Consider the following 42,986-nt stretch of genomic DNA (forward strand, 5'->3'; position numbering starts at 1 on the left):
GTGCCGACCGGTCCGCCGAGGCCGATGCGCAGGGCGCGACGGGTGCCGTCCGCGCGTACGGGGCCGGCGGCGCTGTAGGTGTGACGCTCGGGGAACGTCTCTCCATGGTCAAGGTGCATAAAGACTCCAGTCCTGCGTGATGTTTCGCGGTCGAGGGTCGAGGGTCGAGGGTCGAGGGTCGTGGTCTTGTTCTTGGTGGTGGTGTCAGGAGGCGAAGAGGCGTACCGGCCAGGCGGCGTGCTGCTGTGCGGTGATGTCCAGCAGCGGTGCGGAGGCGGCGGGCAGCGCGTCGAGCCCCTCTTCGGGGATGCGTTCTGCGGCTGCGGACGCTGCGGCGGCGGTCTGGTCGAGTTCGGCGGCGAGGCGGGCGAGGACCGCGGTGGCGTCGAACGGGTCCAGGCTCAGCAGCCGGACCACCGCCGTGGCCGGCCCGCTGACCGACTCGTACGCCGCCGCATGCGCGGCATCCAGCGGCGCCAGTCCGGCCGACCGCGCGGCCAGACCCAGCACCACCGGCTGGTGCGCGCCCCGCGGCCGGGCCGCAGCCAGCGCATCCAGCTCGGCCGACGGCCAGGTGGCGCGAGCAGCCCGCATCATTTGCCGCCCCAGCTTGCGGGCAGTGGCCCGCAGTGCCAGTGCCGGAGTGCGGGCGTCAGCGGCCTCGTCCAGCGCCAGCGGATCGTGTCCCGCGGCGGCCGCGGCGGCCAGCGCCGCCGCGACCAGACCCACGGTGTGCAGCCGCCCCCGGCAGAAGTCCTCCAACGAGTCCGCATCCTTGATACGACCGGCGGCCACGGCCGGTTCGGCGCCGCCGGAGTGTGCGTGTCCTCCGGCGGGGAACCGGCCATCGGCCAGAACGAACAGCGCGGCGCGGCTCATCTTTCGCAGGTCACCTTTCGTCACTCATTTTTCGAAGTTCACCTTTCGCGGCTCGCCTTCTGTCTCACTCAGCGGCCCTGTTTCGAGGCGGCGTAGGCGGCAGAGTCCCGGGAGTCCGGAGAGTCCTGGGAGCTCGGAGAGTCCTCGGCGCCCGCAGAGGTCTCGGAGCGCGCAGAGATCTCCGAGACCTTGCAGATCTCCGAGACCTCAGAAGAGGAAGTACCGCTGAGCCATGGGGAGTTCACGGGGATAGTTCCGCTCGACGAGCTTGCCTTCGACGCGCGCCGACACGTCCTCCACCTTCGCGCCCCCGGCGATCACCTCGAAGGTGTCGGGGTCGATCTCGACATCGGGGGTGGCGTTGTTCTCCTTCATGTCCGCCTTGCAGATGTGACGCGTGCTGGTGATGGCCTTGAACTGCTTGCCCAGCGCGAGCCGTTCGGGCAACTTCTTGTCGATGGCCCGCTGGGTGACGAAGTTGAACGAGATGGAGCGAGGCGCAAGGCCCGTGGCGCCCCACACGGCGCGGGGCAGGACCGGCTGCGGGGTGGGGATGGACGCATTGGCATCGCCCACCTGCGCGTACGCGATCTGCCCGCCCTTGATCACCTGGTGCGGCTTGACCCCGAAGAACTTCGGCTCCCACAGCACCAGGTCGGCGAGCTTGCCGACCTCCACGGAACCGACCACCGCGTCGATGCCCTGGGCGATCGCCGGGTTGACGGTGTACTTCGCGACGTACCGCCGGGCACGACGGTTGTCGGCGCCCTTGCCACCTGTCGGCCGCTCACCCTCCGGCAGCCTGTCACCCTCCGGCCGCTCAGGCTCCAGAAAGCCCCGCCGCAGCTTCATGACGTGCGCCGTCTGCCAGGTGCGCATGATCATCTCGCCGATGCGGCCCATGGCCTGGGCGTCGGAGGACATGATCGAGATGGCTCCGAGGTCGTGCAGGACGTCCTCGGCGGCCATCGTGGAGGGCCGGATGCGGGAGTCCGCGAAGGCCAGGTCCTCCTCGATCTTCGGGTTGAGGTGATGGCAGACCATCACCATGTCGAAGTGCTCCTTGACCGTGTTGACGGTCAGCGGCCGGGTGGGATTGGTGGAGGCGGGCAGTACGTTGTCCTCGCTCACCATCTTGATCATGTCGGGGGCGTGGCCGCCGCCCGCACCCTCCACGTGGAAGACGTGGACGGAGCGGCCGCCGATGGCCGCGATGGTGTCGTCGACGAAGCCCGCCTCGTTCAACGAGTCGGCGTGCAGGGCGACTTGGACATCGATCCCCTTCTCCTCGCAGACGTCCAGACACTGCTTGAGGACAGCCGGCGTGGCACCCCAGTCTTCGTGGATCTTGAAGCCGATGACACCGGCGTCCACCTGGTTGTACAGGGACTCCTTGGACATGGTGGCGCCCTTGCCGAGCAGCCCGATGTTGACCGGGAAGGCGTCCAGCGCCTCGAAGGTCCTGGCGATATGCCAGGAGCCGGGTGTGACGGTGGTGGCGGTACTGCCCTCCGCCGGCCCCGTACCGCCGCCGATGAGCGTGGTGACACCCGCGGACAGCGCCTCGACGACCTGCTCGGGGCAGATGAAGTGGACGTGTGTGTCGACCCCGCCGGCGGTGAGGATTTTGCCGTTGCCCGCGATGACCTCTGTCTCGGGACCGATGACGAAATCCGTGGGCTTCGGGCCGACGCCGTTGTGCTCGGGGGCCTCCGTGGTGTGGAGGGGGTTCATGGTCTCGTCGTTGTACGCCTTGCCGAGTGCGGTGATGTAGCCGTCGCGGATGGCGATATCGGCCTTGACGACGCCCCAGTGGTCCAGGATGACGGCGCCGGTGATCACGGTGTCGGGGGGCTCGACGACGTCGCCGTCGGAGTCGGCGGACTTGTCGGTGCCGCTCGGCTCGCGCGGCGCGATGGACTGCCCCATCGACTCACGGATCACCTTCCCGCCGCCGAAGACCATCTCGTTCCCGCTGCGCCCGGGACCACCGGCCCAGTCGTCCTCGATCTCGATCCGCAGCTCTGTGTCGGCGAGGCGGATGCGGTCACGGGTCGTCGGGCCGAACCGGTCCGCGTACTGGGCGCGGGTCAGGGGGTCGGACGGCTTGGGAGGCTCAGGGCAGCACTCAGCCGGGCGGCACTCAGTCATCGAGATCGCCCCCGACCCCGGGGTTGTCGAGTGAGCCGTCGATTTTCTCGGGCAACCCATCGATCCTGCCGCGCAGACCGTGGACCAAGCGCTTGCCCTCGATGGGCACGAGCTCGACGTCTTCGGGCATGTTGGGCTCGAAGCGTACGGAGCTGCCGGCGGGCACATGGAGGCGCTTGCCCCAGGCGGCCTTACGTCCGGACTCCGGATCGGAGTCGGCCTCGACGCCGGGGCATTCGAACTTCAGAGCGGAGTTGGCCTCGGCGAAGTGGTAGTGGGAACCGACCTGGATGGGACGGTCGGTCGGGTTGGTGACGCGCAGGCGGGTGACCTCGCTCTCGCTGAAGTGAGCATTGAAGGGCACGAACTCGTCGGCCGGCTTCGTCGAGTAGTCCACCTTCCCAGGGGAGACGAGAGGCTTTTCGTCCTCGCCCGCTTCCGGGAAGGGATCGTGGATGGTGACCAGCTTCGTGCCGTCGGGGAACGTGGCCTCCACCTGCACGTTCTTGATCATCTCGGGGACGCCCTCCATGGCCTCCTCCCGGGTCAGTAACTTCCGCCCGGAAGACATGAGGTCGGCGACGGTGCGGCCGTCCCGGGCCCCTTCGAGAACATGCACGGTCAACAGCGCCACCGCCTCGGGGTAGTTGAGCCGCACACCTCGGGCTCTGCGCTTCTCGGCGACGTCCGCCGCCAAATGAATCATCAGACGCTCTTGCTCATGTGGAGTCAGATGCATGGTCTCTACCCTGCGTTCGCCTTACCCCAGGGCTTGTGCGCTGGGGCTCTTGCCGCCGGGGCTCCGGCCATGCGCCATCAGCAGTCCGGGTGCAGAGACAGCCAGACTGCTGCGGACGAGACAGCGCCGAAGCGGACGCAGCCGGCCATCGGTCGTATGCCGGCAGTCCTACGATTCATTCCGGGCGGGAGCGACACCCGCCGTCCAGGTGACGGGCACGGTCTCGCCCGCACCACCACTACTTCGTTTCCCCCGCTTCAGTGCCCCCCCGTTGGTTGCGCCCCCGGCCCCAGCCGTGATCACGGTCGAGATCCGCTTCCAAAACTCCCCCTGAGTCACCCTGTGACAAACGAGCATCTTCGGCCATGTTCTGCGCCTCGCTCGCGTCGCGAAGGCGTCGCACTGTCGTGCCACAACCGGGAACTTCATCGGGCGAGGAGGAGGACAACGCCGAGCGCTGCAGAGTCCGCGCACGTGTTGAGCGCACCCCGCCCGCATGAGGTGTGTCGACGCTCTCACGAGACGACGTGAAGGGACGCTGCCGTCGTCAAGCCGTAGCCGTCCTAGCCGCCGCAGCCGTGCTCAGGCCGCCGTTTCACCGGCCTCCAGGACAGCCTCGACGTCGACCATGACATCGACCATGGCGCTGACGACCACGCCGCCGCGGTCGACCACGTCGTTCCAACTCACTCCGAAGTCATGGCGGTTGATGCGCGTCGTGGCGGAGAAGCCGGCACGTCGCCGGATGCCGAGGTCCCGGCCGTCCTCCCACCACGGGGTGTCCCACTGCCCCAGATATGTGACGTCGAAGGTGACGGAACGGGTTTCTCCACGCACTGTGAGATCTCCGGTGACCTCGAACTCGGTTCCGCTCACCTGCTGAATGCGCGACCCGACGAACGTCCACGTCGGGTGGTGCTCGACATCGAAGAAATCGGCACTGCGCAGGTGGGCGTCGCGCTCGGGCTGACCCGTGTACACCTGGGTCGCGTCGATCGTCGCCTCGACGCGGGCGCTCTCCGGCTCGTCGGGATCGACCTCCAGCAAGCCGTGCACGTTCTTCAACTGGCCGCGCACATAGGCGACCATCATGTGCCTGGCGCGGAACTCCGCGCCGGTATGGCCGGGCTCGAAGAACCATTTGGTCGTGACCATGGCAGCTCCCCTGGCGCCTAGCCCCCTTCAGTCAGGATAGGGCGCCAGCGGGCCATGGGCCTGTGGGCGAGAACGTGCGGCCGGCAGGCCAAGCCCGGGGCAGCGCCGACGGTACCCGTCTCGTCACCGACGGTAGGTGGGGCCGCTGCCAAGTCCTTCACTGCCCTGGCCGGCGAGCCAAAAACAGATATGACAAGATCCGCAGCTAATGACTGAGACTGCAGGCTGCGTCTTGTGTGGCGGAACGATTGCCCCCGATGGTTATTGCTGGGATTGCGGTGAGGCGCAGCCGGCTTTCCGCTCGTATATGGAGATCACGACGGACAGCGGTGCGGCAGGAGTCAGCGACCGCGGCAAGCGGCGCGGCATCAACGCGGACGCCATGGCCTTGACCGTGGTCGGTAGGTGGACGATCGGTGTTGTCTGCGACGGGGTATCCATGTCGCCCCGAGCGGAGCGAGCCGCTCAAGTCGCCGCCGAGGTCGGTGTGGCGGCCCTGGCAGCGCAACTCCAGGCGGGCGTCCTGCCGGAAGTCGCGCTCAGCGAAGCCGCCATCCGTGCGGGTCGCGCGGTTGCCGCCCTGGCCGCGTCGGTGGATGCGGCACCGGCCTGCACGTATGTCGCGGGCATCGCCGGTCCGGAAGGCATGTGGAGTGCCTGGATCGGCGACAGCCGCGCCTACTGGCTGCCCGACGAGGGGCCGGGGATGGCCCTGACCGAGGACGACACGGGTGAGCACGAGGTCCTTGCCGCATGGCTTGGAGCCGACGCCGACGAACCGACACCGCGTATTCGCAGCTACCGACCACCGCGATCGGGCCGTCTACTGCTGTGCACCGATGGGCTGTGGCGCTATCTGCCCGATGTCGATGGTCTGCGGGCCGTGATGTCCCGTCGCCGAAGCGCAGCATCGTTCACCGGCGACGTTCTGGAAGAAGCGCGGTCACTGGTCGGATGCGCCCTCGACGCCGGCGGGCACGACAACATCACTGCACTGCTCATCCCTGTCACAGCAGGTGTTCCGACATCAGACTGAGGGAATCTGCGGGCATGCAGCGCGTTGCGGGGCCTCATCTCATTTCCGATCGGACGGCTCGCTAAATGCGTGGTGGTGCAGGGAACTTCGGCGCTAAGGTCCGGCCCGGGCACGCGAGCTTTCGTCAGGCTTGGCCAAGCGATTCGGCTGATCATGAGAGGGGCGTTCCGTGGAGGGATTCGATCCCAAGACGAGCTTCGGATATGAGGTGTCCCAGCGGTACGACGACGATCCACGCGGTGATGAGGCCGAGACCGTCGGGTTCCTGGCCAGGCTTGCAGGGCGGCAGAACGCCCTGGAACTCGCAGTGGGCACCGGCCGGGTCGCGCTCCCCCTCATGCGGGCGGGGGTACGGGTGGACGGGATCGAGCTGTCGCAAGACATGGTCGATCGGATGCGTGAGAAACCAGGTGGCGATCAAGTCGACGTGACCATGGGCGACATGTCCCGCGTCGCCACCGGCCGTACCTACGGGCTGGCCTACCTGGTCTTCAACACGATCGGCAACCTGCTCACCCAAGAAGAGCAGGTCCGATGCTTCCAGAACGCCGCCAACCATCTCACCGACGACGGCGTGTTCGTCGTCGAATGCCGCATCCCCACTGCGCCCTCACGCCCCGGCCATCAGTACCTCGACACCGAGCAGGTCGGCCTCGAACACGTCGACCTCGATGCCGGCCAGTACGACCCACTGACCCAGGTCCTCGACCTGAACCACATCCGCATCAGCAGCGGGGGTATCAGGTTCTCGCCCATCAGGCTACGCCTGGCCCACCCGCCCGAGTTCGACCTCATGGCCCGCATCGCTGGACTCCAGCTACGCGAACGGTGGGGCGGGTGGAACGGCGAGCCGTACACCGCCGCAAGTTGGCGCCACATCAGCGTCTACGAACGCGCAGACAGCACTGATTCTTAGGCAGTTCTGCCCCGGCACATGGTGCTGCGACTGTCGCGGCTCATGACACTGTTGCCGCCGGCTGACGCGGTGGTGTCCGTCGCTATGCCCATTTCGGTGTCCAGGTCTCGGCGTCGCCATGGTCGGGCCGTTTGGAGCCGAGGTGGTCGCGGAGTGTGGTGAGCGCGGGGTGCGGGTTGTCGCTGCGCCAGATCAGTGAGTGCGGGTAGACCGGTGTCGGGTCGTGTACGGCGATGCGCCGCAGGTCGTGGTCGGTGGGCCAGACGAAGCGGGTCTGTTCGCCGACGAAGGTCGCCAGCACCGAGGAGTCGGCGATCGTGTCGAGGAGCGGATCGGTGCCGAAGTCGGGGCCGGTCACCTCGATGGTGAGCCGGAACGCGGCGGCGAGTTCGTCGTAGTAGGCGGCCCACTCGGTACCGGCGACGATGCCGGGCATCCAGATCCTGTGCCCTGCGAGCTGCGCGGGTGTGACCGTCCGGGCGGCGGCGAACTCATGGGCCGGTCCGGTGAGGAGCTGGACGGGCTCGTCGAGGACCCGGGCGGCCTCGATGCCGTCGGGGAGCTGTCGCGTGGGCACGGTGACAGCGCGGAAGGACGCGTCGATCGTGCCGGACCGGACGGCGGCGATGGCCGTGTCGGCGTCAAAGAGGGTCACGACGTCGAGTTCGGTCTCGGGATGCACGCGGTGGAAGTCGCGCAGCAGATCTGCCGGCGCGAGCCGCCGGCCGATCACGTCGACGCGCAGCGCGCGACTGCCGGGCTGCACGGAAGCGGCCGCCCGCTCTGCGGCCTGGAGGAGATCTCGGGCGTGCGGCCGGAACACTTGCCCGTCGATGGTGAGCTGGGCGCCGCGTGCGGTGCGGGTGAACAGTCGCACACCGAGTTCCTTCTCCAGCGCGGAGATGCGCTTGGAGACGGCCTGCTGGGTGATCGACAGGTTTGCCGCGGCTTCCTGAAACTGCCCCGCGTCCGCGACGGCGACGAAGGTGCGCACGGCATCGAGATTCACGCCAGCCATCCTAGTTGCACAACAGATGGTTGTGGCTTTCCTTGCCAAGCGGTTGTTTGTCCCGAGACGTTCTGCTCGCTTTGATGTTTCCGGTCAACACGAGGTTGTTCGAGGGCGGCAGTGAGGGGTGTGCGGGGCATGGGGGCTGGGCGGTCCTTGGGGCGGCGGTTCGGGTGGCTGTGGGCGTCGTATGCGGTCAGTACGTTCGGCACGCGGCTCGCGTTCGATGCGTTCCCCTTGATGGCGATCCTTGTGCTGCACGCCGGGCCGACGGAGGTGTCGCTGCTGGCCGCTGCGGGGCTGGCGGTGGGGGCGGCGGTGGCGGTGCCGCTCGGCCCGTGGGTGGAGTTCCGCCGCAAGCGGCCGGTGATGGTGGCGATGGACCTGACGCGGTTCGCGGCGTTGACGAGCGTCCCCGCCGCCTATGCACTCGGTTGGCTCAGCTTCGTCCAGCTCTTGATCGTGTCGGTCATCGTCGCCGCGGCCGACATCGCCTTCAACGCGGCCAGCGGAGCATGCCTGAAGGCACTCGTACGGCCACCGGACCTGCTCGTCGCGAACGGGCGGTTCGAGGGCACGAACTGGACCGCCACGATGCTCGGGCCGCCGCTCGGGACGACCGCGATCGGACTGTTCGGCCCGGTGACGACCGTCATGGCCGATGCGGTCAGCTACCTGCTCTCGGCTGTGGGGATCCGCGCGATCGGCGGCAGCGAGCCGCGTCCCGCGCGAACCGATGCACCACGCCTCCGGGCCGGCGACCTGCTCGAAGGGTGGCGGTACATCCTGACCCACCCAGCGCTGCGCCCGCTGTTCTTCAACACGATCCTGGTCAGCGGCCTGATCATGGCGACCGCGCCGGTCCTCGCCGTCCTCATGCTCGGCCGCCTCGGATTCGCCCCCTGGCAGTACGGCCTCGCCTTCGCGGTGCCCTGCGTCGGCGGACTGATCGGCTCACGGCTGGCCCGCCGACTCGTCGCGCGGTTCGGGCAGCACGAGGTCATGCTCACCGCCGGGGTGCTGCGCGCGTGCTGGCTGCTCGGATTGGCCTTCGTCCGCCCCGGCACCGGCGGGCTCATGCTCGTCATGGCCGTCGAGCTAGGGCTGATCACCTGCATGGGCGTCTTCAACCCGGTGTTCGCCACCTACCGTCTCGACCACACAGCGGCGGACCGAGTCGCCCGCACCTTGTCCGCGTGGTCGGTCACCAGCAAAGCCACCACCGCGGTCATGACCGCGCTGTGGGGCCTGCTGGCCGGCATCACCAGCCCCCGCACCGCGATCGCGATCGCCGGTCTCCTCATCCTGGCCACCCCGCTCCTGCTCCCACGACACGCCCACGCGCCGCACCATGAGCGGGAATCGGCCCGGAGCCACACATGACACACCGCAACTCGCCACTGGACAGTGCCCAGGAGCCGGGCCCGGTCAATCAGCCACTGGGTGTCGGCAGTGCCGGGCCGCTGCGCCGTGGCGACTTTCGTCGTTGGCCATCGAGACCAATGGCCGGTGCGGTGTCCGGCTGAGGGGCCATAACGTGGCCGCGTGACTCGTGTGGAATCTACGGACCCTTCGGCATCGGCTCGCCAGGCGCTGGCGGCGAAGCTGCGTTCGGTGCCCCGGCGGCTGGCCGCCCCGGGCAGGACTCTCTTCGCCCCCGGGATGTGGCCTCCCCGGCGCATCGTGGGCGAATCGCTACTGAGCGTGGTGCTCGGGCTGCTGGCGGCGGGATTCGAGGCCCTGGGCCACGGCGGCACCGTGCAGTGCGTCGCCGTCGGGCTGGCCGCCGGGCTGTTGTCAGCGATGCGCCGGGCGCTGCCTGCGACGGTGCTGCTGGTGACCGCCGTCGGGTGCGCCGTGCTCACAGGATTCGCCCCGCTGGTCCTCGTCGTTGCCTGGTCGGCCGGGCGGCGGATCGACGGGGTCGGCAAGGCGACCGGCACCTTCGCCCTCGCATACGCCCTCACCCTCGGCCTGGCCGTCGTGCAGGAACTGCCTCGCTTCTCACTGTCGCTCGTGGTCCTGGGCGCCTTGGGGCTGCTGGTCGCGATCATCGTCCCTGGCCTCGCCGGCCGCTACTGGTCGCAGCGCCGCACGCTGACCGACACCCTCCAGGAGTACAACACCCAGCTGCTGCGCGAACGCGCGATGATCGCCGGTCAGGCCCGGATGCGCGAGCGCCAGCGCATCGCACAGGACATGCACGACAGCCTCGGCCATCAGCTGGCGCTGATCTCGGTGCACACCGGCGCGCTGGAGGTGGACCGCGAGCTGACCGGACGGCAGCGGGAGGCCGTGGGTGTGTTGCGCGAGGCGTCGGTGGCCGCGATGCACGAGCTGCGCGAGGTGGTGGGGTTGCTGCGGGACGGTACGCAGGCACCCGGCCATGGGGGCGCCTCCCGAGCCCTGGAGGCGATGGGGGAGGGGGACGCCAAGGTGCCGTCGCGAGGGGCGGCCGGTATCGAGGGCCTGGTGGAGGCGTCCCGGAGCGCGGGTACGGCCGTGGAGCTGCGGTGCTCCGGCGAGCCGCGTCCGCTCTCCCCGACCGCCGATCACGCGGCGTACCGCGTGGCTCAGGAGGGCCTGACCAACGCCCACAAGCACGCCCCGGGCGCCTCGATCACCATCGAGCTGCGGTACGAGCCGGACTCGCTGGTCGTGGAGGTCGCCAACGGTCCCGTACCAGAGACCGCGGACACTGGCCGCAGCGTGGTGAGCGGCGGTCAGGGGCTGACCGGGCTCGGGGAGCGGACCCGGCTCATCGGCGGGATGGTGCACGCGGGCCCGACGGCGGACGGCGGATTCCGGCTGGCGGGCGTGCTGCCGTACACCTCGCCCGAGGGCGGTGCCCCGAGCCCCTCGCTCGGTGACGCGACGACGACGTTTGTTGATCCAACAGGCGACTTTCGGCAGCAGACTTCGGCGGGCTACCTCGGCGAGGGTGATCCGGTCATCGACTGGAACGGTCTGCCGAAGGAGCTGGCCAAGGCAATGAGCACGAACAAGAGGAGCAGCGGCGTAGCCGTTGGCTGTGGGGTGGCGGCACTGGTCGCCCTGCTGCTGGTGATCGCCGCGGCCGTCGGGGGGATCTTTCTCGTGGGCGAGTCGGAAAAGGCCATGATCGAGCCGAAGCAGTACAACGCGGTGAAGGTGGGCCAGTCCGAGGCGGAGGTCCGCGACAAGCTGCCCCACGGGGAATCGTTCCTGACCGAAGGCCTCGACAAGGGGGCCCCGCCCGAGCCCAAGGGAGCGAAGTGCCTCAGCCTGAATTCCACTGAGTCAGGCAGCAGCTGGGACAAGGATCCTGTCTTCCGGTTCTGCTTCAAGGACGGCAAGCTGATCGAGAAGAAGTCCTTCGAGGTCACGAGCTGAGCAGGACCGGCGCCGATGTCGGGGCGGGCGACTTGATCGGGGATGATGGCGAGTGGCCGCAGGTATGACCGTCCAAGACCGCGCAGGAGAGTCGTGATCAGGGTTCTCGTCACGGATGACGAGCCGCTCATTCGGGCGGGCATCAGGATGATTCTCTCCTCTGCCGATGACATCGACGTCGTCGCGGAGGCGGCCAACGGCCGTGAGGCGGTCGAACTGGCCCGTGCCCAGCGGGTGGATGTCGTGCTGCTGGACATCCAGATGCCGGTCATGGACGGGCTGACGGCCCTGGCCGAACTACGCCGGGCCGTGCCCGACTCGCGGGTGCTGATCCTGACGACGTTCGGGGAGCAGCAGAACGTGCTGCGAGCCCTGACCGGGGGCAGCGCCGGCTTTCTGCTCAAGGACTCGGCGCCCGCGGAGCTCATGCGCGCGGTACGGGCTGCCGCGGCCGGAGACGCGTACTTGTCGCCGGGCGCCACCCGCCATGTGGTGGACTCGCTGGCGTCCGGCCAGTCCGCGCACCGCGCCGAGCAGGCCCGCCGTCGGCTGGAGACGCTGACGGACCGCGAGCTGGAAGTCCTGGCCCTGTTGGGCGAGGGGCTGTCCAACGCGGATGCCGGTCAGCGGATCCATATGAGCGAGGCCACGGTCAAGACGTATGTGAGCCGGATCCTGGCCAAGCTGGGATGCGAGAACCGGGTGCAGGCCGCACTACTGGCACGGGACGCCGGCCTGGGGACCTGACCACAGCACCCGATGACGTTGACGGAGAGTCCGCCGCGGGCGGCTCCTCGTCTGTGACCTTCATGTCGGCTGCGTTTGGTTGCGGCGCCGACCTGGTTTGACGCTCATTCAGCCGACGGGCGGAAGTCGGTGCGGCCCGGCAGTACTTGGGCGTCCACCCTGCCCTGCTTCCACTTTGCTCCGGCTGTCGAAGGTTCACCTGAAAGCCACACAACTCTAGGAATGGCCATGTCTGGATTTCTTACTCTTCGCACCACCTCGCTGGTCTCCGCCTCCCTGGTGCTCGCCCTCGGCGCCACCGCTTGCACCGGCGACAAGGACGACACCGGCCGCGAAGCGCCCTCCCCGTCGGCGGCCACCGGCCTGCCCGCCTCGCTCGCCTCCCAGAAGCTCAACTGGCAGCCCTGCCCGGCACCGTCCACTGCCCAGGGCGGCGGAGGCAAGGCGCCCGGCAAGCTGCCGGACGGCACGATATGGGAGTGCGCGTCCCTGAAGGCGCCCCTGGATTACGCCAAGCCCGCCGGCGACACCATCGACCTCGCGATGATCCGCGCCAAGGCCAAGACCAAGGACGGCGGCAAGCGGAGCGGCTCGCTGGTCTTCAACTTCGGCGGCCCGGGGGCGTCGGGTGTCGCCACCTTGCCGGACTACGGCCCGGCCCAATCCCTGCGCTCGCGATACGACCTGGTCAGCTTCGACCCGCGGGGCGTCGGCAACAGCGCGGGCGTGAAGTGCCTCAGCGACAAGGAGTCGGACGAGCAGCGCGCTCAGAACCTCGACCTGGCCGGGGTGGCCGATCAGAGTAAGAAGACCGCGGCGGCCTGCGAGAAGAAATCCGGGAAGGTGCTGCCGCACGTAGGAACCGAAAGTGCCGCCCGCGACATGGATCTGATGCGCCAGGTCCTGGGCGATGCCAAGCTCAACTACTTCGGGATCTCCTACGGAACCGAACTGGGCGGTGTTTACGCCCACTTGTTCCCGAAGAACGTGGGCCGCACCGTCCTGGACGCCGTGGTCGACCCGACGAAGGACTCCATTGAGGGGTCCCTGGGTCAGGCGAAGGGCTTCCAGTTGGCGCTGGACAACTACCTGGCGGACTGCGTCAAGACGCCCGGAACCTGCCCGTACCAGAGCCCCGAGGACGGGCGCCGGCGGGTCGCCGACCTGCTGGCGAAGGCCGGCAAGCAGCCGCTGCCGACCAAGAGCGGGCGCAAGCTCACCCAGGAGCAGGCGGTCATCGGCATCGTCGCGATGCTCTACTCCAAGGAGACCTGGCCGATCCTGTCGCTCTCGCTCTCCGAAGCGGAGCAAGGCAGCGGTGACACGCTCCTGGCGCTGGCCGACAGCTACAGCGGACGGGACGACAAGGGCCGCTACAACAACATGCAGGTGGCCAACGTCGCGATCAACTGCGCCGACACCAAGCAGCGCAGCACTCCCGAAGAGGTGGCGGCCAGGCTGCCGGAGTTCCGCAAGGCGTCGCCGGTCTTCGGTGAGCTGACCGCGAAGGGATTGCTGGGCTGCACCGGCTGGCCGGTCACCGGCAAGAGCGACACCCCGGAAGTCTCGGCACAGGGCGCCGCCCCCATCCTCGTCATCGGAAACGCGGGCGACCCGGCGACTCCCGTCGAGGGCGCGCGGAAGATGGCCGACAAGCTCGGGAAGGGCGTGGGGGTGCTGCTCACCGTCAAGGGCGAGGGCCATGGCACCTATGGCGTCAACCAGTGCGCCACCAAGGCTGTGGACGACCATCTGCTGAACGGCAAGGTCCCGTCGAACGGCACCGTCTGCTCATGACCGCGGCGTAGCACGAAGGGCCCGTTCACCGATCCGGTGATGCTGTTGGTCAGTTCGGGGTCCTGCGTGACGTCTGCCTTCCGCTTCAAGACCTTGTGTGTGCAGCTGTGTGCAGCGCGTGAAGGGTGGGGCGTTTGATCCACCACATCCCACGCGAGCGTGCAATCTGGCGCATGGCGGGAGTCATTCAAGGGGTTCCCGCTGCAGTGCGCCACGCATTGCGACCACCACTAGAAGAAGGACGCTCATCAGCATGAGCAACACCTCCCGCATTGAGACCCGTGAGATAGCCGACGACGACCTCGACAACGTCGCGGGTGGTCTCTCCGTCGGTGGCTCCCTGGAGGGCCTGACCGCCACGTTCGCCCCGGGCCCCAACGGCGTGCCCGTCCTGACCGGCGGCTCCATCAAGTCCCTCAGCGTCACCGTCTCGGACATCCCCCTGGGCCCGATCGGCGGCTGAGACACAGCTTTGGCACGGTGCTCAGCCCACCGGGCCCCGGAACCACCCCGGGCCTTTGGGGGGTGATTCGGGGTTCTGTGTGACGTCGGCCTTCGAGACCTGGTTGTGGTCTTGAAGGCCGACGTTGTCGTTTGCGGTGGCCGACGATGTCTGTGCGGCCGAAGGGGAACCTGGCGGTTCGGGACGGGGCGTCCTCGGTCCAGTGCCACGGACTCGCCGGCAGCGGCGAGTTCCTCCTCGACCTCGCCGACTGCCGTTTCGTACACAGCGTCCGCGAACGCCGCATCAGCGACCACTCGGCCATGACGGCTCTGCTGAGGTGACGGTCTGCCTGCTCCCCGGGCGGGAGCGGGCCCCGCCCGCGCAGGCGTCCCCCGGATATGCGAATCTGGGCCTGTGGCGTTCCTCGACTACCGCGAACTCCGTACCACGATCTCCCAGTACCACGGTCTCACCGGCGCCGAACTGCCCAGGCTCGCGCGGGCCGCGCCCGAGGAGCAGGAGCGGGCGTTCGCGGTACTGGTCCTGCGCAACCCCCAGGTGCGGGCGGTTCTGGAGCGCCTGTCCGTCCTCGACCTGCCGCCGTGGTGCCTGACGGCGGGTGCCCTGTTCCAGACCGTCTGGAACATCGCCGCCGGACGGGCCGATCTCGGTTACGGCATCCGCGACTTCGATGTCTTCTTCCACGATGCCGACGACCTGTCGTACGAGGCCGAGGACCGGATCATCCAGCGGTGCCTGCGGGGCGTGGACGGCCTCGGCATCGAACTGGAGCCACGCAATCAGGCCCGCGTGCATCTGTGGTACGAGCAGAAGTACGGGCGCGGCATCGCTCCTTACCGCAGTCTGGCGGAGTCCCTCGCCTCGTTCGCCTTCACCTGCTGCCCCGTTGCCCTGAACCTGAGTCATGACGGAACGCTGACCACGTACGCCGCGCACGGCTACGCCGACCTGTACCGCGGGGTCCTGCGCCCCAGCCCGACGGGCATCGCCCCGGCCGCCGTGCACCGCGCCAAGGCGGCCGGCTACCGGGCCAAATGGCCCCATCTGATCGAACTGCCCCTGACCGGCACCTGAGAGGACCGGAGTCCGCTCCTCGGGCCGGCCATCCCACCGAAGGACCTGCCTGTGACAGCCGCCGCCGACGAGACCCCACTGGACCTGCTGGGGGTGGGCATCGGCCCGTTCAACCTCTCCCTCGCCGCGCTTGCGGACGGCTTGCCGCAGCTGCGCACCGCCTTCCTCGACCAGCGCCCCGGGTTCCACTGGCACCCGGGCCTCCTGATCGAGGGCTCCACGCTCCAGGTCCCCTTCCTGGCCGATCTGGTGAGCCTGGTCGATCCGACCAGCCAGTGGTCCTTCCTCAACCATCTGCGCACCCGGGGGCGGCTGTTCCCGTTCTATTTCGCCGAGCGCTTTCACGTGCTGCGCGCCGAGTACGATGCCTACTGCCGCTGGGTCAGCGAGGAGCTCGCCTCCTGCCGGTTCGGGCAGCGGGTGGATGAAGTGCGGTGGGACGCCGGGCGGGAGGCGTTCGAAGTGGCCGTCACCCCCCTGAACACCGACGGGGACCCGTCAGGAGCCGGCGGCCACCGCCGCTACGCCCGCAACGTCGTGCTCGGGGTCGGTACCGTGCCCCAGGTGCCCGACGCCCTGCGCCCGCTGGCCGATGACCCGCAGGTGCCTGCCTGGCACTCCGCCGACTACCTGAAACACCGTCACAACATAGTGAGCAAGCCCCATATCACCGTGGTCGGGTCCGGGCAGTCCGGCGCCGAGGTCTTCCTCGACCTGCTGCGCAACCGCCCGCCCGGACAGGAGGGGCTGACCTGGCTGGCCAGGACCCCGGCCTTCGCGCCCATGGAGTACAGCAAGCTGGGCCTTGAGCAGTTCACGCCCGATTACACGCGCTACTTCCGTGGTCTGGCCGAGCCCGTGCGCGACCGCCTCCTGCCGCAGCAGTGGCAGCTGTACAAGGCCGTCAGTGGCGACACCCTCGGTGTGATCCACGAGGAGCTCTACCGGCGCACGCTCGACGGCGGCTGGCCCGATGTCTGCCTGACCCCCGGTGTCACCGTGCGGGCGGCCCGGGTTCGCGACGGACGGATCGAACTCGGTGTCAGCCATGCCCAGCAGGAGACCGAGGCCCGCCTCACCACGGATGCCGTGGTGCTGGCCACCGGTTACGCCGAGCGCCCCCTCGACCCCGTGATCGGCCCGCTGGCGCGGCACGTGTCCCGCGATGCCGCCGGCCGTCCCGAGATCGACGGCTCCCACCGGCTCGTACTGGACGACGGCATCAGCGGTTCCGTGTACGTGCAGAATGCCGAGCGGCACACACACGGCGTCGGTGCCCCGGATCTCGGGCTCGCGGCCTGGCGCAGCGCCGTCATCCTCAACTCCTTGACGGAAAAGGCCTATCCCCTGCCCGAGCGCACGGCGTTCACCACCTTCGGGCTGCGCGGTCCGGCGTACGAGTCCAGTGGGGGCGACGCCTGACGCCCCGGCGGGCCGTGCCGACCGCCCACGCACGACGGCCCCGGTCGCACGCGTCGATCCTCCCAGGAATACCGGTCTGCACCCTCATGATGACTTAGGTTAGCCTCGCCTGAATAAAACGGGAGTCGGCCTGGTGTCATCTCCCTGTGTGTCGGCTGGTGTTGACCGCGCCCGCCCTGAAGGAAAGCGAGGAGCCATGACCGACCCCCGCCGTGCAGCGGACCGTAGGACTCTCCCGGGGGGAGAAGGAGGGCGCAGCATACGGATATCGCGCCGCGGCTTGTTGGCCGCGGGAGGACTGGCGGGAGCGGGCGCACTGTTAACCGCGTGCGGCGCCGATGGCGCGGGGCCGGGCAGAGGCGATGCCGGCGGTTGGAGCTTCAAGGACGACCGAGGGAAGACGGCAAGGGCGGACGCCGTGCCGAAGCGGATCGTCGGGTATGCGGCCGCCGCCGCGGCTCTCCACGACCTCGGTGTCGAGTGCGTGGGCGTCTTCGGGCCCGTCGCTTACAAGGACGGTGCTCCCACGCCGCAGGCCGGATCCCTCGACGTGCGGAAGCTGACGACCGTGAGCAGCACCGTCGGTGGGGACTTCAACGTAGAGAAGTACGCCGCCCTCCAACCCGATCTGCTGGTCAGCAATGTGAACCAGCCGCCGCAGCTGTGGGCCGTCCCCCCGGAGACCTCGGAAAAGATCCAAGGTCTGGCGCCCAGTGTCGGCATCGTCACCGCGAAGGTCTCGGTGTTGCAGTCCATCCGGAGGTACGCGGCGCTCGCCGAGGCGCTCGGCGCCGATCTCCAGGCGAAGAAGGTCGCGGACGCCAAGACGCGCTTCGAGCGGGCCGCGGAGCGACTGCGCCGGGCCGCCAAGGCCAAGAGGGGGCTGAAGGTCCTCGCGGCCGCCGCGCAGCCCGACGCACTGTCTGCCGGAGTGCCCACAGCGTTTCCCGACACCCGCTACTACGCGGAGCTCGGCGTCGAGTTCATCGTTCCCCGCAACCCCGGCAAGGACGGTTTCTGGGAGCCGATGAGCTGGGAGAACGCCAACACCCACGCCGCAGACGTGATCTTCCTCGATGCGCGTCCCAACAATGTGCCCCTGGCCGATCTCCCCCGCCTCAAGCCCACCTGGAACCAGCTGCCGGCGGTCAAGGCGGACCAGGTCGTCCCGTGGAACAACGAGGCGCAATCCAGCTATGCCGGCTACGCCCCGCTGATCGAGAAGCTGGCCGAGGCCGTGGAGAAGGCCAAGAAGGTCACCTGAGCGCACTGCCGGGCGGCAGCGCGCCGTCCAGGATGTGAGTGAGGCCCAGTCGGTAACTGTACTGGGCCTCCAGCTGCCGGGAGTCCCCTGCGACCTTCGCCAGGTGTGGGAAGGCCGTCGGGGACGGTTCGGTGGCGGCGACCTTGGGGTAGTGCGGGGCACGTTCTCCCGTGTCCTGGCTGGGCTCCCGGGGCGGTGTGTGCAGCGTCTGTCCGGCCGTGTAGTACCAGATGGTCTGGTGTGTCCAGAAGGCCTGCTCACGCCCCAGGCCGGAGTCGATGAGCGCGCCGATGATCTCCTCCGTCATCCACACCGCCGAGAGTCCGACGAGTTCTCCGCGTGCGACGACCGGTACCACCCAGGGGTTGTCGACGAAGGCCCGGTGCATCAACTCGCAGACCACGATGATGCGTTCGCGCGGGTTGTCCGGCAGCGGCGGGCGCGGCAGATCCTGCGCGACGTGCTCCAGTACGAGCGTGAGGAGCTCGTCCTTGTCGCGTACGTGGTGGTAGAGCGCCATGGGAGTGCTGCCGAGGACCCGGGACAGACGACGCATCGTCAAGTTCTCCGCGCCCTCGTCGCGCACGATGCGGTACGCCGCTTCGACGATCTGCTCGCGCGACAGTCTCGGCGGACGCCCCCTCTTCCGGCTTCCGGGTGCGTTGGTGTTCAGCGCTCTGCCCTCTTTCCGATTCCCGACGGGTGACTGGTGCAGCCTGCCACAGGGCTTGAGGATGGAGTTTTTATACATGTACAGTAACCATGGTTTCAGGCATCCTCCGGTGATCCCCCGTGCAAGCGCACCGGGGGATGCCTGGACACTCGACCCTGATGTGAAACGAGGTAGGTTCTCATGGCGCGAGTCGATGGGAGCGCCCGCAGACGGCGCGAAGTCCCGGAGATCCGCACGTACTTGGCCACCGTGCTCAGGGTGGCCGCGCTGACCCCGAGGATGCTGCGGTTGACCGTGGGCGGTCCGGGGCTGCGCGGTTTCGAAGCCGGCCGGCGGGCCGAAGAACGCATCAAGCTCTTCTTTCCCCCGGAGGGGCACACGGCGCCCGCACTGCCGGAGATCGGGCCCGAAGGGGTGCGCTTCCCCCCGGGAGCCCCGCTGCCGCATGCCCGCAACTACACCGTGCGCCGCTTCGACCCGGCCGGCCCCGAACTGGACATCGACTTCGTGGTGCACGGAGACGGCCGGGCCTCGAACTGGGCGCGGCAGGCCACACCCGGCGCGTTGCTGGGCATAGCCGGGCCGACCGGTGGATCCCTGCCGTCGGAGGCCGCCGATCTGCATCTGATAGCCGGTGACGAGACCGCGCTGCCGGCGATCGCCTCGCTGCTGGAGCGGCTCCCGAGCGGTGCCCGTGCCCAGGTGATCGCGGAGGTCGGCGACGCGGCCGACCGGCAGCAGCTGGAGTGGGCGCCGGGCGCCATGGTCTCCGTGCAGTGGGTGTACCGCGCGCCCGGGGCGTGGGTCACCCCGACTCCGTTGGAGCGCGCCGTACGCGCGTTTTCGTGGCCGGCGGGCGTGGTGCACGCCTGGGTGGCGGGTGAGGCTGCCGCGGTGCGCGATATCCGCCGGTACCTGCGCGACGAACGGAAGTTGGGCCGCGAAGAGCTGCATGCGTCCGGCTACTGGCGCTACGGCAAAACCGTGGAGGAGTGGGTGCAGGGGGAAGGCGAGCCTGCCGCGGAGTACTGATCCATCCGGATACGCAGACCGGGGCGCGGCCGACGCGCTCCACCGGTCCGACGACCGTCGGGCCCGGCCGCTGGAAGCCAGGCGCGGTACGCGCCGCCGGCCGACGGCCGGTACATGACCAACTTACGGCCCGTACATGACCAACTTAGGGGCGGGAATGCAGAAAGAAGGAGCGGCGGAGAAGTCCTCCGTCCGGCTCGGCTGGGTGCTGTCGGTTGTGGTGGCAGTCCAATTCATGGTGACGCTGGATGCCTCCGTGGTGAACGTGGCGCTTCCCGCGGTACGCGCGGATCTCGGCTTCAGCGAAGCGGGACTGCTGTGGGTGGTGAACGCCTACACCCTGGTGTTCGGCGGGTTCCTGCTCCTGGGCGGCCGGGCCGCGGACCTCTTCGGGCGGCGCCGGGTGCTCTGGCTCGGTCTTGGCCTCTTCGGCCTGGCGAGCTTTTTGGGCGGGCTGGTACAGGAGCCGTCGCAACTGGTGGTGGCCCGCGCGGTGCAGGGGCTGGGTGCGGCGGTGCTCGCACCGGTGGCACTGACGATCGTCACCACGACCTTCCCCGAAGGCGCACAGCGCACCAAGGCGCTGGCGCTGTGGAGCGTGGCGGGTGCCTCCGGCGGTGCGGCCGGTGTGCTGATCGGCGGTGTGCTGACCGACTACCTCAACTGGCGTTGGGTGCTGCTGATCAACGTTCCGATCGTGCTGTTCGCGGCGCTCGGGGGCAAGGAGGTGCCCGATGGAAGGCCGGAACAGCGCTCCGGGCTCGACCTCATCGGCGCACTGCTGGCCACGACGGGGCTGGCGGCCCTGGTCTACGGCGTGGTCCGCGTCGGCAACGACAGCCTGACGTCCGGGGCGACGCTCGGCTTCCTCGGCGCCGGCATCGTGCTCCTCACGGCCTTCGTTCTGTACGAGGCCAAGGGCGCCCGCCAACCCCTCGTCCAGCTGCGGCTGTTCGCACACCGCTCGGTGAGCGGGGCCAACTTGGCCATGCTCCTCCTGGCGTCCGGACAGTTCGCCAGTTTCTACTTCGTCTCGCTCTACCTCCAGCAGGTGCTGCACTTCACGCCCGCTGCGGCAGGTCTGGCCTTCCTGCCGTTCTGCGTCGGTTTCACCGCCGCGGCCATGCTTTCCGGCCGGGTGCTCGCACGTACCGGTCCCCGGCTGCTGGTCGTCGCCGGGACACTGATCGGTGCGCTGGGGCTGGCGTGGTTCAGCCGGATCTCCACGGACGGCAGCTTCCTGGCGAACATCCTCGGACCCTCGCTGGTCGCCAGCTTCGGTATCGGCGCCTGCTTCGTCCCGCTGGCCAACGCGGCCACCGGCAACGTACTCCCGCAGGACGCCGGTATGGCATCCGGCCTGCTGAACAGCGGTCAGCAGGTGGGTGGTTCGCTGGGGCTCGCGGTCACCGTCAGTGTGGCCACCAGCCACACCGCCTCGCTCGCCGGCGACAGCAAGCCGACGCTGGCGGCGCTCAACGGTGGCTACGGCGCGGCGCTGCTCGCCGGTGCCGGACTGCTGGTACTGGCAGCGCTGGTCGCGCTGATCCTCCCTGGCCGTCAGTCGGCTGAGTCCGCCGAGTCCGCCCCCGCGGAGCCCGATGAACTGCCGGAGCAGAGGATCACGCAGCCGTCCTGACGTTTCGGGCAGGTGGCTCGTTGGTGTGGGGGCGAGGCCGAGAACCATGGCCTCGCCCCCAAGCTGCTGCCTGCACCGGGTTCCGATGTAAGGGCCGCATCATCGTGTGGCCCCTGACCTGCATGAATGCAGCGGGTCGGCGCATCGGTCCGCCGATGGCTTTCCGGTAAAAGCTATATGCGTAAAGTAATGTGACATGGGTCACCCCTTATTCGGTTGATGGGCTGATCGGGCTGTTGTTAGGTTGTCCTTGCCTGACCAGCACGAATCGGGGGATCACCGAGGGGGATTTATTTATGTGCGGGGAATTTTTTTACTGTCCGGGGATTGAGCGTGCGCTCTCCCTGCTTCGGTAGTCGTATCGTCGCGCCGAATTTCTGACCTACGCTGCGGCTAACTCTCACTTTCATCGGCATTATTGCCGATTTCTGGTTGTTTCGTCGACCCAACTATTTCCGATTCATTTCCGGCCTCTGTATTGGCGACCCGTGCGGTCGCCGCTGACTCAAGGTCGGTTGACGGAATTGACTAATTGTTGCCGGTTTGCCCGGTCGTGGGGCGCTGTATCGTGCCTCGAAAAATCAACCACAATGTTCCTGGGCAGAGCTCTGCCAGAAATTCAGAAGGAGCAGCAGTGCCGGAAATAAATCCTTTGACGATGGATTCCATCAAATCCAATGTGGCGGACATACTGGGGCTGAGTGCCGCAGAAATAGGCGACGACGACAACCTCTTGGTGGCGGGTCTCGATTCCATTCGTATGATGACCCTGTCTGCTCGATGGCGGGAGAGCGGAGTCGAGGTGTCCTTTGCGGACCTGGCTCGGAAACCCACCGTGCGCAGCTGGTCCGAGCTGCTCGGGGCCGTCGCCTAGGGCAATTTCCAGGCCTGTGCGCAGGAACGGGCCGCCAGCTACGGGATAAGGGAGCAGCATGCCGAACCCTTTCGAGGACGATGACGGGACCTTTTTCGTCCTGATTAATTCCGAAGGCCAGCAGTCGATCTGGCCGGAATTTGTGGAAGTGCCGGACGGGTGGTCCGTCGCATATGGGCCGGTGGCCCGTGCGGCCGCACTCGATTACGTCGAAGAACGCTGGACCGACATGCGTCCGAATAGCCTTAAGGAAGTAGAGCTGTAATGGTCGATCCTCTTGCTCTGGATGAAGCGGTCCTGGATGTCGTCGGGTTAGGCTACGGGCCGTCCAATCTCGCCCTCGCGGTGGCACTTGCCGAGCACAATGCCGGCGCCCCGGGGAATGCTCAGCTCACCTCCTGTTTCTTTGAGAAGCAGCCTGCTTTCGGCTGGCACCGCGGCATGCTCATCGATGACACCACCTTGCAGGTCTCGTTCCTCAAGGACCTGGTCACCATGCGGAATCCGACCAGCGAGTACAGCTTCCTGGCGTACCTCCAGAGCAAGGGCCGACTGGCGGACTTCATCAATCACAAGATGCTGTTCCCCTCCAGGGTGGAATTTCACGACTACCTGGAATGGGTTGCGGACAGCTTCAAGGAAAATGTGGAGTACCACTGCGAGGTGGTCGACATCCGTCCGGTCGAGGAGGACGGTGAGATCACCTGCTTCGAGGTCGAGGCCCATGACCGGAGCAACCCCGGCACGTCGATGGTCCGGCGGGCCCGCAACGTGGTGATGGCCGGCGGCCTGCAGCCGAACCTCCCCGAGGGCGCGCAGCTGAGCGACCGGGTCTGGCACAACCATGAACTGCTCGACCGTCTGCAGCAGTTGACCGGGGGAGAGGCCCGCAGCTTCACCGTGATCGGCGCCGGGCAGAGCGCCGCCGAGACCGTCGAGTATCTGCACCGCACGCAGCCCGAGGCCGAGATCCACGCGGTGTTCGCGCGCTACGGCTATGCGCCGGCCGACGACAGCTCGTTCGTCAACCGCATCTTCGACCCTGAAGCGGTGGACCACTTCTACCGGTCGCCCGAGGACGTCAAGCAGATGCTGCTCGACTACCACCGCAGCACCAACTACTCCGTGGTCGACCTGGAGTTGATCGACGAGCTCTACCGCCGTCTGTACCAGGAGCGGGTGACCGGCCGCGAGCGGCTGCGCGTACACAACATCTCCCGGCTCGTCGACGCGTGCACCGTCAACGACTCCGTGCGGGCCACCATGGAATTCCTGCCGACCGGCGAGCGCACCGTCATGGACACCGACTACCTCGTCTACGCGACGGGCTACCGGCCGCTGGACGTCCTGAAGACCCTCGGAACCGTCGCTCCGTACTGCCACACCGACGACAGCGGCAGGGTACGGGTGCGCCGGGACTACCGCGTCGAGACCGACGACGCCGTGCGCGCCGGCATCTTCCTCCAGGGGCCCACCGAGCACACCCACGGCATCACTTCAAGCCTGCTGTCCAACACGGCGGTCCGGGTCGGTGAGATCGTCCGCTCCATCGCCGGCGGTCCGCACGACATGGACCAGGCCCCGGCGTACGCCGCCGCCAAGGTCTGAGCATGCTGCTGTCAGCAACGGGGGACGCGCCCGCCACCCCGTGGATCAGGAACTACGGCGCGCGCACCACGCCGAGAACCCGCCTGGTGTGCTTCGCGCACTCCGGCGGCGGGGCGAGCTTCTTCCGGAACTGGGCAACGGGACTCCCCGACGACTGCCAGCTCTGGGCGATCCAGTACCCGGGCCGCGAAGACCGGCTCGACGAGCCCTTTCTCCCTGACATGGGTGCCCTCGCCACGGCCATCACGGGCCGGCTGGCCCGGTGCCAGGACCTCCCCCTGGTGCTGTTCGGACACAGTATGGGAGCGTCCGTCGCCTACGAGGTCGCCCGGCGGATGGCGTTCCGCGCACCGGGCACCGTACGGCACCTGATCGTCTCCGGCCGCATGGCGCCGCATCGTCAACCGGTCATTCCCGCGAGCGAGATGACCCATCTGCGAAGCGATCAGGAGATCGTGGACCGGCTCACCGCACTCGGCGGCAGCCTTCCCGGCGTCCTGGACGACCCTGACCTGCGCGCCCTCGTGCTGCCCGCAGTACGCAACGACTACCGACTCATCGAGAGCTATCACGCCCGGCCCGGCCCGCTGCTGCCGATCGCCATCACCGCGCTGACCGGGGATGCGGACGACGGCGTACGGCCGGAGGACGTGCGGGCCTGGGAGCAGTCGGGCAGTGGTGACTTCACTTTCCGGTCCTTCCCCGGCGGTCACTTCTACCTGATACGGCGCCGGGCCGACGTGACCGAGGAGATCTCCCGGGTGCTGCGGTCCACGACCGTGGCCGGCCCGGCCTCCCTCTGATGCGGTGAACAGCACAGCAGACCAGTGAAAGGTGATCCAGCGTGAGCATCGGACTCCCCCGGTTGGCCCACGATCCGGAGGCGCGCTTCGAGCCGTTTCCGCTGACCGACACCCAGCAGGCGTATCTGCTCGGCCGCACCGACGTGTTCGAGCTGGGCAATGTCTCCACCCACGCCTACTACGAGTTCGAGGGCGAACTCGACGTGCCGCGCTTCATCGCGGTGTGGGAGCGGCTGATGGCCCGGCACGACGTGCTGCGCCTGAGCATCGACCCGGAGCTCGGCGAGCAGCGGGTACTCCCCGAGGCGCCCCCCGTGCCGATCGAGCTGATCGACCTCCGGCAGGGCGATATGGCCGAAGCGGACCGGGTGCGCGAGGAGATCCGGGAGCGGATGTCGCACCGGGTGCTCCCGGTGGACGGCAGCCCGCTGTTCGGCATCGTGATCTGCCGACTGCCCGGCGGACTGCTCAGGATCCACATCGACTTCGATGCGCTGATCCTCGACTACCTCAGCTGGAAGCTGCTGCTGGCCGACCTCTCCGTGCTCTACGCCGACCCCGACGCCCAGTTACCCGAACTGGAGCTCACCTTTCGGGACTATGTTCTTGCCGAGGCGGCGCTGCCGGAGACCGAGCGCTACCAGAAGTCGCTGGAGTACTGGACCCGCCGGCTGCCCGGCCTCCCCGCCTCGCCCCGCCTTCCGCTGGTCAGGGAACCCGCCGAGGTGACTCACCCGAGGTTCGTGGGCCGCCGTGGCCGCATGGACGCCGAGCGCTGGGAACGGCTGCGGATACGGGCAGCCGAAGGCGGCCTGACGCCCACCGGCCTGGCTCTGGCGGCCTTCGCCGAAGTGCTCGGTACCTGGAGCGACAGCGCGCACTTCACCCTCAACGTGCCGCGGATGAACCGGATGCCGCTGCACCCCCAGGCCGATGCCATCCTCGGCGAGTTCGCCTCCTTCTCCCTGCTGGAGGTGGACAACCGGCACTCGGACAGCTTCGCCGCCCGCGCGGGCCGGATCCAGGAGCAGGGCTGGCACGACCTGTCCCACCAGGAGGTGAGCGGCGTACGGCTGCTGCGCGAGCTGGCGCGGGTGCAGGGCGGCGGGCACGGCGCCCGGATGCCGACCGTCCTGACCAGCACCATCGGGCTGCGGGGCGGCGAGAAGCCGCTGCTCGGGGGCCACCTGAGGGAACTCCGCACCATCTCCCAGACCCCGCAGGTCTATCTGGACGTACAGATCGACGAACACGACGGTGAGCTGTTCGTCAACTGGGACGCGGTGGACGAGCTCTTCCCGCCGGGCCTGATGGACGCGATGTTCGACGCCTTCTGGTCGCTCCTGGAGCTGCTGGAGGAGAACGCCGACTCCTGGCATGCCCTGGAGCCGCTGACCCTGCTCGACGGCGCTGTCCGGGCGGAGACCGCCGGTCCCGACAAGTCCGTTCCGGACGTCCTGGTGCAGCACTTCTTCGAGGCCCGGGTGGCGACATGTCCTGAGCGCCCCGCGGTGATCACCTCGCAAACGACCCTGACGTACGCGGAGTTGTACGCCCGCGCCAACCAGGTGGCGCACTGGCTGAGGGACCGCGGCGCCGCCCCGGACCGGCCGGTCGCCATCGCCATGGACAAGGGCTGGGAACAGCTCGCCGCGGCCTTCGGTGTGCTCCTCTCCGGTGCCCCCTACGTTCCCCTCGATCCGCGCCAGCCCGCCTCCCGTCTGCACGGCATCCTGCGCAGGACCGGAGCCGATCTGCTGCTGACCCAGTCCGGGCTGGACGAGCGCCTGCGGGTGCCCGACGCCATACGGGTACTCCGGGTCGACACCGAGCTGAACCCGACGCTGAGCGCCGAGCCGCTGCCGGCGGTCCAAGGGCCGGACGACCTCGCCTACGTCCTGTTCACCTCGGGTTCGACGGGCGAACCCAAGGGCGCGATGATCCGGCACCGCGGAATGGTCAACGCCGTACAGGCGACGATCGACGAGTTCGGCGTCGGCGAGGGCGACACCTGCCTGGCGGTGACCGCACTGCACCACGACATGTCCACGTTCGACATCTTCGGCGTGCTGGGGGCCGGCGGCACCGTGGTCGTCCCCGATGCGGACCGTGCCCAGGACCCGGCACACTGGGCCGAGTTGATCGCCGCACACGGAGTGACCCTGTGGAACTCCGTGCCCGCGATGATGGAGATGCTGCTGGAGGAGACCGCCACCTCGGCGCGCCCGATCGACTCGCTGCGCCTGGTCCTGCTGGGCGGCGACTGGATTCCGCTCTACGTCCCCGCCGACCTCGCCAAGGTGGCCGAGGGCGTACGCGTGGTCAGCGTCGGCGGGCCGACCGAGACGACGCTGTGGAACATCTGGCACCCGATCGACGGCATCGACCCCCAGTGGCGCAGCATCCCGTACGGCAAGCCGATCGCCAACACCCGCTACTACCTCCTGGCGGACGGGCTGCGCGGACGTCCGGACGGTGTGACGGGGGAGATGTACTGCGCGGGTCCGGGTGTCGCCGCGGGATACTGGGACGACCCGGACCGTACGGCCGACGCCTTCCGCCGGCACCCCGTCACCGGCGAGCGTCTCTACCGCACCGGTGACCTGGGCCGCTTCCTTCCGGACGGCAGCATCGAGTTCGCCGGCCGCGCCGACTCCCAGGTCAAGATACGCGGGCAGCGCGTCGAACTGGGCGAGGTCGAGGCGGCGTTGGGCGCACACCCCGCGGTGGCCTCGGCGGTGGCGGTGGCCCTCGGCCGGCCGACCGGCAGCGGGTACCGGGGCCTCGCGGCCTTCGTCACCCTCCACCAGGGCCAGCCGCGCCCCGCGGCCGAGGAGATCCGCGACTCACTGACCTCGCAGCTGCCCGCGTACATGGTCCCGGCCTCCCTGCACGTACTGGACCGCTTCCCGCTGACCGCCAACGGCAAGGTGGACCGCCGCGCCCTGGCGGAAGGACACGAGACCGCCGAACGGGAGGAGACCGCGTCCGCGGGCACAGCGGCGCCCCGCACCCATCTGGAGCGGGCCATCGCGCTCGTCTGGGAGCGGGTGCTGGGGGCCGAGAAGATCGGCGCGCACGACGACTTCTTCGCGCGCGGCGGCGACTCGCTGCTGGCCACCCGGGTCGTCAGCCGGCTGCGGGAGGCCCTGGAGGTACCGGACCTGACGGTGCGTTCGGTCCTGACCGGTCCGACCGTCGCCCAACTGGCGGCCGACCTCGCCGGACGGGAGAGCGACCCCGCCGGTCTGGAGCTGGTCGCCGAGGTCTTCCTGGAGATCGAGGGCATGACGGCGGCGGAGATCGACGCCGAACTCTGACCGACCAGCACACGGGGCGCACGGCAGCACGGACGACCGGTCCGTCCAGCACGGGAACGAGGGGGAAGAAACATGACGAAGCAGTCGGGCATCGAGGACATCTGGCCGCTGGCGCCCTTGCAGCAAGGGTTCCTGTTCCAGGCGCTCTTCGACGAGCAGGCCCAGGACGTCTACACCATGCAGCTCGTTCTGGAGCTGCGCGGACCGCTGGCGCCCGAGGTGCTGCGCCGGTCGGCCGAGGCACTGCTGCGCCGCCATCCGAATCTGCGCGCCGGATTCTGGAACGAGCAGGTGGCACGCCCGGTCCAGGTCGTTCCCCGGGAGTTCCGGCTGCCGTGGCGGGAGACGGACCTGACCGGCCTGCCGTCCGCCGAGCAGGAGGCGGCGCGCAAGCGTGTCCTGGACGAGGACCGGCAGGAGCGCTTCGACCTCGCCAAGCCGCCGCTGCTGCGCTTCCGGCTGCTCCGGCTCGGTGAGTCGCTGCACCACCTCGTCATCCACGCCCACCACATCCTCCTCGACGGCTGGTCGATCCCGCTGCTGGTCCGTGAGCTGTCGGAGCTCTACGCCCGGGACGGCCGCGCGGAGGGCATGCCGCGGCCGCACCCGTACCGCGACCACCTGGCCTGGCTGGCGCGGCAGTCCACCGAGCAGGCCGAGGCCGCCTGGCGCGAGGCGCTGTCCGGACTGAGCGGCCCGACGCTGCTGTTCGGCCCGGACCGGACCCGTGAGCCGCAGTTTCCGCAGAAGCTCACCGCCACGCTGAGCGAAGAGACGACGGCGCGGCTCGGCGGCTGGGCGCGCGAGCGGAACCTGACCCTGAACACCGTCGTGCAAGGACTGTGGGCCGTCCTGCTCGGCAGGCTGACCGGCAGTCAGGACGTGGTCTTCGGCGCGTCCGTCTCCGGCCGCCCGGCGGAACTGCCCGGCGTCGAGTCGATGATCGGGCTGTTCATCAACACCTTGCCGGTACGGGTGCGGCTGCGCCCTGACGAGCCGCTGGGCGGTCTGCTCGAACGGATCCAGCAGGAGCAGGCCCGGCTGCGGCCCCACCATCACCTCGGCCTGGCCGACGTACAGCGGGCCGCGGGCACCGGCGAGCTGTTCGACACCCTGATCGTCTTCGAGAACGCCCCGCTGGTCTCCGAGAGCCTGGAACGCGGGCACACCGCCGACAAGGTCGAGGTCAAGGGGCTCGACAACCACGACGCCACGCACTATCCGGTGACGCTCGTCCCGCTTCTCGTGCACGGCCGGATGCACCTGGGGTTCGAGTACCAGCCGGGCGTGCTGGCCGAGCCGGCGGCCACCGCCCTTCTCGACCGCTTCCTCCGGCTGATCGACGCGCTCCTGGACGACGCCGAACGCCCGGTGGGACGGCTGGACATCCTCGGTGTGCAGGAGCGGCGCACCATCCTTCGGGACTGGAACGACACCTCGTTCGAGGTCCGCGAGCAGACCCTGCCCGACCTGTTCGCCGAACAGGTTGCCGCCGCCCCCAGCCACCCGGCCATCGCCTTCGACGGCACCGAGCTGACCTTCGCCGAGCTCGACGACCGCGCCAACCGGCTCGCCCACTGGCTCATCCGCCAGGGCGTCGGCACCGAGGACATCGTCGCCCTCGCGTTGCCGCGCTCCCTGGACATCGTCATCGCGCTGCTGGCCGTACAGAAGGCCGGCGCCGCCTACGTGCCCATCGACCCCGAATACCCCGCCTCCCGCATCACCTACATGCTGGCCGACGCCCGGCCCAAGCTGCTGCTGACCTGCGCCGAGGTGTTGGACGGGGCGCTGCGCAAGTCGGCGGGCACGGTGCCGACCACCGCCCTCGACACCGTCCAACTGGCCGCCGCGCTACGCGAGATGCCCGCCACCGCCCCGACCGACGCCGAGCGGCTGCGCCCCCTGCTGCCGCACCACCCCGCGTACGTCATCTACACCTCGGGCTCCACCGGCGACCCCAAGGGCGTGGTCACCGTCCACCAGAACGTCATCAGCCTCTTCGCCAACCACCAGCGGCAGGTCTACGGGCCGGCCGCCGAGGCTGCCGGGCGCCGGCTGCGGGTGGGCCACGGCTGGTCGTTCTCCTTCGACGCCTCCTGGCAGCCGCTGCTGGCCCTCTTCGCCGGGCACACCATCGAGATCCTGGACGAGGACACCCGGCGCGACCCGCAGCGTCAGCTGGACTGGCTGCGCGCGCGGCAGATCGACTTCATCGAGGTCTCGCCGTCCTTCTACGGACAGCTGTCCGCCGCGGGACTCGTCACCGGCCGGCGCAGCCCGCTGGCCGGGCTCGGCGTGGGCGGCGAGGCCGTTCCGCAGGCCATCTGGGACGAGCTGCGCGATCTGACGACCACCCGCGGCTACAACTTCTACGGTCCCACCGAATGCACCGTGGACTCCGTGGTCGCCGAGGTGGGCGACAGTCCCACCCCGGTCATCGGCCGCCCCATCGGGAACATCCGCGCCTACGTCCTGGACGACTTCCTCAACCCCGTGCCGCCGGGCGTCGACGGCGAGCTCTACCTCGCCGGCAACGGGCTCGCCCGCGGCTATCTGCGCAGGCCCGGGGTGAGTGCGTCCCGCTTCGTCGCGGACCCGTTCGGCGCGTCCGGCACCCGGATGTACCGCACCGGCGACGTGGTGCGCTGGACCCCCGAGGGACAACTGGACTTCTCCGGCCGCACCGACCACCAGGTCAAGATCCGCGGCTTCCGGGTCGAGCTGGGCGAGGTGGAGACCGCGCTCGGTGCCCACCCCGACGTCGCCCAGTGCGCCGTCGTCGTCCGCGAGGACCGCCCCGGCGTCAAGCGGCTGGTCGGCTATGCCGTGCCGGTACCGGGTACAGAGCTGGACCCGGCCGGGCTGCGCGCCCACCTGACCGGCGCGCTGCCCGACTACATGGTCCCCGCCGCCCTGGTGCCGCTGCCCGAACTCCCCCTGACCACCCACGGAAAGCTCGACCGGGCCGCGCTGCCCGTCCCGGCCGCCACCGCCACCAGCACCTCCCGTCCCCCGCGCACCGAGCCGGAACGCGCCCTGTGCACGCTGGTCGCCGAACTCCTGGGACTGCCCGCCGTCGGCCCTGAGGACAACTTCTTCGAGCTGGGCGGCGACAGCATCGTTTCCATCCAACTCACCGGACGTGCACGCGCGTTGGGCCTCGCCATCTCACCCAAGGACGTCTTCGCCGCCGCCTCGATCGCCGACCTGGCCATTGCCGCGTCCGCCACCACGGGGGCCGGGGCACCGGCCGACGACACCGGTACGGGCCAGCTGCCGCCGACGCCCATCATGCGGTGGCTGACCGGCACCGGCGGCCCCATCGACCGCTACGCACAGGGCAACCTGCTCCGGCTGCCCTTCGACCTCACCCACGACGCGCTGGTCACCGCCGTCCAGGCGCTCCTGGACCGGCACGACGTGCTGCGCACCCGCTTCACCTGGACGCCCGGCAGCAACACCGCCGACTTCGAGGTACGTCCGGCCGGATCCGTGGTGGCGAGCGACATCGTGCACCGCGTGGACGCCACCGGCCGCACCCCGCAGGAGGCACGCCGCGCCCTGGCCGCCGCGTACGACGCCGCGCTCACCCGGTTCGCCCCGGCCGACGGTGTGGTCCTCCAGGTCATCTGGTGCGACACCGGCGAACGGGACCGCGACCGGCTGCTCGTCCTGGGCCACCACCTCGTCGTCGACGGCGTGTCCTGGCGGATCCTGCTGCCCGACCTTTCGGCGGCCTGCCGCGCGGCCCTGGCCGGGGACACCCCCGACCCCGCACCCGTACCCACCTCCTTCCGCCGCTGGGCCCAGGCCCTCCCTGCGGAGGCCCGCCGGCCCGAGCGGGCCGCCGAACTCGCCCTGTGGAGAGAGGTGTTGGACGGCGGCGACCCGCTGCTGACCAACCGGCCGCTCGACGCGGCGCGCGACACCGTGGGAACCCTGCGGCACGTCACCCGGACCCTTCCCGCGCGGCAGACCGCGCCCCTGCTGGCCGACGCCCCTGCCACCCACGGCACCGGCGTGAACGAGGTGCTGCTCTCGGCGCTGGCACTTGCCGTGGCCGCCTGGCGCACCCGCCGCGGCGCCACCGGAGAGGACCGCTCCGTACTCGTCGCCCTGGAGAGCCACGGCCGCGAGGAGCAACTGCTGCCCGGTGCCGACCTCTCGCGCACCGTGGGCTGGTTCACCGGCGTCTACCCCGTACGCCTCGACCCCGGCCCCGTCGACCTGGACCGGGCGCTGGACGGCGGCGGCGAACTGACCGACGTGGTCAAGCGGGTCGGCGAACACCTGCGGGCCGTGCCGGACAACGGCATCGGCTACGGACTCCTGCGTCACCTCAACCCCGCGACGGGCGAGCTGCTGGCCCAACTCCCGGTTCCACAGATCGAGTTCAACTATCTGGGGCGGTTCACCACCGGCGAGACGGCCGCCGCGGAGTTCGCCATCGCCGACGAACAGGCCGACTTCAGCGACGCAGCAGACCCCGGAATGCCGGTCACCTACAGCCTCGATGTCAACGCCTACACCCTCAATCGTCCCGACGGACCCGAACTCCACGTGCGCTGGTCCTGGCCCGAAGCGCTGCTCGCCGAAACGGACGTCGAAGCGCTGGCCGACCTCTGGTTCCAGGCGCTGCACGCGATCACCGTCCAGGCAACCCGGCGGTAGCACACGCCCGCCCCGCCCGTCTTCGCAGTCCGATCCACGTCCGTACTGCGCCTCTCGCAGGAGTTGAACCATGGTCACCGAAACCGTACGAGCGGCGGTGCGGCGCGCCCGCGTCGCCCAGGAAGAGTTCGCCACATGGTCCCAGCAACAGGTCGACGACGTCGTCGCGGCCGTCGGCTGGCAGTTCTACCAGGAGGACACCGCCCGCGAGCTCGCCCTGCTCAGCGAGCGTGAGACCGGCCTCGGCGACCGCGAGCACCTCTGTGCGCTGCAACGTCGCAGGGTCCTCGGCATTCTGCGGGACCTGCACGGCATGCCCACGGTCGGCGTCGTCGAGGACCTCCCCGAGCTGGGCCTGGTGAAGCTCGCCAAGCCGCTGGGAGTGATCGCCGCGGCCAGTCCGGCCACCGCCCCCGCACCGGGTCTGATCTGCAACGCCCTACCGATCCTCAAGACCCGCAACGCGGCGGTTTTCACCCCCAACCCCCGAGCGCACCGCACCGCGCAGCGGACGGTCGAGTTGATGCGGGACGCGCTGGACTCGGTGGGTGCGCCCCGGGACCTGGTGCAGTGCCTGGAAGTGACGGGCCGTCAGGCGGCCGTGGAGCTCATGCGGGCGGCGGACCACATCGTCGCGGTGGGCGGCACGGGAACCGTACGGCGTGCGTACGAGAGCGGAACCCCCGCCATCGGCGCGGGTGAGGGAAACCCGACGGTCATCGTCGATGAGACGGCGGACCTGGCCGACGCCGCGGAGAAGGTGGCGTTCGGGGCCGGCTACAACAACGGGACGTCCTGCTCCTCGGAGAGCAACGTACTGGTGCACTCCTCGGTGGCCGACCGCTTCCGCAGCGAACTGGTCCGGCACGGCGTGCACCTGTGCTCGGAGGAGGAGACCCGGCGGATCCGCGGCGTGCTGTGGTCCGAGGACGGCAAACTCGACCGCGACATGGTCGGCCGCCCGGCCACCTCGATCGCCGAACGGGCCGGGGTCGCCCTCGCAGATCCGGACAAGGCCACCGTGCTCGCCCTGACCGGCACCGACCCCGAGCGCGACGACCCCATCCTGCGGGAGAAGATCGCTCCACTGGTCACCCTGCTCACCTACGACAGCTTCGACCACGCCGTGCACCTCGTCCAGACCCTCTCGGACCGGTGCGGCCGGGGCCACAGCTGCGCCATCCACAGCACCCGCGCCGACCGGGTGATGCAGCTCGCGGAGACGATCACCACCTGCCGGGTGGTGGTCAACCAGTCGACGATGACCAACACCGGCAGCTTCGCCAGCGGCGTGCCCTTCACCACCACGCTCTCCAGCGGCAGTTGGGGAGGCACCAGTGTCTCAGGCAACATCACCTGGCGGCACTTCCTCAACTACACCCTCATCTCGCGCCCGATCCCGGAGTCGCTGCCGGACGAGCGCCTGATCTTCGGCAAATTCTGGGGCACCGCTCAGCAGCAGCCCGCCGCCGGTACGCACGAGGAAGGCGCCCCGTTCCTTGTCTGAACAGCCCGAGAACCAGAGCCACGACACCGACCGGATCGCCGCGAAGAAGAAGGAACTGCTGCGCCGCAAGCTCGCCGAACGCGGGCTGGCAGCACGCGGTGGCACCGGGCCCGGCCACGCTTCCGGTACGCCGGACGCCCGGCGCACGCCCACGCTCTCCTCCGCTCAACGGCGGATGTGGGCCCTCCAGAAGCTCGCCCCCGAAGCCGCCGCCTACAACCTGTGCATCGCCTTCCACATCGAAGGCCACCTGGACATCACGGCCCTGGAGGCGGCCCTGTCGGATGTGCAACGCCGGCACGAGGTGCTGCACACCGTCTACCGCGAGACCGCGGACGGCACCGTGACGCCCGAGGCCGTCACCGACCCGGCGCTGCCGCTGACCCTGGCGGACCTCCGCGGCACACCCGCCGACGAGCGCGCCGCCGCGGCGGACCACCATGCCGCCGAACTCGGCAGGCAGCCCTTCGACCTGGCCGTCGAGCCGCCGCTGCGCGCCGCGCTGCTGCGCACCGGCGACACGGACCATGTCCTCGTGCTCGTCGCGCACCACATCGCGCTGGACGAGGGCAGCTGGAACGTCCTCTTCGGCGAGCTCGCCGAGTCCTACCGGCGACGGACCACCGACGGTGGCGCGCCGGTGCCACCCCCGCAGGCCCAGTACGCGGACTTCGCCACGTGGGAACAGGAACGGAACACCGACACCTGGACCGCGCGCCAACTCGATTACTGGCGAAGCCGGTTGACGCCCTGGCCGGAGCCGACCGCACTGCCCACCGACTTCCCGCGCCCCGCCACCCCCGCCGAGGACGGCGCGACGCACGCCAGGCCGCTGGGCCCCGACATGGCCGCGCGAGTCCGCGACCTGGCCCGCGAGCAGCGGGTCACCCCCTTCATGGTGCTGCTCGCCGCCGCGGCGGTCCTGCTCGGACGCCGCACCGGAAGCCGGGACATCGCCCTGGGCACGCCGGCCATGAACCGTGACCGCACCGAGTTCGAGAACCTCATCGGCAACTTCGACAACACGCTGCTGCTGCGCGTCGGCCTGGCCGGTGACCCCAGCTTCCACGAGGTGCTGGAACGGGTACGCACGGTCTGCACGGACGGCTACGAGCACCAGCAACTGCCCTTCGAAAGCGTCCTCCAGGAGCTGCGGCCGCACCGCACCTCCAGCCGGAACACCCCCTTCGACGTGATGTTCCTGCTGCGCACCGACACCTTCCGCGAGTTCACCCTGCCGGGGGTGCGGGTGACTCCGCGCCCGGTCTCCAACGGCACCAGCCAGTTCGAACTGACCCTGGCCGCCGTGGTCGCCGGCGACGAGCTCGCCCTGGAGGCGACCTACCGCACGGACCTGTTCCGGCACGAGACCATCGAGGCGCTGCTGGCACAGCTGGAACAGCTGCTGACCGACCTCGTGCGCCACCCGGAACAGCCGGTCCGCGCGGCGTCCCTCCTCACACCGGACGAGCGCGAAAAGGTACTCGTCAAGTGGAACGACACCACCCACCAGGTACCCGACGGACCGCTGGGCACGCTCTTCGCGGCCCAGGCCGGGCGGACGCCCGACCGGACAGCCCTGGTCTTCGGCCAGGAAACACTCACCTACGCCGAGCTCAACGCCCGCGCCAACCAACTCGCCCGGCTCCTCATCGGCCTGGGCGCGGGGCCGGAGTCCGTGATCGGCCTCGCCCTGCGGCGCTCCGTCGACATGGTCGTGGGCCTGCTGGCCGTACTGAAGGCAGGCGCCGCCTACCTGCCCCTGGACCCGGACTACCCGGCCGAACGCCTGGAACTGATCCATCGTGACGCCGCCCCGGGCCTGCTCCTGACCACCTCGGACGTGGCGGCCGCCCTGCCCGACGCCGAGACCACCCGGCATGTCCTGCTGGACGACCCGGCGGTGCAGGTCCGGCTCGCCCGGCAAGGGACGACCGACCCGCACCTCACCGGGCTCACCCCCGACAGCCCTGCGTACGTCATCTACACCTCCGGCTCCACCGGCACCCCCAAGGGCGTCGTCGGACTGCACAAGGGTCTGGTCAACCGCCTGACGTGGTTCCACCGGCGCTACCCCTGGCACCCCGATGCCCCGGTGTGCGCGAAGACCTCCCTGAGCTTCCTCGACGGCACCAGTGAGCTGCTGGGACCGCTGCTGCACGGCGGCACCGTCGTGCTCGCCGATCAGATCGCCGCCAAGAGCCCGGTCGACCTCGGCGCCCTCATCCAGCGGCACGGCGCGGCCCGGATCACCGTGGTACCCAGCCTGCTCTCGGCCATCCTGGAACTCGACGACAGCGACCGCTCCCGCTTCGCCGGCTGCGACCTGTGGATCAGCAGCGGCGAGGCCCTCCCCGCGGCCGTGGCCGAACGCTTCGCCGAAGTCTTCCCGCACGCCCGGTTGCTGAACTTCTACGGCTCCTCGGAAGCCAGCGCGGACAGCCTGTACACGGAGGTCGACGGCGCGGACCCGGCACTCGACGGACCGCTGTGGAACACCCGGGCCCACGTCCTCGACGCCGATCTCCAGCCGGTGCCGAGCGCAGGAGTCGGCGAGCTCTACATCGCCGGTGACGGAATCGCCCGTGGCTACCTGCGCCGCCCCCGGCTGACCGCGCAGCGTTTCGTCCCGGACCCGTACGGGCCGCCCGGCAGCCGCATGTACCGCACCGGTGATCTGGTACGCCGAAGGGCCGACGGCGCCCTGGGATACGCCGGGCGGGCCGACGACCAGGTCAAGATCCGGGGCTTCCGGATCGAACCCGGTGAGATCGAGACCCTGCTCCTGGAACGCGCGGACATCGCCGAGGCCGCCGTGGTGGCCCGGACCGACGGTGCCGGCGGTACCGCCCTGGTCGCCTACGCGGTGCCCGAGCCGCAGGCGGAGCGGAACGGCCGGACGCCGGACGGGCCGGAGCTGCGCGCACACATCGCCGCCCGGTTGCCGGACTACATGGTCCCCGCCGCCACGGTCCTGGTCGACGCACTCCCGCGGACCCCCAGCGGAAAGCTGGACCGACGGGCACTGCCGGCACCCGACTTCAGCGCCGCCGTGGGCGACGACAAGCCGAGCACCCCGGAAGAGGAACTGCTCGCCGGGCTGTTCGCGCAGGTACTGGGCCTGCCGGCGGTCGGGATGCGGGACAGGTTCTTCGAGCTCGGCGGCGACAGCATTCTGTCCATCCAGCTGGCGAGCCGGGCCAAGGCCGCGGGGCTGCCCATCTCACCGTGGGACATCTTCCAGCACCCCACCCCGGCCGGTCTCGCGGCGTTGGCGGCAGCCGCGGCCGCGCCGGACAACCCGGACGGGAGCACCGCACCCGTGCCGCTGACCCCCACCGTACGTCGGCTGACCGACGCCGGGGCAGGCGCGCCGCGCCCTTGGTCGGCACTGCTGCGGCTGCCCGTGGGGACGACCCGCGAACGCCTCACCGAGGTGCTGCAAGGCCTGCTCGACCGGCACGACATCCTGCGGTCCGTGCCGGACGGCACAGGGCTGCGGATCCGGCGTACCGGAGGAGCGCGCGCCGCATCCCTGCTGACCTCGGTCGACGTCGAGCCGACCGCCGAAGCGTTCGGGGAATCCGTACGCCGTCAGCGGGACGCGGCACAGGAGCGGCTCGCCCCCCGCCGCGGCGTACTCCTCGACGCGGCCTGGTGGGAGGGCGGGGCGCATGCCCAGGGCCGGCTGCTGCTCAGCGTCCACCCGATGGCCGCCGACGCTGACTCCTGGCGCATTCTGCTCGCCGACCTGGCCGCGCTGGGCCGGGGGAGCGGCCACGACACCACCCCCGCCGCGTACGCGGGTTGGGCGCGGGAGCACGAACGCGTGCTGCGCCGGGCCGAGGACACGGCGCGGGCTCACTGGCAGGCCGTGTTGTCCGGGCCCGACGCGTTCAGGGATCTCTGGGGTCCGGCCACCGCGCCCCGGGTCACCCGGACCGTGGAACTCGCCGACGGCCCTACGACGGCCGCGCTGGACCGCATCGCCGGGAGATTCCACGCGGACCTCGCCGAAGTCCTGCTGACCGGGCTCGCGTTGGCGACGCTCCGGCGGTGCGAGGAGCGCACCTCCGACGTGTCCGACGGCGTGCGGGTCGAGCTGACCCGCTCGGGCCGGGACGCCGCGGTGCTGTCCGGTTGGACGGCGAACGGCACCGAACCCGCCGGCTGCGTCGGGCGGTTCGACATCCGGCTCGCCGTGCGGTTCGGCACTGACCACGCACACCAGGATCCCGGCGCACTGCTCAAGCGCGTCAAGGAGGACGCCCGCCGGACAACCGCGGAGAGCCTGGGGTACGACGCGCTGGACGGCCGGTTCCCCGCCCCCGGCCTGCACTTCGTACACCACGACACACTGATCGACACCGACACCGACACCGACACCGACACCGACACCGACACCGACACCGACACCGACTGGTCGACGCTGCCGTGCGCCGACCTGGCCGAGGGCCCGGACGTCCAGCCGGGCGCCTCGCCCGGCGGTCCGGCCCCGGCAGCCCTGGAGCTGTGCACCTACCGCTCCTCGGCCGGCGGCACGCCCCTGCTGCGCCTGATGTGCACCTGGCCGACGGGGCCCGGAGCAGAGCGGGAGGTGGCGGCACTGAGCGAAGAGTGGGTGCGTGCGCTGCACACGCTGGCGGACCACCTGGACCGTGACGGTGCGGGCGGCCACACCCCCTCCGACTTCGCTCTCGTCTCGCTCGACGCCGACGCGCTCGCCGCGCTCGAAGCGAACTTCCCTGCCCTTTGACACGCCGGACCGCGGCCACGAGCCGCAACTCCGGCCCGCCCCGCCACCCCTGGTGCGGGCCCACCCGATCCGACCCATAGGAGAACAGGCATGACCGCCTCCGCCACCCGTACCGCGCGACCCCGCCGCTACCTCATGTGCCGCCCCACGCACTTCCGGGTCGACTACTCGATCAACCCCTGGATGGACCCGACGAAGCCGGTGGACACCGCGCTCGCGGTCGCCCAGTGGGAGCAACTCCGGTCGCTCTACCTTGAGTTGGGTCACACCGTCGAACTGATCGAGCCGCTCGCCGACTACCCCGACATGGTGTACGCGGCCAACGGCGCGACCGTCGTCGACGGCAAGGTGCTCGGCGCCCGCTTCCGCAACCCGGAGCGGGCCGGCGAGGGCCCCGCCTACCTGGACTGGTTCCGCGCCCACGGATACCAGGAACTGCACGACCCGGTACACGTCAACGAGGGCGAGGGCGACTTCCTCGTCACGGACAACCGGGTGCTGGCCGGCAAGGGATTCCGCAGCACGCCCGAATCACACGCCGAGGCCCAGGAGTTCTGGGGCCGCCCCGTCGTGAGCCTCGACCTGGTCGACGAGCGCTACTACCACCTGGACACCGCCCTCGCGGTGCTCGACGGCGACGAGGTGATGTACAACCCGGCGGCGTTCACCCCGGAGAGCAGGACCGTCCTGGAAGAGCTCTTCCCCGGGGCGATCCTGGCGGAGCCGTCGCAGGCCGCGGTCTTCGGGCTCAACGCGGTGAGCGACGGGAAGCACGTGGTCCTGCCGGAGGCTGCCACCGGCCTGGCCGCCCAGCTGCGCGAGCGCGGCTACGAGCCGATCGGCATCGACCTCACCGAACTCCTCAAGGGCGGTGGCAGCGTCAAGTGCTGCACCCTCGAACTCCGCCCGGCTGCCGCCTGAGCCCGGCCGGCCTCCCCTCACCCCCCTTTAAGGCACCGATCCCTTAAGGAGCAGAAATGCTCGATGGCTGTGTCCCTTGGCCCGAGTCGCTGGCGCACGAGTACCGGGCCAGGGGCTACTGGAACGACGAGACGCTCGGCAGATGGCCCGCCCCGGAGCCCGGCCGCGCCGAACGGATCGCCCTGCGCACCGCCGACCGCACCATGACCTACGCGGAGCTGGACCTGGCCGCCGACCGCCTCGCCGCCGGGCTGCGCGCCCGAGGTCTGGCCGCCGGCGACCGTGTCGTGGTCCAACTCCCCAACGTGGCCGAGTTCGTGGTGCTCTCCTGCGCACTGTTCCGGATGGGCGCCCTGCCGGTCTTCGCCCTCCCGGCGCACCGCGGCGCGGAGATCGTCCACCTCGTGGAGGTCTCCGGCGCGTTGGCCTACGTATGCCCGGACGAACTGCTCGGCTTCGACTACCGTGCGCTCGCCGCCGAGGTCCAAGGCCGCACCGACACACTCCGGCACGTCCTGGTGGCCGGTGACCCGGGCCCGTACACCGCCCTGGCGGACGTGGACGCGGACCCCGAGCACCTGCCGGCTCCCGACCCGCACGACGTGGCGCTCTTCCTGCTGTCCGGCGGGACGACCGGCAAGCCCAAGCTCATCCCGCGGACGCATGCGGACTACGCGTACCAGCTGCGGCAGAGCGCCCGACTGTGCGGAGTCGGGCCGGACAGCACGTACTTGGTGGCGCTCCCCGCCGCCCACAACTTCGCGCTGGCCTGCCCCGGCGTGCTGGGCACCCTGCGGGTGGGCGGCACGGTGGCGCTCGCGGCATCGCCGTCACCGGAGGACTGTTTCCCGCTGCTGGCCCGCAGCCATGACACCGTGACCTCCCTGGTCCCGCCGCTCGTCCCGCTGTGGCTGGAGATCGCCAAGATCACCTCGCACGATCTCTCCGGCCTCAAGCTGCTCCAGGTCGGCGGCTCACGGCTGGACCCCGTCACCGCCGCGCGGGTGGCACCCGAACTCGGCTGCACCCTGCAGCAGGTCTACGGACTCGCCGAGGGGCTGCTGAACTTCACCCGGCTCGACGACCCCGCCGAGGTCGTCGTCCAGACCCAGGGACGCCCGCTCTCGCCCGGCGACGAGATCCGGATCGTCGACGAAAGCGGCGTCGATGTCGCGCCGGGACAGCCCGGTGAACTCCTGGCCAGGGGCCCGTACACCCTGCGCGGCTACTACCGCGCGGCCGAGGGCAACCGCACCCGCTTCACCGCGGACGGCTTCTTCCGTACCGGCGACGTGGTGCGGCTCACCCCCTCCGGCAACCTCGCCGTCGTCGGACGCCTCAACGATGTGATCAACCGCGGCGGGGAGAAGGTCCCGGCCGAAGAGGTCGAGGGGCATCTGCTCGCCGACCCCCGCATCCGGGTGGCGGCGGTCATCGGCCTGCCCGACCCGTACATGGGCGAGCAGACCTGTGCCTGCATCGTTCCGCAGGACCCCGCGGACCCGCCCACGCTCGAAGAGGTGCACGCCGCTCTGCGTGCCCGCGGCCTGGCCGCGTACAAACTGCCCGACCGCCTGGAGTCCTTCTCCGCGCTGCCGTTGACCGGTGTCGGCAAGGTCGACAAACGGTCCCTCACCGGCCTCGTGCTCCAGAGCCTCGCGGTCTGACTCAGCTGAAAGGAATCGCCATGCCGAACCGATACCACACGATGAAGGCAGCGGCCGCCGGCGACCGGCACGCCGTCGCGGCCCAGCTGGCCGCCTCCCAGCAGTTCGACAGCCATGTCGTCTACGAGACCCCCGAGGGGCTGTCGATAGCCCTGGGCACCCACTCCGAACTCCGCCTGAACCAGCGCACCGCTCGCGTGGTGAGCGGGGGCGAGGTCACCGAGACCGAGTGGCACGGCGATCCACTCGAACCGGTGCGGAGTTTCCTGCGGGATGTGGACCTCGACGACTGGCGGGTCTACGGCTGGTGCGCCTTCGAACTCGCCTACGCCATTTCCGGCAACCCGGCCGGCAGCGCGGACGCCTCGGACCAGGTGCTCGCGCACCTGATGGTGCCGCACACCGAAGTCCGCCTCCACGACGGCTACACGCTGATCCGCAGCCTGGACCCGGATGCTCTCGGCGCTGTTGCCGACGCGCTGTCCGAGCCGGCGGACCTCGGCGGCCCCACCGCCCCCCGCGCCGACGTGGACCTGGAAGCCTCCGCCGCCGAGTACTCCCGGGCCGTCCTGGCGGCCATCGAGGACATCAACGACGGACGGCTGCAGAAGGTGGTGCTCTCCCGCCTGGTGCCGGTCGCCGAGGAGCTCGACTTCCCGGCGACGTATGTGGCCGGCCGGCGTGCCAACACCCCGGCGCGCTCCTTCCTCCTGCACCTGGACGGCCTCAGGGCCGTGGGCTTCAGCCCGGAGACCGTCGTGGAGGTCACCAGTGAGGGCCAGGTCACCACTCAGCCACTGGCCGGTACACGGCGGCGAACCGGCGACGCGGCCACCGACCGGCAACTGCGTGAGGATCTGCTCAGCGACGCCAAGGAGCTGCACGAGCACGCCATTTCGGTGAAGGTCGCGGTGGACGAGCTCATGGGTCCCTGCAAGCCGGACACCGTCGTCGTACAGGACTACATGCGCATCGCGGAGCGGGGCAAGGTGCAGCACCTCGCCTCCCGGGTGGTGGGCCGGCTTCCCGAGGGCGGCAGCTCCTGGGACGCCTTCGCGGCGGCCTTCCCCGCTGTGACCGCCTCCGGAGTGCCCAAGCACGCGGCGTACGACCTCATACGCCGTGACGAGCCGGTTCGCGGCCCCTACGCGGGCACCGTCATGACCGTCGACGCGGACGGTTCGATGGACGCGGCGCTGGTACTGCGCACCGTCTTCTCCCGTGACGGCGAGACCTGGCTGCGGGCCGGCGCCGGCGTCGTCGGGAACTCCCGCCCGGAACGCGAACTGGAGGAGACCCGGGAGAAGTTGCGCAGCGTCTCCGGCGACCTCGTCCGGCGCGTCTCCTGACAGAATCAGGTCGCATTCCGCTTCAAGGAAGGTCAGCCATGACCCGGAATTCCCGCCCACACCCCGGCGGGGATTACGGGCGGGGCCGCTCGGGAGAGAACACCAAGCACCAGGTCGGGGCAGGCCGCCCCACCCC

30 protein-coding genes and 1 pseudogene are annotated in these 42,986 nt (G+C 69.8%); 24 read left to right on the forward strand and 7 right to left on the reverse strand.

The annotated features are described in order from the left end of the window. From AB0I10_RS29245 to AB0I10_RS29265, 5 genes and pseudogenes are all read right to left on the reverse strand, one after another. Positions 1-119, reverse strand: a pseudogene (locus AB0I10_RS29245) (urease accessory protein UreG); the annotation flags it as partial. Between the two features lie 85 nt (positions 120-204). Continuing rightward, positions 205-879, reverse strand: a complete 675-nt coding sequence (locus tag AB0I10_RS29250) for an urease accessory UreF family protein (protein ID WP_363155656.1) — start codon at positions 877-879, stop codon at positions 205-207. A 207-nt stretch (positions 880-1,086) separates the two neighbouring features. Beyond that, positions 1,087-3,030, reverse strand: coding sequence for an urease subunit alpha (locus AB0I10_RS29255; RefSeq protein ID WP_363155657.1), 1,944 nt, complete (start codon positions 3,028-3,030; stop codon positions 1,087-1,089). Then, positions 3,023-3,769, reverse strand: a complete 747-nt coding sequence (locus AB0I10_RS29260; protein WP_363155658.1) for an urease subunit gamma — start codon at positions 3,767-3,769, stop codon at positions 3,023-3,025. Before AB0I10_RS29260 ends, AB0I10_RS29255 begins: the two co-directional genes overlap by 8 nt. Positions 3,770-4,351: 582 nt before the next feature. Next, positions 4,352-4,924 carry a YceI family protein gene (locus AB0I10_RS29265; protein WP_363155659.1) on the reverse strand — a complete coding sequence of 191 codons (573 nt, stop codon included), beginning with the start codon at positions 4,922-4,924 and terminating at the stop codon, positions 4,352-4,354. A 232-nt stretch (positions 4,925-5,156) separates the two neighbouring features. Here AB0I10_RS29265 and AB0I10_RS29270 point away from each other — a divergent pair, with 232 nt between their 5' ends. Both AB0I10_RS29270 and AB0I10_RS29275 read left to right on the forward strand, forming a co-directional pair. Next, positions 5,157-5,960, forward strand: a complete 804-nt coding sequence (locus AB0I10_RS29270) for a protein phosphatase 2C domain-containing protein (protein ID WP_363155660.1) — start codon at positions 5,157-5,159, stop codon at positions 5,958-5,960. A gap of 169 nt (positions 5,961-6,129) precedes the next feature. Then, complete coding sequence (locus AB0I10_RS29275; RefSeq protein ID WP_363155661.1) at positions 6,130-6,876, forward strand: class I SAM-dependent methyltransferase; 747 nt, start codon at positions 6,130-6,132, stop codon at positions 6,874-6,876. 82 nt (positions 6,877-6,958) lie between these two features. Here AB0I10_RS29275 and AB0I10_RS29280 read toward each other — a convergent pair whose 3' ends face one another. Beyond that, entirely contained in the window at positions 6,959-7,885 is a 927-nt protein-coding gene (locus AB0I10_RS29280; RefSeq protein WP_363155662.1) for a LysR family transcriptional regulator, read from the reverse strand. Between the two features lie 138 nt (positions 7,886-8,023). Here AB0I10_RS29280 and AB0I10_RS29285 point away from each other — a divergent pair, with 138 nt between their 5' ends. The 9 genes from AB0I10_RS29285 (at position 8,024) to AB0I10_RS29325 (ending at position 18,027) form a co-directional block, all read left to right on the forward strand. Further along, entirely contained in the window at positions 8,024-9,268 is a 1,245-nt protein-coding gene (locus AB0I10_RS29285; RefSeq protein ID WP_363155663.1) for an MFS transporter, read from the forward strand. A gap of 279 nt (positions 9,269-9,547) precedes the next feature. Continuing rightward, complete coding sequence (locus AB0I10_RS29290) at positions 9,548-11,257, forward strand: histidine kinase (RefSeq protein WP_363155685.1); 1,710 nt, start codon at positions 9,548-9,550, stop codon at positions 11,255-11,257. 93 nt (positions 11,258-11,350) lie between these two features. Further along, a complete protein-coding gene (locus AB0I10_RS29295) occupies positions 11,351-12,004 on the forward strand; it encodes a response regulator transcription factor (protein WP_363155664.1) in 654 nt (217 codons plus the stop codon). 228 nt (positions 12,005-12,232) lie between these two features. Continuing rightward, on the forward strand, positions 12,233-13,801 hold the full coding sequence (locus tag AB0I10_RS29300) for an alpha/beta hydrolase (RefSeq protein WP_363155665.1): 1,569 nt from the start codon (positions 12,233-12,235) through the stop codon (positions 13,799-13,801). Positions 13,802-14,054: 253 nt separating this feature from the next. Next, positions 14,055-14,264 carry a hypothetical protein gene (locus AB0I10_RS29305; RefSeq protein WP_363155666.1) on the forward strand — a complete coding sequence of 70 codons (210 nt, stop codon included), beginning with the start codon at positions 14,055-14,057 and terminating at the stop codon, positions 14,262-14,264. Between the two features lie 146 nt (positions 14,265-14,410). Further along, complete coding sequence (locus AB0I10_RS29310; protein WP_363155667.1) at positions 14,411-14,587, forward strand: hypothetical protein; 177 nt, start codon at positions 14,411-14,413, stop codon at positions 14,585-14,587. Positions 14,588-14,660: 73 nt separating this feature from the next. Then, positions 14,661-15,341, forward strand: coding sequence for a nucleotidyltransferase family protein (locus tag AB0I10_RS29315; protein WP_363155668.1), 681 nt, complete (start codon positions 14,661-14,663; stop codon positions 15,339-15,341). Positions 15,342-15,392: 51 nt separating this feature from the next. Further along, positions 15,393-16,763 (forward strand): SidA/IucD/PvdA family monooxygenase, encoded by a 1,371-nt coding sequence (locus AB0I10_RS29320; RefSeq protein WP_363155669.1) that lies wholly within the window; start codon positions 15,393-15,395, stop codon positions 16,761-16,763. A 418-nt stretch (positions 16,764-17,181) separates the two neighbouring features. Beyond that, the gene (locus AB0I10_RS29325) at positions 17,182-18,027 is read left to right on the forward strand and encodes an ABC transporter substrate-binding protein (RefSeq protein ID WP_363155670.1); all 846 of its coding nucleotides are present in this window, start codon (positions 17,182-17,184) and stop codon (positions 18,025-18,027) included. On the opposite strand, the gene AB0I10_RS29330 is transcribed toward AB0I10_RS29325, so the two are convergent. Further along, the gene (locus tag AB0I10_RS29330) at positions 18,020-18,778 is read right to left on the reverse strand and encodes a TetR/AcrR family transcriptional regulator (RefSeq protein ID WP_363155671.1); all 759 of its coding nucleotides are present in this window, start codon (positions 18,776-18,778) and stop codon (positions 18,020-18,022) included. The two genes, AB0I10_RS29325 and AB0I10_RS29330, sit on opposite strands and share 8 nt — an antisense overlap. A gap of 102 nt (positions 18,779-18,880) precedes the next feature. On the opposite strand from AB0I10_RS29330, the gene AB0I10_RS29335 reads away from it, so the two are divergent. The 13 genes from AB0I10_RS29335 to AB0I10_RS29395 all read left to right on the forward strand — a co-directional run bounded on the left by AB0I10_RS29335 (position 18,881) and on the right by AB0I10_RS29395 (position 42,850). Continuing rightward, a complete protein-coding gene (locus tag AB0I10_RS29335; protein WP_363155672.1) occupies positions 18,881-19,732 on the forward strand; it encodes a siderophore-interacting protein in 852 nt (283 codons plus the stop codon). Between the two features lie 136 nt (positions 19,733-19,868). Further along, on the forward strand, positions 19,869-21,371 hold the full coding sequence (locus tag AB0I10_RS29340; RefSeq protein WP_363155673.1) for an MFS transporter: 1,503 nt from the start codon (positions 19,869-19,871) through the stop codon (positions 21,369-21,371). Positions 21,372-22,005: 634 nt separating this feature from the next. Beyond that, complete coding sequence (locus AB0I10_RS29345; RefSeq protein WP_363155674.1) at positions 22,006-22,245, forward strand: phosphopantetheine-binding protein; 240 nt, start codon at positions 22,006-22,008, stop codon at positions 22,243-22,245. A gap of 58 nt (positions 22,246-22,303) precedes the next feature. Then, a complete protein-coding gene (locus AB0I10_RS29350) occupies positions 22,304-22,510 on the forward strand; it encodes an MbtH family protein (RefSeq protein WP_363155675.1) in 207 nt (68 codons plus the stop codon). After that, a complete protein-coding gene (locus AB0I10_RS29355; RefSeq protein ID WP_363155676.1) occupies positions 22,510-23,853 on the forward strand; it encodes a lysine N(6)-hydroxylase/L-ornithine N(5)-oxygenase family protein in 1,344 nt (447 codons plus the stop codon). The genes AB0I10_RS29350 and AB0I10_RS29355 overlap by 1 nt, the downstream gene beginning before the upstream one ends. Positions 23,854-23,855: 2 nt before the next feature. Beyond that, positions 23,856-24,656 (forward strand): alpha/beta fold hydrolase, encoded by an 801-nt coding sequence (locus tag AB0I10_RS29360; RefSeq protein WP_363155677.1) that lies wholly within the window; start codon positions 23,856-23,858, stop codon positions 24,654-24,656. A gap of 41 nt (positions 24,657-24,697) precedes the next feature. Next, a complete protein-coding gene (locus AB0I10_RS29365) occupies positions 24,698-27,976 on the forward strand; it encodes an amino acid adenylation domain-containing protein (RefSeq protein ID WP_363155678.1) in 3,279 nt (1,092 codons plus the stop codon). A gap of 72 nt (positions 27,977-28,048) precedes the next feature. Beyond that, the gene (locus tag AB0I10_RS29370; protein WP_363155679.1) at positions 28,049-32,650 is read left to right on the forward strand and encodes an amino acid adenylation domain-containing protein; all 4,602 of its coding nucleotides are present in this window, start codon (positions 28,049-28,051) and stop codon (positions 32,648-32,650) included. Positions 32,651-32,720: 70 nt separating this feature from the next. After that, the gene (locus AB0I10_RS29375) at positions 32,721-34,157 is read left to right on the forward strand and encodes an aldehyde dehydrogenase family protein (protein WP_363155680.1); all 1,437 of its coding nucleotides are present in this window, start codon (positions 32,721-32,723) and stop codon (positions 34,155-34,157) included. Further along, positions 34,150-38,913, forward strand: a complete 4,764-nt coding sequence (locus AB0I10_RS29380; RefSeq protein ID WP_363155681.1) for an amino acid adenylation domain-containing protein — start codon at positions 34,150-34,152, stop codon at positions 38,911-38,913. The genes AB0I10_RS29375 and AB0I10_RS29380 overlap by 8 nt, the downstream gene beginning before the upstream one ends. A gap of 90 nt (positions 38,914-39,003) precedes the next feature. Beyond that, entirely contained in the window at positions 39,004-39,834 is an 831-nt protein-coding gene (gene ddaH / locus AB0I10_RS29385; RefSeq protein WP_363155682.1) for a dimethylargininase, read from the forward strand. Positions 39,835-39,890: 56 nt separating this feature from the next. Further along, positions 39,891-41,501: an AMP-binding protein gene (locus AB0I10_RS29390; RefSeq protein ID WP_363155683.1), complete on the forward strand. Its 1,611-nt coding sequence runs from the start codon at positions 39,891-39,893 to the stop codon at positions 41,499-41,501. Positions 41,502-41,521: 20 nt separating this feature from the next. After that, positions 41,522-42,850: a salicylate synthase gene (locus AB0I10_RS29395; protein WP_363155684.1), complete on the forward strand. Its 1,329-nt coding sequence runs from the start codon at positions 41,522-41,524 to the stop codon at positions 42,848-42,850. Positions 42,851-42,986 lie beyond the last annotated feature (136 nt).

This window comes from Streptomyces sp. NPDC050636 (genome assembly GCF_040654775.1).
Lineage (GTDB): Bacteria > Actinomycetota > Actinomycetes > Streptomycetales > Streptomycetaceae > Streptomyces.

Excerpts from the sequence above, each read along its gene's own strand:
- AB0I10_RS29290 (WP_363155685.1), top strand. The coding sequence starts at position 9,548 with ATGTGGCCTCCCCGGCGCATCGTGGGCGAATCGCTACTGAGCGTGGTG.
- AB0I10_RS29335 (WP_363155672.1), top strand. The coding sequence starts at position 18,881 with ATGGCGCGAGTCGATGGGAGCGCCCGCAGACGGCGCGAAGTCCCGGAG.
- AB0I10_RS29250 (WP_363155656.1), bottom strand. The coding sequence starts at position 879 with ATGAGCCGCGCCGCGCTGTTCGTTCTGGCCGATGGCCGGTTCCCCGCC.
- AB0I10_RS29395 (WP_363155684.1), top strand. The coding sequence starts at position 41,522 with ATGCCGAACCGATACCACACGATGAAGGCAGCGGCCGCCGGCGACCGG.
- AB0I10_RS29260 (WP_363155658.1), bottom strand. The coding sequence starts at position 3,769 with ATGCATCTGACTCCACATGAGCAAGAGCGTCTGATGATTCATTTGGCG.
- AB0I10_RS29310 (WP_363155667.1), top strand. The coding sequence starts at position 14,411 with ATGTCTGTGCGGCCGAAGGGGAACCTGGCGGTTCGGGACGGGGCGTCC.
- AB0I10_RS29350 (WP_363155675.1), top strand. The coding sequence starts at position 22,304 with ATGCCGAACCCTTTCGAGGACGATGACGGGACCTTTTTCGTCCTGATT.
- AB0I10_RS29265 (WP_363155659.1), bottom strand. The coding sequence starts at position 4,924 with ATGGTCACGACCAAATGGTTCTTCGAGCCCGGCCATACCGGCGCGGAG.
- ddaH (WP_363155682.1), top strand. The coding sequence starts at position 39,004 with ATGACCGCCTCCGCCACCCGTACCGCGCGACCCCGCCGCTACCTCATG.
- AB0I10_RS29360 (WP_363155677.1), top strand. The coding sequence starts at position 23,856 with ATGCTGCTGTCAGCAACGGGGGACGCGCCCGCCACCCCGTGGATCAGG.
- AB0I10_RS29305 (WP_363155666.1), top strand. The coding sequence starts at position 14,055 with ATGAGCAACACCTCCCGCATTGAGACCCGTGAGATAGCCGACGACGAC.
- AB0I10_RS29375 (WP_363155680.1), top strand. The coding sequence starts at position 32,721 with ATGGTCACCGAAACCGTACGAGCGGCGGTGCGGCGCGCCCGCGTCGCC.
- AB0I10_RS29390 (WP_363155683.1), top strand. The coding sequence starts at position 39,891 with ATGCTCGATGGCTGTGTCCCTTGGCCCGAGTCGCTGGCGCACGAGTAC.
- AB0I10_RS29355 (WP_363155676.1), top strand. The coding sequence starts at position 22,510 with ATGGTCGATCCTCTTGCTCTGGATGAAGCGGTCCTGGATGTCGTCGGG.
- AB0I10_RS29255 (WP_363155657.1), bottom strand. The coding sequence starts at position 3,030 with ATGACTGAGTGCCGCCCGGCTGAGTGCTGCCCTGAGCCTCCCAAGCCG.
- AB0I10_RS29340 (WP_363155673.1), top strand. The coding sequence starts at position 19,869 with ATGACCAACTTAGGGGCGGGAATGCAGAAAGAAGGAGCGGCGGAGAAG.
- AB0I10_RS29330 (WP_363155671.1), bottom strand. The coding sequence starts at position 18,778 with ATGTATAAAAACTCCATCCTCAAGCCCTGTGGCAGGCTGCACCAGTCA.
- AB0I10_RS29300 (WP_363155665.1), top strand. The coding sequence starts at position 12,233 with ATGTCTGGATTTCTTACTCTTCGCACCACCTCGCTGGTCTCCGCCTCC.
- AB0I10_RS29285 (WP_363155663.1), top strand. The coding sequence starts at position 8,024 with ATGGGGGCTGGGCGGTCCTTGGGGCGGCGGTTCGGGTGGCTGTGGGCG.
- AB0I10_RS29370 (WP_363155679.1), top strand. The coding sequence starts at position 28,049 with ATGACGAAGCAGTCGGGCATCGAGGACATCTGGCCGCTGGCGCCCTTG.